Source organism: Robertmurraya sp. (genome assembly GCF_036676585.1).
Classification (GTDB): Bacteria; Bacillota; Bacilli; order Bacillales; family Cytobacillaceae; genus Robertmurraya_A.
This window is the reverse complement of sequence record NZ_JAKFCQ010000073.1, coordinates 1-46721: the sequence shown is the minus strand read 5'-3', so window position 1 is coordinate 46721 and position 46721 is coordinate 1. Positions and strand designations below refer to the sequence as shown.

Annotated in this window: 39 protein-coding genes, 10 tRNA genes and 1 riboswitch; of the genes, 42 read left to right on the top strand and 7 right to left on the bottom strand. The window is 38.8% G+C overall.

Features of this window, described 5'->3' with window-relative positions:
- The first annotated feature begins 45 nt into the window (after positions 1-45).
- The 22 genes from ACGLXV_RS10485 (at position 46) to ACGLXV_RS10380 (ending at position 12818) form a co-directional block, all read left to right on the top strand.
- Positions 46-121 (top strand) — tRNA-Phe (locus ACGLXV_RS10485).
- A 29-nt stretch (positions 122-150) separates the two neighbouring features.
- Positions 151-234 (top strand) — tRNA-Tyr (locus tag ACGLXV_RS10480).
- 10 nt (positions 235-244) lie between these two features.
- Positions 245-320: transfer RNA gene (locus tag ACGLXV_RS10475), tRNA-His, on the top strand.
- A 20-nt stretch (positions 321-340) separates the two neighbouring features.
- Positions 341-412, top strand: a tRNA-Gln gene (locus tag ACGLXV_RS10470).
- A 4-nt stretch (positions 413-416) separates the two neighbouring features.
- Positions 417-490, top strand: a tRNA-Cys gene (locus tag ACGLXV_RS10465).
- Between the two features lie 11 nt (positions 491-501).
- Positions 502-575 (top strand) — tRNA-Gly (locus tag ACGLXV_RS10460).
- 6 nt (positions 576-581) lie between these two features.
- A tRNA-Ile gene (locus tag ACGLXV_RS10455) sits at positions 582-658 on the top strand.
- Positions 659-692: 34 nt separating this feature from the next.
- Positions 693-767 (top strand) — tRNA-Asn (locus ACGLXV_RS10450).
- Positions 768-780: 13 nt separating this feature from the next.
- Positions 781-871: transfer RNA gene (locus tag ACGLXV_RS10445), tRNA-Ser, on the top strand.
- Between the two features lie 10 nt (positions 872-881).
- Positions 882-955: transfer RNA gene (locus ACGLXV_RS10440), tRNA-Arg, on the top strand.
- A gap of 197 nt (positions 956-1152) precedes the next feature.
- Positions 1153-1542: a VOC family protein gene (locus ACGLXV_RS10435; protein ID WP_391558528.1), complete on the top strand. Its 390-nt coding sequence runs from the start codon at positions 1153-1155 to the stop codon at positions 1540-1542.
- Positions 1543-1679: 137 nt separating this feature from the next.
- Positions 1680-2864: a SpoIID/LytB domain-containing protein gene (locus ACGLXV_RS10430; RefSeq protein ID WP_391558527.1), complete on the top strand. Its 1185-nt coding sequence runs from the start codon at positions 1680-1682 to the stop codon at positions 2862-2864.
- 109 nt (positions 2865-2973) lie between these two features.
- Positions 2974-3372, top strand: a complete 399-nt coding sequence (locus ACGLXV_RS10425) for a VOC family protein (RefSeq protein WP_391558526.1) — start codon at positions 2974-2976, stop codon at positions 3370-3372.
- Positions 3373-3428: 56 nt separating this feature from the next.
- Positions 3429-4082 carry a DUF1801 domain-containing protein gene (locus tag ACGLXV_RS10420; RefSeq protein WP_391558525.1) on the top strand — a complete coding sequence of 218 codons (654 nt, stop codon included), beginning with the start codon at positions 3429-3431 and terminating at the stop codon, positions 4080-4082.
- Between the two features lie 38 nt (positions 4083-4120).
- Entirely contained in the window at positions 4121-4573 is a 453-nt protein-coding gene (locus ACGLXV_RS10415) for an anthrone oxygenase family protein (RefSeq protein WP_391558524.1), read from the top strand.
- A 96-nt stretch (positions 4574-4669) separates the two neighbouring features.
- Positions 4670-5377, top strand: a complete 708-nt coding sequence (locus tag ACGLXV_RS10410; RefSeq protein ID WP_391558523.1) for a DNA alkylation repair protein — start codon at positions 4670-4672, stop codon at positions 5375-5377.
- 253 nt (positions 5378-5630) lie between these two features.
- Positions 5631-5831 (top strand): cold-shock protein, encoded by a 201-nt coding sequence (locus ACGLXV_RS10405; RefSeq protein ID WP_066052309.1) that lies wholly within the window; start codon positions 5631-5633, stop codon positions 5829-5831.
- A 399-nt stretch (positions 5832-6230) separates the two neighbouring features.
- A riboswitch (SAM riboswitch) is annotated at positions 6231-6338 on the top strand.
- Between the two features lie 181 nt (positions 6339-6519).
- A complete protein-coding gene (locus ACGLXV_RS10400; protein WP_391558522.1) occupies positions 6520-7632 on the top strand; it encodes a sugar ABC transporter substrate-binding protein in 1113 nt (370 codons plus the stop codon).
- A gap of 256 nt (positions 7633-7888) precedes the next feature.
- On the top strand, positions 7889-9391 hold the full coding sequence (locus tag ACGLXV_RS10395; protein ID WP_391558521.1) for a sugar ABC transporter ATP-binding protein: 1503 nt from the start codon (positions 7889-7891) through the stop codon (positions 9389-9391).
- Position 9392: 1 nt separating this feature from the next.
- Complete coding sequence (locus ACGLXV_RS10390; protein ID WP_391558520.1) at positions 9393-10394, top strand: ABC transporter permease; 1002 nt, start codon at positions 9393-9395, stop codon at positions 10392-10394.
- Positions 10395-10799: 405 nt separating this feature from the next.
- Entirely contained in the window at positions 10800-11618 is an 819-nt protein-coding gene (locus ACGLXV_RS10385; protein ID WP_391558519.1) for a squalene/phytoene synthase family protein, read from the top strand.
- 207 nt (positions 11619-11825) lie between these two features.
- Positions 11826-12818 (top strand): galactan degradation operon transcriptional regulator GanR, encoded by a 993-nt coding sequence (locus ACGLXV_RS10380; RefSeq protein WP_391558518.1) that lies wholly within the window; start codon positions 11826-11828, stop codon positions 12816-12818.
- A gap of 620 nt (positions 12819-13438) precedes the next feature.
- Here the strand turns inward: ACGLXV_RS10380 and ACGLXV_RS10375 are convergent.
- Positions 13439-14206 carry a YibE/F family protein gene (locus ACGLXV_RS10375; RefSeq protein WP_391558517.1) on the bottom strand — a complete coding sequence of 256 codons (768 nt, stop codon included), beginning with the start codon at positions 14204-14206 and terminating at the stop codon, positions 13439-13441.
- Complete coding sequence (locus tag ACGLXV_RS10370; RefSeq protein ID WP_391558516.1) at positions 14203-15342, bottom strand: YibE/F family protein; 1140 nt, start codon at positions 15340-15342, stop codon at positions 14203-14205. Before ACGLXV_RS10370 ends, ACGLXV_RS10375 begins: the two co-directional genes overlap by 4 nt.
- A gap of 176 nt (positions 15343-15518) precedes the next feature.
- On the opposite strand from ACGLXV_RS10370, the gene ACGLXV_RS10365 reads away from it, so the two are divergent.
- The 17 genes from ACGLXV_RS10365 to ACGLXV_RS10285 all read left to right on the top strand — a co-directional run bounded on the left by ACGLXV_RS10365 (position 15519) and on the right by ACGLXV_RS10285 (position 40279).
- On the top strand, positions 15519-16298 hold the full coding sequence (locus ACGLXV_RS10365) for a Cof-type HAD-IIB family hydrolase (RefSeq protein ID WP_391558515.1): 780 nt from the start codon (positions 15519-15521) through the stop codon (positions 16296-16298).
- 128 nt (positions 16299-16426) lie between these two features.
- Positions 16427-17794 (top strand): PepSY-associated TM helix domain-containing protein, encoded by a 1368-nt coding sequence (locus ACGLXV_RS10360; protein ID WP_391558514.1) that lies wholly within the window; start codon positions 16427-16429, stop codon positions 17792-17794.
- 19 nt (positions 17795-17813) lie between these two features.
- Positions 17814-18275, top strand: a complete 462-nt coding sequence (locus ACGLXV_RS10355; protein ID WP_391558513.1) for a FixH family protein — start codon at positions 17814-17816, stop codon at positions 18273-18275.
- Positions 18276-18730: 455 nt separating this feature from the next.
- Positions 18731-20509: a cache domain-containing sensor histidine kinase gene (locus tag ACGLXV_RS10350; RefSeq protein WP_391558512.1), complete on the top strand. Its 1779-nt coding sequence runs from the start codon at positions 18731-18733 to the stop codon at positions 20507-20509.
- Positions 20503-22107, top strand: a complete 1605-nt coding sequence (locus tag ACGLXV_RS10345) for a response regulator (protein WP_391558511.1) — start codon at positions 20503-20505, stop codon at positions 22105-22107. The genes ACGLXV_RS10350 and ACGLXV_RS10345 overlap by 7 nt, the downstream gene beginning before the upstream one ends.
- A gap of 4 nt (positions 22108-22111) precedes the next feature.
- Positions 22112-23437, top strand: a complete 1326-nt coding sequence (locus tag ACGLXV_RS10340) for an ABC transporter substrate-binding protein (protein ID WP_391558510.1) — start codon at positions 22112-22114, stop codon at positions 23435-23437.
- A 236-nt stretch (positions 23438-23673) separates the two neighbouring features.
- Positions 23674-24654 (top strand): ABC transporter permease, encoded by a 981-nt coding sequence (locus tag ACGLXV_RS10335; RefSeq protein ID WP_119709935.1) that lies wholly within the window; start codon positions 23674-23676, stop codon positions 24652-24654.
- 19 nt (positions 24655-24673) lie between these two features.
- A complete protein-coding gene (locus ACGLXV_RS10330) occupies positions 24674-25555 on the top strand; it encodes a carbohydrate ABC transporter permease (protein ID WP_391558509.1) in 882 nt (293 codons plus the stop codon).
- A 64-nt stretch (positions 25556-25619) separates the two neighbouring features.
- Positions 25620-27224, top strand: a complete 1605-nt coding sequence (locus ACGLXV_RS10325; protein ID WP_391558508.1) for an ABC transporter substrate-binding protein — start codon at positions 25620-25622, stop codon at positions 27222-27224.
- Positions 27225-27295: 71 nt separating this feature from the next.
- A complete protein-coding gene (locus tag ACGLXV_RS10320) occupies positions 27296-28777 on the top strand; it encodes a glycoside hydrolase family 32 protein (RefSeq protein WP_391558507.1) in 1482 nt (493 codons plus the stop codon).
- Positions 28778-28829: 52 nt separating this feature from the next.
- Positions 28830-29825 (top strand): carbohydrate kinase family protein, encoded by a 996-nt coding sequence (locus ACGLXV_RS10315; RefSeq protein ID WP_391558506.1) that lies wholly within the window; start codon positions 28830-28832, stop codon positions 29823-29825.
- A gap of 13 nt (positions 29826-29838) precedes the next feature.
- Positions 29839-33618, top strand: coding sequence for a GH32 C-terminal domain-containing protein (locus ACGLXV_RS10310; RefSeq protein ID WP_391558505.1), 3780 nt, complete (start codon positions 29839-29841; stop codon positions 33616-33618).
- 164 nt (positions 33619-33782) lie between these two features.
- Entirely contained in the window at positions 33783-34802 is a 1020-nt protein-coding gene (locus ACGLXV_RS10305; RefSeq protein ID WP_391558504.1) for a LacI family DNA-binding transcriptional regulator, read from the top strand.
- Between the two features lie 140 nt (positions 34803-34942).
- Positions 34943-37042 (top strand): amylo-alpha-1,6-glucosidase, encoded by a 2100-nt coding sequence (locus ACGLXV_RS10300; protein ID WP_391558503.1) that lies wholly within the window; start codon positions 34943-34945, stop codon positions 37040-37042.
- Between the two features lie 76 nt (positions 37043-37118).
- The gene (locus ACGLXV_RS10295; RefSeq protein WP_391558502.1) at positions 37119-38384 is read left to right on the top strand and encodes an ABC transporter substrate-binding protein; all 1266 of its coding nucleotides are present in this window, start codon (positions 37119-37121) and stop codon (positions 38382-38384) included.
- A 153-nt stretch (positions 38385-38537) separates the two neighbouring features.
- Entirely contained in the window at positions 38538-39437 is a 900-nt protein-coding gene (locus ACGLXV_RS10290) for a carbohydrate ABC transporter permease (protein WP_119709926.1), read from the top strand.
- A gap of 17 nt (positions 39438-39454) precedes the next feature.
- The gene (locus ACGLXV_RS10285; protein WP_391558501.1) at positions 39455-40279 is read left to right on the top strand and encodes a carbohydrate ABC transporter permease; all 825 of its coding nucleotides are present in this window, start codon (positions 39455-39457) and stop codon (positions 40277-40279) included.
- A 95-nt stretch (positions 40280-40374) separates the two neighbouring features.
- Here ACGLXV_RS10285 and ACGLXV_RS10280 read toward each other — a convergent pair whose 3' ends face one another.
- The 3 genes from ACGLXV_RS10280 to ACGLXV_RS10270 are packed head-to-tail and all read right to left on the bottom strand — an operon-like array spanning position 40375 to position 42114.
- Positions 40375-41511, bottom strand: coding sequence for a zinc-dependent alcohol dehydrogenase (locus ACGLXV_RS10280; RefSeq protein WP_391558500.1), 1137 nt, complete (start codon positions 41509-41511; stop codon positions 40375-40377).
- A 17-nt stretch (positions 41512-41528) separates the two neighbouring features.
- Entirely contained in the window at positions 41529-41888 is a 360-nt protein-coding gene (locus ACGLXV_RS10275) for a spore coat protein (protein WP_391558499.1), read from the bottom strand.
- Between the two features lie 16 nt (positions 41889-41904).
- Entirely contained in the window at positions 41905-42114 is a 210-nt protein-coding gene (locus ACGLXV_RS10270; protein ID WP_119710718.1) for a spore coat protein, read from the bottom strand.
- Positions 42115-42257: 143 nt separating this feature from the next.
- Between ACGLXV_RS10270 and ACGLXV_RS10265 the strand changes: the two genes are divergently transcribed.
- Together ACGLXV_RS10265 and ACGLXV_RS10260 are read left to right on the top strand one after the other, a co-directional pair.
- On the top strand, positions 42258-42464 hold the full coding sequence (locus ACGLXV_RS10265; RefSeq protein WP_119709922.1) for a hypothetical protein: 207 nt from the start codon (positions 42258-42260) through the stop codon (positions 42462-42464).
- Positions 42461-42769, top strand: coding sequence for a spore coat protein (locus ACGLXV_RS10260; protein WP_391558498.1), 309 nt, complete (start codon positions 42461-42463; stop codon positions 42767-42769). Before ACGLXV_RS10265 ends, ACGLXV_RS10260 begins: the two co-directional genes overlap by 4 nt.
- 468 nt (positions 42770-43237) lie before the next feature.
- Here ACGLXV_RS10260 and ACGLXV_RS10255 read toward each other — a convergent pair whose 3' ends face one another.
- Entirely contained in the window at positions 43238-44404 is a 1167-nt protein-coding gene (locus ACGLXV_RS10255; protein WP_391558497.1) for an IS256 family transposase, read from the bottom strand.
- A gap of 290 nt (positions 44405-44694) precedes the next feature.
- Complete coding sequence (locus ACGLXV_RS10250; RefSeq protein WP_391558496.1) at positions 44695-45522, bottom strand: sulfurtransferase; 828 nt, start codon at positions 45520-45522, stop codon at positions 44695-44697.
- 179 nt (positions 45523-45701) lie between these two features.
- Here ACGLXV_RS10250 and ACGLXV_RS10245 point away from each other — a divergent pair, with 179 nt between their 5' ends.
- Positions 45702-46607, top strand: a complete 906-nt coding sequence (locus ACGLXV_RS10245; protein ID WP_391558495.1) for a cupin domain-containing protein — start codon at positions 45702-45704, stop codon at positions 46605-46607.
- Positions 46608-46721 lie beyond the last annotated feature (114 nt).

The following is a 46721-nucleotide window of genomic DNA, read 5'->3' as shown; positions in this document are numbered from 1 at the left end:
CAGGAGATCGCCGGTTCGATCCCGGTCGGGACCGCCATTTTAAGTGGCTCAGTAGCTCAGTCGGTAGAGCAAAGGACTGAAAATCCTTGTGTCGGCGGTTCGATTCCGTCCTGAGCCACCATTAATTTTATTGCTCATTTATTCCAATATGGAGGGGTAGCGAAGTGGCTAAACGCGGCGGACTGTAAATCCGCTCCCTTGGGTTCGGCGGTTCGAATCCGTCCCCCTCCACCATATTATAATGGCGGTTGTGGCGAAGTGGTTAACGCATCGGATTGTGGTTCCGACATTCGTGGGTTCGATTCCCATCAGTCGCCCCATTATATATAAATTTCTCCATTGGGCTATAGCCAAGCGGTAAGGCAACGGACTTTGACTCCGTCATGCGTTGGTTCGAATCCAGCTAGCCCAGTCATGGCAGCATAGCCAAGTGGTAAGGCAGAGGTCTGCAAAACCTTTATCCCCGGTTCAAATCCGGGTGTTGCCTCCAATTTAATATTTGCGGGTGTAGTTTAATGGTAAAACCTCAGCCTTCCAAGCTGATGTCGTGAGTTCGATTCTCATCACCCGCTCCAAATAAGGGGCCTATAGCTCAGCTGGTTAGAGCGCACGCCTGATAAGCGTGAGGTCGATGGTTCGAGTCCATTTAGGCCCACCAGATTTTTTACGATAGCAAAATAATTTTTCAATGTTCCGCAGTAGCTCAGTGGTAGAGCAATCGGCTGTTAACCGATCGGTCGTAGGTTCGAGTCCTACCTGCGGAGCCATTTTTATGTCTATGGGGAAGTACTCAAGAGGCTGAAGAGGCGCCCCTGCTAAGGGTGTAGGTCGGGTAACCGGCGCGAGGGTTCAAATCCCTCCTTCTCCGCCAGTATATATATGCGCCTTTAGCTCAGCTGGATAGAGCATACGCCTTCTAAGCGTACGGTCAGAGGTTCGAATCCTCTAAGGCGCGTAAAATAACAAAGAGAAAAAACGCTTATTGAGCGTTTTTTTTTGTGCTTTTATATCTTTTAAGAAAATAATAACTTTAGGGCTTTTCAGTCAACCTAGAAGAGTAGCAGGTGGGTGGATGGTTTGAACTCACTTCCATAAAGGAGGTTTTTTGAGTAAGATAAAAACAAATCAGTAGAATAGAAAGAAGTGAACGTTTTGATTAAATATAAAAGTCTTCATCATGTAAGTCTTACTGTTACAGATTTGGAGAGAGCAAAAGATTTCTATGGGAAAGTTTTATGTTTAAATGAAATACCACGTCCAGATTTTGATTTTTCAGGTGCCTGGTATGAAATTGAAGGACAGCAACTCCACTTGATCGTTGATCCTTTTTCACAGACGATTCGTCAGGATAAAAGGTTATCCAGTAGAGAAGGTCACTTTGCCCTTAGAGTCGAGAACTACTATGACACACTTACATGGCTAAAACAGAATAAAGTTGAACTCCTTGAAAAACCATATGGAAAAAGTGGATTTGCGCAAATTTTCTGTGCTGATCCGGATGGTAATTTAATTGAACTAAATGTTAATCAAAAAGAATTATAAAAGTATCTCTCTATAGGAATAAGGCTTCAGGAATAATCAGTAACCATATAATAAATAATATGGTTATGAAAACACTTATTCTTATAATTTCCACAGTTTTTTTACTAATATTCGCTAATGAAGTGCAAGCGGAAGAGATGATCTCTGTGAGATTAAGAAATTATATTGGAGACACCTCTAAATTACCATTTCAAATAAAAGGAGCTTATTCAACGTTAGATCCAGCATTGATGGTAAATGAAGGGGATGAATATACACTTTCGTTTAAAGGTGGGAAAATGTTTCTTACTTGTGGAGAGTCAACAACGGAAATAGATAGCCCGTTTATTTTATATCCATATGCTTATGATGAAAAGCACCTAATATACATTGATGGAAGACCTTATATGGGTGCGGTAGAGTTTAATATAGAAGAAAAAAACATTAGACCAGTTAATCAAATACTTTTAGAGGATTACTTAAAGGGTGTAGTCCCATTTGAAGTGTTTCCCGAATGGAATATAGAGGCCTTAAAAGCACAAACGTTAGCTGCTCGTACTTATACAATCACCCATAAAAATCCCAAACTAGACGATACCATTCAATATCAAGTCTACGGAGGGTACAATCAATTCAAGAAAACCAAAAGGGCTGTAATTGATACGAAAGGAGAAATCATTACGTTTCAAGATAAGCCCATAAGTGCTTTTTATTCTGCGAGTAATGGTGGAATAACAGAAAGTAATAAAAATGTATGGGGTGGCAGTCCAAGCCCATATTTCCCTATCAAACAAGATCCTTATGATCCCATTCAACCCTGGGATTTTACATTACATAAAACACAAATAGATTTGGAAGAAATCAGATCGAAGGGTTGGAACGAGTTAAAGGAGAAAGATGGTAAAATTAGTGTATCTATTAAAAAATGGCTTAATCGAAATGGGTATGAAGGTGACATAAAAATTTTAAGTATTCCTTATTTTGAAGTCGATAATATTAAAAATGAATCACAAAGGTCAATGAAAGGCTCAATCCAAATCGAATTCATGAGAAGGTTGATTGATGACACTATTTTATTCGAAGAAGTCTCAATGGATCATGTTGAATTAAAAAAAATACGACCGATGATAGGTGGAAGCCATTTTAGAAGTTATCTAATAAGTTCGTTTGAAATGACCCCAACTTCTTATAAAGTAAGTGGCAAAGGTCATGGCCATGGAGTTGGGATGAGTCAATGGGGTGCAAACGAAATGGCAGAGAAGGGGAAAACCTACAAAGAAATTTTAGGGCACTATTATCCTGGTACTCAAGTTAAAGTCACCAAAACCTTTCCAGATAATTAAAATGATGATATCTTTCAGGTATCATCATTTTTTTGCCTTTAGAAAAGATAAATAATCAAACTGGACTGTAGTTAAAAATTGCACTAAAAAACTTAAGGAGTTGAACCTAATGGGAAAAGTTACACCATTCTTAATGTTTCAAGATGGCAAAGCAGAAGAAGCAATGAATTATTACATATCAATCATTGAGGATTCAGAGATTACAAGTATTGTTCGCTATGGAGAGAATGAATCTGGAGATGAAGGAACAGTAATGCAGGCTACTTTTTCTTTAAAAGGGCAAGAATTTATGTGTATTGATAGTAATCTGAAGCATCAGTTTTCATTTACTCCTTCCATATCAATTTTTGTTACTTGTGATAGTGAAGAGGAAATTAATAGCATTTATCAGAAACTTATCGAGGGTGGACAAGCGCTTATGCCAATTGGGGATTATGGTTTTAGTCAAAGGTTTGGTTGGCTAAATGATCGGTTTGGAGTATCGTGGCAACTAAATCTCCCTTTGTGAAAGTCGTATAAACGAATAGCATAGCAGCCGATCGAAAATTGAAAAGAGGTACCTTGATGACAAATAGTAGAATGAATCCAAAAGTTGATGATTATTTAAGTGAAACTAAAAAATGGAAGGAAGAATCTGAGAGGTTGAGACATATTGTTCTTGACTGTGATCTGACTGAAGAGTTTAAGTGGATGCATCCGTGTTATACGTTTGAGAAAAAAAACATCGTTTTAATACATGGATTTAAAGAATATTGTGCGCTTCTGTTTCACAAAGGTGCTTTATTAAAAGATCCCCATGGAATTCTTGTCCAACAAACCGAGAATGTACAGGCGGCACGCCAAATTCGATTCACCAATCTTCAAGAAATAGTTGAACTAGAACCCATTTTGAAAGAATACATTCTTGAAGCCATTGAAGTTGAAAAAGCCGGTTTGGAAGTGACTTTAAAAAAGAATACAGAATTCATCATTCCGGAAGAACTTCAAAATAAATTCGATGAAACACCAGACTTGAAAACTGCTTTTGAAGCATTGACGCCGGGACGGCAAAGAGCATACATTCTTTATTTTTCTCAACCGAAACAATCCAAAACTCGAGTGTCAAGGGTTGAAAATTGTATGGAGAAAATTCTCAGTGGAAAGGGATTAAAGGATTGCACTTGTGGACTATCTCAAAAAATGCCCTCCTGTGACGGCTCGCACAAGAACATTCGATAAGTAGCATATCATTAATTGAATTTTAGGAGATAATTAATTTGGATTTTTTAGGTTTTATTACTTTGATAGTAGCTGGATTCACTGCCTGTGCTGAGTTTACTTCATTTGCCTTAGTACATCCAGTTATCCGTCATTTACCGCAAAAGTACCATATACGTTTTGAACAAGATTCACTGAAAACATATGGACTCATTATGCCCATATTAATGCCTTTAAGTGTAATTCTAACCGTAATATACGCATTATTTACTAATCAAATAGGTGGTTTCGAACTTACTATCCGTTTTTCTACTGCCACGATGTTTATTTTAGCAACAGTATTAACTATTAAATATAATGTTCCAATTAACAGGGAAATTCAACAATGGGATGCCGATCATCCACCCACTGATTGGATGGAGATAAGAAAACGTTGGATGTTCTTTCAATCTATTCGATCTTGGTTGCTTCTTATTGGTTTCGTGTTACTTTGTTTATCGGTTTCAAATTAGGAATTGTCAGATCTAATCTATTTACCCGTAACTATTTTTTATAATATTAGTTGTTTATAATTAAAAAGGTAATATTAAGGAAGGAAGTACAAAACTATGGATTTCGAAACAGTTATGAAGGAACTTGAAGCCCTCGGTAAGGAACGAACTAAAAAAATGTACATATCCAATGGTGCGCACGAGCCAGTTTTTGGCGTGGCTACAGGTGCAATGAAACCAATCGCAAAGAAAATAAAAATAAATCAAGATTTAGCTGACGAGCTTTATGCCACAGGTAACTACGATGCAATGTATTTTGCAGGCATTATTGCAGACCCAAAAGCGATGACTGAGTCGGACTTTGATCGTTGGATGGATGGGGCGTATTTTTATATGGTGTCTGATTATGTGGTGGCAGTAACTTTATCAGAGTCAGATATTGCACAGGACGTTGCTGATAAATGGATTGCAAGCGGTGACGAGTTGAGAATGTCAGCCGGATGGAGTTGCTACTGCTGGCTTTTAGGGAATCGAAAAGACAAAGAGTTTTCCGAAAGCAAGATTTCCAATATGCTTGATATGGTGAAAAATACGATTCATGATTCGCCAGAGCGAACCAAATCAGCTATGAATAATTTCGTATACACCGTGGGGATTTCCTATTTGCCACAACATGAAAAGGCAGTCGAAATTTCAAAGGAAATAGGAATTGTAGAAGTCAAACGGGACAATAAAAAAAGCAGTTTCCTAAACGCTTTCGAAAGTATTCAAAAAGAAATGGATAGAGGAAAGCTTGGTTTCAAGCGCAAATATGTAAGATGTTAAAAATAGTTTCAAATCGGGGTGTGATTCCAGAAGGATTGACACTCTTTTTTGTTGATATACTGAAAGAGGTAGTTTTCTGAGAAATTATAAGTCAGTTGTCTTCTTGCAAATTCTTATAAAAAATGTTAAACTTTAGAAGAATTATTTTTGTTCGGTGTAAAGGATAGTATAAGATTAACTTTTCGTCTTGATGATCACTGAGTCCAAGGATAGTAACATATTGTGTGAAAATCACACAGCAGGAGGAAACAAAATGGAACAAGGTAAAGTAAAATGGTTTAACGCAGAAAAAGGTTTCGGATTTATCGAGCGTGAAGCCGGAGAAGACGTATTCGTTCATTTCTCAGCTATCCAAGGCGAAGGTTTTAAATCTTTAGACGAAGGTCAAGCAGTTACTTTTGACGTTGAGCAAGGCCAACGTGGAGCTCAAGCAGCTAACGTGCGTAAAGCTTAATAATAAAAACAAACTAAGCAGGCTCTTTTTAGAGTCTGTTTTTTTTCTTTTCTTTTAAATACAAGGATCCCCACTCACTGAATGAGCAGGGCACAATGTAAGCAAGTAAATCAAATGGTAAATAAAGTGTATCACATAATAACGAATTCACCTAATTATGTTTGTGTTAATTATAGCTTTCAATTTCGCTATAGTTCACCAATTCGTCGTAGACGGTGAGAATCTTTATTTGAGTATAGTGGGGGCTTTTGATGAACTTAACACATGGGCAGATGTTATATCTGGCTGTCTTTGGAAAAATATCTCTATTAATAATATTTTGAAAATACTATTGACAATTTGTTAATAGAATATTAAATTAAGTTTAATACTTTACCAAAGTAAATGAATAAATACGTTCTCTTATCAAGAGTGGCAGAGGGACTGGCCCGATGACGCCCAGCAACCGTTCCGTATGGAATTGGTGCTAAATCCTGCAAAACAAGAAATTGTTTTGAGAGATAAGAGAGGAGTAGTCCTTATTTTGTGATGAAACCTCTCTTTTCTGGAGAGGTTTTTTATATTTTAGGCTGTGTTAAACTGGGCTATTGATTTACTCTCTAGTCAAATTTTAAAAGCCAAATAAAAAAACTCTCCTAAGAGCAACGTTGGTAAGAAGGCATAGAAAACAAAAAGGGGAGAAAAAAACATGAAGAGGAACTTTTTAAGAAGTACATTTGTATCAGCAATCGCTGCAACACTTTTGCTTACAGGCTGTGCATCAGGGGGAGAAACAAAGGAAGCAACAGGATCGAACACACCGATTGAAGGTGTACCTGAACGCTTTGCAAATGGAGACCAGCCGAAAATCAAAGTTATTCGTAAAATTGGTGGGGACGATCACACAGCACAATTCTTAGCTGGTGCGAAACAAGAAGGTGAAGCATTCGGTTTCCAAGTGGATGTATTTACTGCAAATGGAGATACAGCGAAATTTCATGATGCGATTAACCAAGCGTTAAATCAAGATTATGATGGATTTATTATTTCTCACGGTGATGATGATGCTACCGTTAATGACATACAGAAAATTGTTGACGCAGGAAAAAGCGTAGTCGCATTTGACTCGAATGCAAATTTAACTAGTGTTGACGGTGTTACTCTTGTATCACAAGATGATGAAGCGTTAGCTACTCTATCATTGGACCAATTAGTAAAAGAAACAAAAGGGGAAGCCAATATTGCATACCTATGGGTGGACGGATTCCCACCGATGGTTAGACGAAATAAAGTTTATGAAGATGTTTTAGCGAAAAACCCTGGAATTAAAGAAGTGGAGCGCTTTGGGATAGCAGCAGCTGATACTAGTGTTCAAACCCAAAATGCCGTTGCCGCGATGTTGAATAAATACCCTAAGGGTGAACTTGATGCGATTTTTGCAACATGGGATGCTTTTGCCATCGGTGCAGCACGCGCGTTAAAAGAAGCTGGCAGAGAAGAAGTTAAAATCTATGGAATTGATGTTTCTAATGCTGATTTGCAGGAAATCCAAAGAGAAGGCAGCGCTTGGAGATATACGGCAGCTGTTGATCCTAAGTTGATTGGTGCAGTAAATATGAGAATACTTGCGAAGAAATTAGCAGGCGAGGAAACACCACAAACTTATGATTTGGAAGCTTCACTAATCTCTCAAGAAGACCTTCAAAAGTCAAAAGATCCTGTTAATATGGTCAATCTAACTGAAATCATTGAAGGATGGGGCCAATCGACGGAATTTGAAGAAGACTGGATGAAGACGCTGAAGGAACACTATAAGAAGTAAGGGACTTATTGATAGACACTCTCTTTTTCACAAGATAAAGAGAGTGTTTCTTTGAAGAAAGTATAAATAAAATATTGAACTTTGAACAGTGTCTAGCTCCAGCGCCCAGCGACTAGTGTACTTCGCTCTCCTCCCTATGATAAGTCAACATCGGATCGCTCACGCTCTCCGTGTTTCCTTTATCTCAGTCAGAGCGCTCCAGTCCATACGTCACTTAACGGGCGCTTGCGCTTTTCTTTGAAAGGACGGTGACATCATGACCACTTTAGAGATGAAGAATGTCTCAATTGAATTTCCGGGTGTAAAAGCATTAAATGAGGTGGACTTTTCGGTTGAAAGTGGGAAAACTCATGCCTTAATCGGAGCCAACGGTGCTGGGAAATCAACGCTAATGAAGGTTCTTTCAGGGGCATATGACCACTATACTGGTGAAATCACAATGAATGGACAGCCTATGACCATTCGTTCCCCAAAAAGTGCCATGGATTCAGGAATTCAACTTGTATATCAGGAAGTGGATACAGCTCTTATCCCCTATTTAACGGTTGCTGAAAATATCATGTTAATGGACACGGTACATAACATGGGAAAGAAGCAATGGTTCAATTGGAAAAGCCTGCATGTGAAAGCGGCCACCATCCTAGCGGAAATGAATTTGTCTCTTCCTACTAAAAAACTAGTAAGTGAATTGACATTGGCAGAAAAGCAAATGGTTTTAATCGCCAGAGCAGTGTCGAAAGAATGTAAATTCCTCATCTTGGATGAGCCGACGGCACCTCTTAGTCATACAGAAACAAATGAATTATTTCGTATAGTACAAGAATTAAAGAGACGTGATGTTGGAATTATTTTTATATCGCATCGACTTCCAGAGATTTTTGAGATTTGTGATGACATTACGATTATGAGAAATGGGGAAGTAGTCGAGAAACAGAGAATTTCGGATACCAACCAAAACAAAGTAGTGGAGCATATGCTTGGTCAAAAACTCGGTGAACAGTTTCCTGAAAAATCCATGACCATTGGAAATACAGTTCTTGAGGTAAAAGGACTTACGGATAGAGAGAAGATTAAAGATTTCAGCATGAAAGTTAGAGCAGGAGAGATTGTGGGAATCGCCGGGCTTGTAGGTGCCGGTAAGACGGAGTTCTGTAAAGCCCTGTTCGGGGCTGAAGGCAAATTAATAGCAGGAGAAGTCAAGGTTAACGGAAAAAAGGTAAGCGTAAAAAATCCGTATGAAGCTGTTAAGAATGGACTTGCCTTGGTCCCTGAAGAACGCCGAAAAGAAGGCATTCTTGTTTATGAATCGGTAGAATCAAATTTATCCGTAGTGAATTTAGGACGTTTTTCAAAAGAATTGAGCTTTCTGGATCGCAAAAAAGAAAAGTTAGTTGCAAAAGCAATGATCAACCGTCTGGGAATAAAGACACCGTCTGAAGAAACAAAGGTTCAAAATCTTTCTGGCGGTAACCAACAAAAGGTTGCAATTGGCAAGTGGTTGGTAGCCGAGGCTGATGTCTATATCTTTGATGAGCCGACCAAAGGTGTAGACGTTGGAGCAAAAAAGGACATTTTTAACCTTATTGCTGAGTTGGCAAGCCGCGGAAAGGCTATTATTTATGCATCATCTGAGTTATCCGAGATCATGGGAATTACTAATCGGGTCTATGTTCTTTATGATGGAAAGTCAGTGAAGGAACTTGAAACAAACTCAACAAATGAAGAGGAACTATTATTCTATTCAACAGGGGGCAGGTAAGATGGAGGCAAACATAACAGCAAAGAAACAGACCCCGGCAAAAACGTCATTTGATCTTTTCCAATTTTTTTATAAATATGGAACGATTATTACGATCATTGCACTCATTATCATATTTTCGTTGGCCAATCCAGCTTTTATCCAGGGAAATAATATTGTAAATATCCTGCGTTCTATCTCAATTGTAACCATCATTGCAATCGGAATTACAATTAGTTTAACTGTTGATGGCTTCGATCTTTCAGTTGGATCGGTGGCATCCTTATCGAACGCCATCGTTATTTCCATGTTCGTCTGGTTTTCTCAAAATACCTTTGTAGCCATTATTTCGGCAATAGCTGCAGCATTAATTGTAGGGATATTGAATTCCATTATGATTGTTAAAATGCGGATTCCTGATATGTTAATGACGCTTGCGACGATGTTCGTTATTCAAGGAACAGCATTGACTTATACAAAGGGAGCAACCGTTTCGCAAAATATGGTGATGCCTGATGGGACCATGGCAGAAGGTCTTATTAGTCCGTTTTTTTCGAAAATCGGTCAGGTTCCGTGGATTATTCTGATCATGGTTGTTGTCGTTGTAGTGGTCCATATCTTTTTAACGTATACAAAACACGGAAGATACATGTATGTGATCGGGGGAAATAAGGAAGCAGCAAGACTATCAGGAATACCGGTAAATAAATACAAAGTGGCAGCCTACCTGCTTTCGGCGCTTTTTGCAGCAATAGGCGGGATTGTCTTAGCTTCAAGGGTTATGACATCTGAAATCAACTCAGGTGCACCTTACTTAATGGATTCTGTAGCAGCTGCTTTTATCGGATTTTCCGTTTTAGGTGCGGGTAAACCAAATGCATTCGGAACCTTCGTAGGTGCAGTGTTAATCGGGATTTTAGCAAACGGCCTCGTGATGATGTCCGTTCCTTACTACGCAATGGACATCGTAAAGGGAACGGTCTTAGCATTTGCACTGGCAATCACATATTATAAACAAAAATAGTTAGTTGAAGAGGGCCTATTCGATGTGGATAGGTCTATTTTTTATTCGCAAACACCTTCTTATAACAAAGGCCCAGATTTGTTGTAAAGGATATTTTCCACATAACATAAAATATATATTTAGTCTTAAAAGTTACTAGATGGAAATGGTAAAATTAAGAAAGTGAAGTTGACAATGGAGTAATTTTTGATTTTTTGCAGGTGAATTATATCCCATTATTGAATAATTTGACTATAGTTAAATTAAAAGAGTGAGATAAAGTGTGTAAGCTCTATTACACCTTGTTATACCACCTGGAAAAAAGTAGGGCAGACTTAAATTAACTAAACAAACTATCTAAGGTCTTGTAATAAAACATGTTGCTTAAAATAAAGGCAGCATTCAAAGATGGAGGAAATTTATAAAATGAACGAAAAGACTTTTCCAAAAGATGCAATATCTGTACTAAAAGAAACAAGCCGTACATTTTATATTCCGATTACCTTTTTACAAAAGGAGTTAAAATATACGGTTGCATCTGCTTATTTAGTATTTCGAGCAATTGATGAAATTGAAGATCATGTAGAAATAGACAATGATGTAAAATACAGTATCTTAATGCAAGTAAGTGATCTATTTAAACAGCCATTTGATAACGAAAAATATTTGCGGATTCTTGGGCCGACAAAAGATGGAATGCCTGAGGTTACACTTCGTTTAGAAGAATGGCTACAAGCTTGTCCAAAGGATACTCTACCATTTGTTATGAACGCTGCCTGTGAAATGGCATTTGGTATGGCAAAATGGGCAAAAGCAAACTGGAAAATCCGTACCCGTGAAGATTTAGATGACTATACATACTACGTTGCAGGACTTGTTGGAGTAATGCTCTCAAACCTTTGGGAGTACTGTGCCGGTGTAAAAACAGACAGTGAACTTGCCATCGGTTATGGTCGTGGGCTTCAGGCTGTAAACATTTTACGTAATGAGAAGGAAGATTCAGACGAACGTGGTGTAAGTTTTGTACCCGATGGTTGGACTCGTAAGGAGCTAATTGAATATGCGGATGAAAACTTAGCAAAAGCAGATGAATATATAAAGTCTCTCAATAAGCGAAATATTTTATTATTCTGCCGTCTACCACTTGCTCTAGCATATAAAACCTTAACAGCATTGAAAGAAGGACGTGAAAAAATAACACGTGCTGAGGTAGAACAAACTGTTGCAGAAGTGCAAGTAAAATAACATAAGAGTAACCACAGCTGTGGGGGTTGGTCCAAAGGATTAACTCCTTTTTTTTATGAAATAATGCCATTTCCATACTCCTATTATCAAAAAATACGAGTTAATTTCCAAATAAAAATTTTTCCCTCTAATTAGTAAAAAAATTTACTTGTTAGGGTGGTGGTTGAATCGTATAATATTGGTATGGATAATTGGAGGTAATTGACAATGGCAACAATTAAAGATATTGCAGAACAGGCGGGTTTTTCGATTTCTACCGTTTCCCGTGTGTTGAATAATGATGAGAGCCTTTCTGTACCAGATGAAACACGGGAGAAAATATATGATGTAGCTGAGAAGCTTAACTATAGAAGAAAAACGGTTCGGCAGTTAGTAAATAATATAGCCTTTTTGTATTGGCTAACAGATCAAGAGGAGCTCGAAGACGTTTACTTTAAAACGATGAGGCTTGAAATAGAAAAGTGGGCGAAGAAGTTTAATGTGGAGCTTACGACATACAAAATCGCAGATGGAATAGCCAAAATCCCTGATAATATCAAGGGTTTTATAGCGGTGGGTTCTTTTACAGAGAAAGAATTAACTCGTCTCAGAAGCATTACCCCAAATGGAGTTTTTATTGATACGACACCAGACCCTGTTCATTATGATTCCGTTAGGCCGGACCTTTCTGAAATGACGAAAAGAGCAGTGGATTTCTTTGTTGACAAGGGGCATAGCAGAATCGGCTTCATTGGAGGCACGTATCATAATCCTAATACAGGGCTTGAAGAAATGGACATCCGAGAGAGAACATTTCGTGCCTATATGGCTGAGAAGGGTCAGTTGAATGATCAATATGTATTCTGCCGGAGAGGCTTTTCTGTGGATAATGGGTACAATCTTATGAGGAATGCCATTGATACATTGGGAGATGAATTACCTACTGCTTTTTATATAGCTGCTGATCCGATCGCGGTTGGTTGTTTACAGGCCTTAAATGAGTATGGAATTGCGATTCCAGGACGAGTCAACCTCATTAGCATAAATAATATTAGTATCGCAAAGTATGTTTCTCCACCACTTACGACTTTTCATATTGATTTAATGGAGTTATGTAAAAATGCAGTACAGTTATTGCTTGAAAGAGTGGTAGAAAAGCGCAAAATTGTTAAAACACTATACCTTGGTTCTGAACTAGTGGTTAGAAAAAGCACGGAATAATCATTGATTATTAGTAAAATATTAATTAATTTTCTAGTAAAAGCGTTTCTGTAATAAACAGAAGCGTTCCGTTTTGAGGTGCATTACAGTTAAATAACATAGAAAATGGCGTGTAAATTGTTTTCAGTTTTAGCACGCCATTTTTTTATTAATTGTGCCAAAATAAAGGAATAAGGTTTCTACCTATCAACAAAAGCACCCGGTCGTGATTAAGAAAAAATCGCTGATATGCCATCTAGTCATTAGGTTGATTGCCTGTTGATTGTCTGATCAAGGGTTATTCGAACAGAACTTGAAGGAATTAGCACTTGGTAGTCCGAATCCAGGTATTATTCGGACAGGACTAGAAGGAATTAGCACTTGGTAGTCCGAATCCAGTTATTATTCGGACAGGACTAGAAGGAATTAGCACTTGGTAGTCCGAATCCGGGTATTATTCGGACAGGACTAGAAGGAATTAGCACTTGGTATTCCGAATCTGGGTATTATTCGGACAAAACTAGAAAGAAATAGCCTTATGTAGTCCGATTGGATGATACGGGAGCCTTTTGGCAATCTTTTTTTGATATAAAGAAGAAGGGCTTGTGTACAGTTCACTATGAACACACAAAGCCCTTTTTTTAATGAGATTTATCTCTTGTTTTATCCAAATAGTAAGCAGTGATCCAGGAAGTAATCGGAATAATCAAGGCTACGCCTATTCCAGCACAAAGGATGTTAATCATTTCGGAACTGAATATTTTTGAATTGACAATGTCTCCTAGTGAGTAAGATAGGTCTTTAAACCAAATAAGCATAGCTAAGTATCCGCCAAAGAAGGCAAAAAACAATGTATTTGTATTGGTTCCTAATATATCTCTGCCAATACTGATTCCAAATGAAAATAAATCCTTCCTACTAACCTGCTGATTATGATTGTAGAGCTCGCGCATAGGAGAAGCGATGGAAATGGCCACATCGATAATAGCTCCAATCGTACTCATAATGATCATGGCCGCGCCAATTTTTACAAAGTCGACTCCTAAATACAGAGAGAACATGCTGAGTTCTTCTGTTTCTTCTTCTCCAAATCCTTGAATCATTGATTTTTCAGTGACAATCACAATGAAAAATAGCAATATGGCCAGGGTGATGATGGTAGAAACAAAGGCAGTGATGGTTTTATTGTTTACTTCATTGATAAAAAAGAAATTAATACAACTAATGATGGTACAGGCAATTAAGGTTAAAATAATTGGGTTTGCGTTTGGATCTGTCATGATAAGGATGGTCAACAGGAGGACAGCAAAGTTCAAAAATAAGGCAATAAAAGACTTAGCTCCTTTTTTTCCGCCAATCAGTACCATTAATATAAATAAAATCGCTGCTAGACAGAATAATGCATTCATGATTTTGCCCTCTTTCGATTTACAAAAAAGATCGATATATACAGACCGATCGGAATCGTTAACACAATTCCGATTCCACCAGCTAGGGCCCGAGCTAATTCCAGAGAAAGATTCATGGAAAGGGTGTATCCTAGTGGAGAACCGTTTTTCATATATAAAATAAGCATCGGGATAGAACCACTTATATACGCAAAGAACAATATATTGGTCATCGTTCCCATCACATCTTTCCCAATTTCCATGCCAGAAGTTGTAAGAGCTTTTATAGATATATGGTTATTTTTTTCGTACAACCCAAAGATAGAAGACGACATAGTAATGGCAACATCCATCACAGCACCTAGAGATCCTACTAATACTCCCGCCATAAATACGGTTTGAGGAGGCCGAGTTAGGAACTGCATTTCTTCGTAACGAAGGCCTTCTTCAGAAGTTAGCCACAGGACTAGATATGCAATGAGTAGAGAAACAAAGGTTGCTAGAAGTGTTGCTATGATGGCTGCATAGGTTTTCTCATTAAAACCGTTAACGAGTAACAGGGAGATAGCAGTAAATAAGATCGCACTGATACTGCAAGCGACTAACAAGCTGATGGCTGATGTTTTTACATACATATCTAAGGCATACGAGAGGAGAACAGCATTGACTGCTAAACTGACAATCGAAAACAACCCTTGCTTTTTCCCGACGATAAGCAAAGTAAAGATAAACATCCATGCTACGATTAGCAAGTATTTATCGCGTTTTACATTTTTGATGCTTCCCGTTAATTCTCCATCTTCATCAGTATTTGTATCCATCCAAACAAACAGTTCATTTCCAACTTGATATTCTTGGTCATACGCTCCTGAAGAGGAATATTCATTAGTTAAATGGATATGCTCTCCCTTTTTATCTCCATTTTTTAATTCTGCTATAATTTGTTGTGTGTAAAGTTGATCTTCATTATTATGCAAGTCAGTTACTTTGGTGGTATCTACTAGCGTGGTCTTGAGGACTTTCGCTATGGGGCGTTCATAGAATGAATAATTGTTATTCACAAAAATAACAGAGGCTACAAAACAAAGAGCTAGTATCACGTACATCACTATTTGTTTGTAAGTCAGTTTTTTTAATAGGTTAAGTATAAGATTCAAGAATAAACCTCCAACTATCGGAATGGATTCAGTGTAAAACAATGGCCTAAAAATAACAAGAATGTTAGAGTTACGTCAAGTAATCCTCTCTATAGGCTTTGGTAAATTAATTTTTGTAAAAACATGACAACCTGATAAAATAGAACAATAATCTACCATGGAAAGTTGGAGAGTTAATGACAAATCGTAGTGTGATTTTTTTTGATATCGACGGAACCTTACTTACCCATAACAAAGAGTTACCTGCTTCAACAAAAGAAGCGATTTTCACATTGAAAGAGCTAGGTCATGAGGTAGCGATTGCTACAGGAAGAGCTCCTTTTATGTTTGAAGATTTAAGACAAGAGTTGGACATTCATACATACGTAAGCTATAACGGTCAGTATGTTGTGTTAAATGGAAACGTCTTACATACGAATCCATTACATATTGAGTCACTCGAAAAATTAACAGCTGCTGCTCTTGAAAATGATCATCCCGTTGTGTTTATGGATCATGAAGATATGAGAGCGAACGTACCAGAGCATGACTATATTAAACAAAGCATCGATACGTTAAAAATTGATCGTTTCCCTACGCATGATCCTCATTATTACAAAGGTCGTGAATTATATCAAACTCTACTTTTCTGTACAGAAGGGGAGGAAAAGCAATACGCGGAGCAGTATGATGCGTTTGATTTTGTTCGATGGCATCCTGTTTCCTTAGATATCGTGCCAAAGGGTGGATCGAAAGCAAGGGGGATCCAAAAAATCGTAGATGCGCTTGGATTTCCAGTTGAAAGCCAATATGCTTTTGGTGATGGACTCAATGATTTGGAGATGCTCTCTACAGTGAAAAACAGCGTGGCCATGGGAAATGGAGAGGAACAAGTAAAAGAAGTGGCCCAATTCGTTACCAAGTCAGTTGAAGAAGATGGAATCCTCCACGGACTAAAAATGGTGGGGCTTTTATAGGAGTAAAAGGGATAGAATCTGTGTAGATTCTATCTCTTTTTTTTATAAATTTCATACTTATATCACAATTGAACGGTAAACTTAGTGACGGTATTGAAAATGACATTGTTCAAGAAGGAGATATATAAGTGGAAACGGTTATCAACACTACATCTAAATCAGATGCACAACAAAAATCATCTCTTTATCGAGCCGTGTGGAGATGGCATTTCTATGCGGGAATTATTGTTGCGCCTTTTTTAATTATCCTTGCCGTTACGGGTTCTATCTATTTATTTAAGCCACAGATAGAACAAGTGCTATATCAAGATTTATTCGAGGTTACGCCACAAGGTGAAAAAATACCAGCATCCCAACAGATAGAAGAAGTAAAGAAGCTTTACCCTAACGCAGTGATAACTAAATATCGCCCGGGAGAAAATGCTACACGTTCGAGCGAGGTGGGTCTCACAGTAAATGATCAATCAATAACCGTCTTTGTTGATCCGTATACGGGAAAATCCATAGGTGAATTAAATAGTGAAGATCGCATCATGGATAAAATAGAGGAATTTCACGGCGAATTAATGATGGGAACAATGGGAGATAGAATAGTAGAATTAGCTGCATGCTGGACCATCGTATTGATGGTTACAGGCCTTTATTTATGGCTTCCTAGGAAGAAGCTGAATATGTCAGGTGTCCTTTATATGAGATGGAATAAAGGAAGAAGTATTTTAGCTAGAGACCTACATGTTGTTCCTGCCTTTTGGATTACGGCAGGGATGCTATTTTTGGTGATGACGGGGCTCCCTTGGTCCGGTTTTTGGGGAACTCAATTTCAAACGATCGCTACCAATTCTGGCGCGGGTTATCCCCCTTCTGTTTGGGTAGGAAATGCACCTGTCTCAACCGTTACGAAAGATATCGCGGAGGTTCCTTGGGCAGCTGAGACATTAGATGTACCGGTTTCAGAGGTACAAGGTTTCATCCCCTTATCAATCGATGATGTGGTTCAGATTGCAAACCGTGAAGGAGTACATCCTAGTTATACGGTATTTCTTCCAAAAGAACCTACAGGAGTGTACACTTTATCAGCTTTTCCACCAAAAGCTGAGGATGAGATCACCATGCATATTGATCAATATACGGGTGCTGTGTTAACAGACTATCGATTTGATCATTATGGTTTCATCGGACAAGTTGTTGCGTTAGGGATTACCTTGCATAAAGGAACACAATTTGGGTTGATCAATCAGTTGGCTAGTCTTCTTATTTGTTTAGGAATCATCCTTGTTGCCGTTAGTGGATTTTATTTATGGTTAAAGCGGAAGCCGAAAAAAAGTATGGGTGCACCGAAAACGACTAGCATAAAAAACATGAAGCTATTTTTAGTCGTTTTAGTAGGTTTGGGCATTCTATTTCCTTTGGTTGGTTTGTCCCTGATCGTCATTTTTCTGATGGATGTGTTATTGATTAAAAGAATCCCATTCTTGAAGAGATTTTTACATGCGTAGCAATAAGGGGGATATAACTATGAAAAAAGTATTTTTGATCACAATGATCGGTTTGTTTCTTGGCGGTTGTTCCCTGAAAAAGGATGCGGCTGAGTTATATTTGAAAGAACAGCCCCTTCATGTAGAAGTTGTTCTACCTGAATCGATAACGAGTGAGGAACCAGTGCCAATCAAGGTCATTCTTACTCAAGATGGAAAAAAAGTAGAAGAAGTAGATTCAGTTGAATTTGAAATGTGGAAACATGATGACGCCATCCAGGCTACGGTTGAACAACCGGATAAACTAGAAGAAGGAATATATGGAATAAACAAAACGTTTGATCGTGACGGACTTTATTATATAAAGATTCATGCAAGTAAGGGTGACGCAATCATCATGCCACAGGTCCAGGTAGTTGTTGGTGAGCTTTCTAAGAGTGAGCTAGAATACTTACAAAAAGACGTTCGTGAAAAAGAAGAAATCCATGATCACCATCATTAATATACGATTCCCGCATCTAGGATGAAAAGGGTTCGCCCTTATCTGTTGGGGAATCAGGTTATGCACCCGAGCTGATAAATAGACGGGGAAATTTCTCTTAATTAGCAAATACGACTAAAAATGGCATAAATAGACGGAGGAATTCCGCCTATTGACTCAAAAAACGTAAAAAAGGGGAGATTTTCTTTGCATAAGCGGAAAATCTCCCCTTATTTTACCCCTAAACGAGCTCCGTTCTGCATCTAACCGGAAAACCTCCGCTTATTGGTTACTCGATTAAGGACAAGACATCCTATTTAACTCAAAAATCCAAGAAAACCTCATTGGATGCATGACGGTAATTTTATATAAATTAGGTTTTTATATTTTCTGTTTCTATGTTCCAAAATAGCACTATATGCTAAATTGGGTATAAGAAGTATCTGTAAGGGTTTTCTTGCATGAGGAGGTGGGAAATGTTTTTCTCATTACGTAATCGTTTATTTTTGGTTTTTACTTGTTTGTTAACTATCCCATTTGTCATCTTCTCCTTCCTGGTTCCAAGTTGGTTTTCTTCGGTGATTGAAGAACAGACTCAGGATTTAACTGTGGAGATGATGGATCAATATTCGTTATATATCCAATCGATTACCACTCAGGCGGAGGATTTAGGAAAACAAATTCTCGTCAATCCAACGACATTGCAGTGGATGAAGACAGATAAAGTGTCATCGGATGTAACGAAAAATCAAAGGTTATTAATCAGGAATCAAATGAAGAGTCTTCTTGCTTCAATGACGGTTAATAACTCAAATGGAATGTCCATCGGGGTCATGCTCAATGATGGCACAGGTGCATGGGGAAACAACCCCCTTTTAAAGCAGGAAAACTGGTATAAGGAGTATATGGGGGATGGAAACTCGTTTGTCGCGTCCCATAAAGATCCCTATCAACCTACTCCAGGGAATATTAATAGTTATATATCGCCGTTGATAGATATGAATACACTCGCGTCATACGGCATAATCAAGGTGAATTTTCCAACCGAATTGCTTGAGACGGCTTTAAATAAAAACAAGATTGGACAAAAAGGACATGCCTATTTGTTAAACAAACGAGGAGAGAATGTTTTAACAGGGGAGATTCATACACCGAAACAGGTGCTATCGACTAGCTTAATAAAAATCAATAAAAGTAAAGAAAATAATGGATTGGTAGAAGTAAAGTTGAACAATGAAACGTACTTCGTGTTTTATCAGAAATTATCTGTTGGTGGTTGGATTTTACTAAGCGAAGTAACCGAGTCGGACTTATTTTCAAAGGCGAATGATCTGCGCCATCGCATGCTTACGATTAGTGGATTCGTTTTCTTACTTACCATTTTGGCCTCATATATGCTCGCGTCCAATATTGTTAGTCCATTAGGGAAGCTGGCAAAAGCAATGGGATTTATCGAAAGAGGAGATTTTGCCGGTGCTAAGCGGTTTATGCCAACGATTAAATCTCAAAACAATGAAGTTGGTTATCTAGTAAATGTATTTGGACATACAGTCGATCAGCTGAAAAATAGAATTGAGACCGAATATGAGGCTAATATTCGGAGAAAAGATGCAGAATACAAAGCCTTGTTGCTACAGATTAATCCTCATTTTATGAATAATACACTTGAAATCATTGGTGGCTTGGCTGCTCAAGGGAAAAATAGAGAAGTGATGAATGTTAGCGTTTATTTAGGACGAATGATGAGGTACTCCCTAAACACTCAAAATGATGTGGTCACTTTAGGGGAAGAAATGAGTTATATTCGCAGTTACACCAATATTTTAAAAATGAGATATGTGGACACCATTTCTATTACGATTGAGGAAGATAGCTTGGCCAAACACCTTCCAATCATTAAATTTATCCTCCAGCCACTAGTGGAAAATGCAGTGAAATACAGCTTTAGCGAGAAAAGTTATGCTGATATCTTCATCCAAACAAAAATGATTGATGACCAATTACTATTATTGGTTGAAGATAAAGGTGTGGGAATGTCGGATGATATGTTAGTAGATCTTCTTCATCAGGAAGACACACAGAAATCAACAAGTGTCCTACAAAGTAAGGGAACGAGTATTGGTCTCAGAAATGTACTCGGTCGTTTAAAGCTTTATTACGGTGAGGACTTTTCTTACCAAATTGATTCTACCAAAGGGATAGGGACAAAAATCCAGTTGCGTATTAAGTATAGTGGAGGTGACCCGAGATGTTAAAGGTACTCATCACGGATGACGAAAAGCAAGTGCGTATGGGGCTTCGGATGAAGATTGATTGGGAAGAAGAGGGGTTTGAAATCATTGGAGAAGCATCTAATGGAAAAGAAGCATTAGAATGGTTACGAACGATGAAAACAGACCTTGTCATCACTGATATGAGAATGCCTATTATGGATGGTCTTGAATTTGCTCAACGCTGCTTTGAAGAATTTCCACAGGTGAAAGTGATTGTACTATCAGGGTACTCTGATTTTGAATACGTCAGAGGTTCAATGCAGAAGGGAGTAAAGGATTATTTATTAAAACCTGTTGCTCCAGATGAACTAGAAGACATATTACGAAAAATTCGTAAAGAAACGGAAGAAGAGAAGAAAAAGCAGGTGGAAGCAGCCCAAATGAGGCATCTAGCCATGACCCGCCTCCAAGAAGTGCAAGAACAATATTTGCTTTATTTAGTAAAGGAAGAGTGGACGGAGTCATCGATGGTAAAAGAAAGACTTCGACAACTTCATTTGGAAGACATGGCAAGTGAAAGCAGAAAATTCCGTTTTATAACAGTCGAAATCAGGGATAAAAACGAACAAGCATATCGTTTAAAAGAACTATGGCTCCCGTTTCAAATGATGTGTAAAGAAATAGCACATGGTGAAAAGGGATTGTATACGTTTTATGATCCTAGTTATGCGAATATGATTCATTTTTTACAGGTTGTAGATAAAGAACATGATACGCTTCCTAGTCTAGTTAAAGATATCCAGAAGAATGTACAAAATCTACTTCATTTAGAAACAGTGATTGGCTTAGGTAGTGTGGTAGGGGGAGTAGCTAACCTGAAAAATGGCTATATTTCTAGTTTATTAGCTTGGAGCAAGAGCCAATTAGGTTCTCGTTCTCAGATTATAGATGCGTCCGATTTACAGGAGGACGATTATGAATTTTCGTCAGATATGGAAAGAAAATTAATCAATGCGGTCGAAACGGCCAATTTTGGATTGTTTAAGGAAAACTTAGAGAATCTTTTAGGAAGAAACGAAGCTCAGTCCATTATGGCCTTCTCCTTCCTCTCGAACCGGGTATTATTTTTATTAGGATCAGCTGCCCGTAAATATGATATGGAAACAAGAGACGTTCAGAACATGATGTGGAGTTGCCAGCAAAGTATTTGGGAATTGAATTCCTTCCATAAAGTGATTGAACAGCTTATGGAGTTAGGGCAACTGATTATTGAAAAGGTCAGAACGGCCCGATTTTCTAATGGAAAATTGATTATTGAGGGTGTCCGTCAGTATTTGGATCAGCATTATGCAAATGAAATCTCTCTTACCTTTCTATCAGAAATGTTTCATATTAATAGCGCTCATTTGTCAGAAACCTTTAAACATCAAGTGGGGCAAAATTTCAGCGATTATCTCCTGAATGTAAGAATGGAAAAAGCAAAGGAATTCTTGAAGGACAAACAGCTTAAGATTATTGATGTTGCCAATTTGGTTGGTTATTCGAACTCCGGATATTTTAGTACGGTTTTTAAAAAGCATTTTCAGCAAACACCTGTTGATTTTCGTCATTCATACGAAGAAAAACTAGGAAGGATATGAACAGATGAAAAAAAGGATAGCTTACATTCTATCTTTCGTTATCTTTTTTGGCCTGTTGTTAGTTGTTCTTTCCCTTTTTCAACCAGATAGTAAAGAAGAGGCAGAGACACAACCAAAAGCTGTACAAAAAACCCTGCTAACGTTTTGGAGAAACAGAGGAAATGATGCAGAAAATAAAGCTTATGAAGAGCTAGTTTCATCATTTGAAAAGGCGAATCCCGATATCAAAATTCAGATGAAAACCATTCCTTACAGCGACTATGAAGTGAGACTCCGGACAGAAATCGCAACAGGCACTCCTCCGGATATAATGGCGATAGATAGTCCGACACTTGCTCTTTATGCCAATGCAGGATCGCTCTTATCTATTGATCATTTTATGAAAAGTGAGGGGAGTATTGGGGACTTCCCAACGTCCACTTTAAGAGGGCTAAGTTATAATGACCAAATTTATCTTGCCCCAATTGCAGAATCGAGCATTGCTCTATTTTATAATAAGCATGTTCTGAAAGAGGCAGGGGTTCCTTTCCCATCATCCAATCCAAATGAACCATTAACTTGGGACGAAGTGATTGAGATCGCCAAAAAAGTAACAAATGCTGAAAAAGGCATCGTTGGAATTGATCCTGGCCAAGGATTTGGAGAAGGAGAAGCACCTGCCTACTTTAAAATGCCTTTCTTGTGGCAGTTTGGAGCCGATGTGTTAAGTCCTGATGCAACAACAGCAAGTGGATATTTGGATTCAGAGAAGGCAATAGAGGCTCTACAATTATTCCAGGATTTCTATCACAAGCAAGGGGTCGCTTCAGTGGAAATGGGAACAGATGACTTTATAAAAGGAAAGCTCGCGATGACAGTATTAGGATCGTGGACACTTAAGGAATTTGAAAGAAATTCAAATTTTACTCTTGGAGAGGATTTTGGCGTGGCCCCTTTACCGAAGGGGGTGTCCCAGGTGGCTCCCAATGGAGGGTGGGCGCTAGGTATTTCATCGCAGTCCAAATATCCGAACGAAGCGTGGAAGTTTATTAAGTACGTGACTGGATATGAGGGAATGAAGAAATATGTCACGATTACAAGTGATTTGCCGGCAAGATACTCGGTAGTAAAAGATATCCCGGAACTTAATCAGTATCCCTTAAATATTTTTATCGAGCAAACGCTTAGGCACTCGCAAAACCGTCCAGTTACTCCTGCCTATCCTGTGGTAAGCAATGCGATTAGAGTTTTATTTGAAGACATCGGTATCGGAGGAAAAGATGTTCATACCTCCGCCAAAGAGGCTGTCGAAAAGATTAATGCAGGAATACAGGAATTTCAGAAACCATAAAGGATGGATCCTCTAGCTATATAAGCTAGGGGATTTTTTTATTTTTGAAAACGATTCCATGTACCGAAAATTTTAAACATAGAATTCCAAAGAACTCAAAATATCGTCTTTCCTCATCCTGTTATAGTTAAAACAAGAAAGACAGCTAGGGGTATGGTGGAAGTCATAAACAATAGAAAATGTAACCCCTTACTTTCTTAGAACTTTAGTAGAAAACTAGATTGGAGGTTACGAGAATGCAGGAATTAATAAAAGCTGAAGCAGGCAAAGATGCTGCGATCCCGAATCAGGCGGAGAAAAGGGTGACGAACCTAAGCAAGAAATTACGTTATATCCGAGAAAACTATTTTCTCTATTTGTTAATTGCGCCCGCTATTATTCTCACTATCGTTTTTAAATATATTCCTATGTACGGTGCGATCATTGCCTTTAAGGATTTTAGTACGATCAAAGGAATACTTGGGAGCGAATGGGTCGGTTTTGAAAACTTTACAAAGTTTTTGTCCTCACCAAACTTTGGAACGATTTTTATGAGCACATTGAAACTCAGCTTTTACGGGCTAATCCTTGGGTTCCCAATACCCATTATCCTTGCACTAATGTTGAATCAAGTACGAAGGGCAGCAATTAAAAAGAATGTTCAGCTTGTCCTCTACGCACCAAACTTTATCTCTGTCGTTGTTATCGTTGGGATGCTTTTTATCTTTTTATCACCAACGGGTCCCATCAATCAGGTGGTCACGATGCTAACAGGGGAGCCAATAGGGTTCCTATCCGACCCGGATTACTTCAGAAGCATCTATATCCTATCTGGAATCTGGCAAGCGGCCGGATGGTCATCCATTATTTATGTAGCTGCTCTAGCGAATGTGGATCCTGAATTGCATAATGCTGCTACCCTGGATGGAGCCAATATTATACAAAGAATGCTTCATATTGATTTGCCAACCTTAAAGCCATTGATGGCTGTGACGTTTATCTTAGGCGCAGGTGGAATCATGGCGATCGGGTTTGAAAAAGCGTATCTGATGCAAACATCAATGAACCTGCCAACCTCTGAAATTCTTCCGACTTATGTTTACAAAGTCGGTTTACAAGCAGGCGACTATGCATACTCAGCAGCAGTTGGGCTATTTAACTCAGTCATTAACGTTATCCTGCTAGTTGTCGTGAACTATATCGTGAAGAAGCTGAACGAAGGCGAAGGATTATATTGATCAGAAAGGAGATAGACCAATGAATATCAAGTATACGCGGATGGATCGGATGATATTAACCTTAAACAATATCTTTCTCTTCCTAGCAGTATTAGTCGTATTGGTTCCTTTAGTGTATGTGGTACTAGCCTCATTTATGGATCCTACCGTTCTATTAAATAAAGGAATCTCTTTTAATCTCTCGGATTGGAGTTTGAAGGGGTATAAGCTCATCCTTGGAAATGATGCCATGCTAAAAGGCTTTATCAATTCGATTCTGTATTCGGTTGGCTTTGCGGTTGTTACTGTCGTGGTGTCTCTGTTTGCAGCCTACCCACTTTCAGTTAACGGGTTTGTCGGAAAAAACTTCTTTATGACGATGTTTATCATTACGATGTTTTTTAGCGGTGGATTAATACCAACCTATCTGCTTGTGAAAGATTTAGGGATGTTAAATACGATTTGGGCGATTATCCTACCCGGTGCCATCAATGTGTGGAATATCATTCTCGCAAGAACGTATTTCAAGGGTATTCCTTACGAGCTGCATGAAGCAGCAAAGGTAGATGGGGCTTCCGATTTACTTATCTTCTTTAAAATTGTACTGCCACTATCAAAACCGATTATTTTCGTATTAGCGATGTATGCATTCGTAGGACAGTGGAACTCGTACTTTGACGCGATGATTTACTTGGATGATCCAAACCTTCATCCATTGCAGCTCGTATTACGTTCGATTTTGATCCAAAACTCAACAGATCCTGGAATGATTAGTGATCAGTTGGCAATGGCCGAGCTGAAAAAGCTGTCAGAAATGATTAAATACTCATCGATTGTCATTTCGAGTCTACCGCTTATCGTGATGTATCCATTCTTCCAAAAGTACTTTGAAAAAGGTGTTATGGTCGGTTCATTAAAATAATGAGCCACTAACTATAAAGAATAATGAAAATGCTTACAAAAAATTTTTTAGGAGGGTCAATTTTATGAAAAAAGCAAAAAAGGTTGCTGCCGTCACCTTAGCGGCTTTACTAATAGCTTCTGGCTGCAGCAATAAAAGCAGTGAAACTGCATCGAAAGAGTATAACTTAAAGGATGTGAGCTTCCCGCTTAAAGAAAAAGTCACACTAAGCTTTATGACACAAAGCTCACCGCTTGCTCCAAAGGATCCGAATGAAAAATTAATTTATCAACGTCTCGAAGAAGAAACAGGTGTCAATATCAAGTGGAAAAACTACACTTCCGATGTGTTTGTGGAAAAGAGAAACCTTGCGATGGCGAGTGGAGATTTACCAGATGCCATCATTGATGCAGGGTATGGAGACTATGATCTTTTAAAACTAGCAAAGGACGGTGCCATTGTACCGGTTGAAGACTTAATTGAAAAGTATATGCCGAATCTGCAAAAGGTTCTTGAGGCAGCACCAGAGTATAAAGCGATGATGACGGCTCCAGATGGTCATATCTATTCATTTCCATGGATCGAGGAGCTCGGAGCTGGAAAAGAAAGCATTCACTCTGTTGATGATCTTCCATGGATTAACGTTGAATGGCTAAATAAATTAGGTCTAGAAATGCCAACCACAACAGAAGAGTTGAAGGAAGTATTAATTGCTTTTAAAACACAGGACCCGAATGGAAATGGAAAAGCGGATGAAATTCCGTTGTCATTTATTAATAAGCCAGGTGGAGAAGACTTAGCTTTCTTGTTTGGATCTTTTGGCCTTGGTGAGAACTGGGATCATACAGTTGTTACGAATGATGGAAAGGTTACCTTCACTGCTTCCGATGAAGGGTATAAGGAAGGAATCAAATTTTTAAATGAATTATACGCAGAAGGGTTAATTGATATTGAGGCGTTTGAGCAAGATTGGAATACGTACATCGCCAAAGGAAAAGACAATCGCTACGGCCTTTACTTCACATGGGATAAGGCAAATATCACGGGTATGAACGATAAATACGATGTTATGAAACCACTTGCTGGTCCAGATGGGCATGTGAACGTGGCAAGAACAAATGGTATGGGCTTTGACCGCGGAAGAATGGTTATTACGAGTTCCAATAAAAATCTTGAATTAACAGCAAAGTGGATTGATGAGCTGTACGATCCGATTCAGTCTGTACAAAATAACTGGGGAACGTACGGAGACGATAAGCAACAGAACATCTTTGAATACGACGAAGCGGCAAATATGCTAAAGCACTTACCTTTAGAAGGTACGGCACCAGTAGAGTTAAGACAAAAGACAAATATTGGTGGACCGTTGGCCATCCTAGATGAGTACTACGGTACGGTAACAACAAAGCCAGATGATGCTGCATGGAGATTAGGTGTGTTGAAGGACGTTATGGTTCCTCATATGCAAGCAGAAAATATTTATCCTAGAGTGTTCTTCTCAATTGAAGACCTTGATCGTTTAACGGCGATTGAAACGGATATGTTTGCTTTCGTAATGAGAAAACGAGCAGAGTGGATTCAAAACGGAAAAGTGGAAAAAGAATGGGATAGCTACTTAAAAGAGCTTGACCGACTAGGCTTACAAGATTGGCTAGAAATTAAGCAAGCAGGTTATGACAGAAATCAGTAATGGGCTGAATAGGAGTGAGGCTGTAACCTTTTACAGCCTTCTTCTACTTATAGAAAAGGAGCGGAAAAAGCATGATTAAAACACGATACAAAGAAAAACATCGACCTCAATATCATTATTCCCCTGAAGAAAAGTGGATGAATGACCCAAATGGAATGGTGTTCTTTGAAGGAGAATACCATTTGTTCTATCAACATCATCCATTTGGCACTACTTGGGGACCGATGCACTGGGGGCATGCAGTGAGTAAAGATTTGGTTCATTGGGAGCAGCTTCCCATTGCGTTGCATCCGGATGAGCATGGCACGATTTTTTCTGGAAGTGCAGTGGTCGATTGGAATGATACGACGGGCTTCTTTGATGGAAAAGCAGGATTAGTAGCTATATATACGAGCCATGATTCGTATCCGGATTCTGAGAGACCAAGACAACGCCAAAGCCTGGCATACAGCAAAGATAACGGACGAACATGGATAAAATACGAAGGAAATCCCGTACTTTCAGACGAGGAGATTACTGATTACCGAGATCCAAAAGTATTTTGGCACACGGAGTCCAACAAATGGGTGATGATTTTAGCGACTGGTCAAACAGTTACCCTTTATACTTCTTCTAATTTAATAGAGTGGGAGTTTGCTAGTGAATTTGGCCATCAAGCAGGTTCACATGATGGAGTGTGGGAATGCCCAGATTTATTCGAACTACCTGTAGACGGTGACGAAAGCAATAAGCGATGGGTGATGCTTGTTAGCATTGGAGATAATCCAGCTTTTCCAGAAGGTTCCCGAACACAATATTTCATTGGGCAATTTGATGGAAAGACATTCGTGAATGAACATTGTGATCATACCACTCTTTGGCTTGATTTTGGCAGAGATAATTATGCGGGGGTGAGCTGGTCGGATGTACCAGAGGGAGATGGTAGAAGAATTTATATCGGCTGGATGAGCAATTGGCGGTATGCAAACTTACTCCCAACCGAGGGGTGGCGTAGTGCGATGACATTACCTAGAGAACTTTTCCTCACCACTACTGAAGCGGGAGTTCGTGTTGTGCAAAAGGTTGTGTCAGAGATTCAGACATTACGAAATGAGAGTGAAGTCATTCAAGAAGTTTCCCTTGAACCGAACACCCCATTTCATTGTGATCTGCTTAGTAGCTTAATGGAAGTGAATATCTCCTTTGAAAAAAGAGATTCTACTTCCTTTGGTGTCATCTTTGAAAATTCGATCCAAGAAAAAGTTATCATTCGGTATGATGCGGAAAATGAAAAGCTAACCGTTGACAGGGTGAATGCAGGAATCAATCATTTCTCTGACTCATTTGCTGCGATACAGGAAGCAGTCGTAAAAACAGAGAACAACCAAATACACTTACAAATTTGGCTAGACACATCTTCCATAGAGGTATTTGCCAATGATGGAAAGTCTGTTTGCACAAGCTTAGTCTATCCGAATCAACCATATAACAAGATGGTCATCTTTTCAAAAGATGGAACCACAAATATCTCTTCATTAGTACTTACTGAGCTTTCCTCCATTTGGGAGAAATGATGGAAGCCTGAATCGAAATTTAGAGAATGTTGAAAAGGCAGGTTGATGATGAATGACAACCAATTCATCGGTATTTTGTATAGGTGAATTACTGATTGATTTTTTCTGTACAGATGTGAATGTGAATTTAATAGACGGAAAAAATTTTGAAAAACAGGCAGGTGGGGCACCGGCTAATGTTTGTGCAGCGATCGTGAAGTTAGGGGGAAAAGCACAGTTTTCTGGCAAGGTTGGAAATGATCCGTTTGGATATTTTTTAAAGCAAACATTAGAGAATTGCCATGTAGATACCTCCTTACTATTATTCGATCAGGCTCATCCAACGACGCAAGCATTTGTTTCCTTAAAGGCAGATGGGGAAAGAGATTTTATTTTCAACCGAGGAGCAGATGCGTTTGTAACAGAGGAAGAATTGGATAAAGAGAGCATAATGATGAATCAAATTCTTCACTTCGGTTCCGCAACTGCCCTATTAAATGAACCATTTCGATCTACGTATATCAACCTAATGAGGGAGGCTAAGGAAAGAGGAAAGTTCCTCTCGTTCGATCCAAACTATAGGTCATCGCTATGGAAAGGAAGAGTGGATCATTTCAAAGAATGGTCAAGGCAAGGAATGTCTATCGCTGACTTTGTAAAAGTGAGTGAGGAAGAATTAAGAATCCTCTCAGGGATGGACGCTGTAAAGGAAGGAATTGCGGTATTGCATCAAATGGGAGCGAAAGTTTTGGCGGTCACCTTAGGGGCAGCGGGAACACTGATCTCCAATGGACAGAGGTGTGAGATGGTTCCTAGCATAAAAATCACTTCCATTGATTCAACAGGAGCGGGAGATGCTTTTGTAGGAGCAACTCTCTACCAGTTATCTATCTTTGAAAATCCTACACTTGTTTTAGAAGACTTTGAGCAATTAAAAAAAGTGATTTCTTACAGCAACATCGTTGGTGCATTGGTTTGTACGAAAGTGGGAGCTATATCAGCTTTGCCGACCGAGGACGAAGTGAAAGGTTTGATTAATGAGAACCAGAAAAAATTCATTTATTTGTAAGAGAGGGGAAAGGATGAAACCAACTTTCATAAAAAAGGCTTCTGTATTTTTTGTAGCTATACTACTTGCTTCCTCAGTAGGAACTTTTGTTAGTCACCCTACGGCAGGATTGGCAACTGAGCCGAAGGAGGGGGCAACAATTTTAGAAAGTGGATTACAAGCAAATACGAATCTAACAGGCTGGCAAGTGAAAGGAAAAGGGTCATTAGAAGACACGCAACAGGGATTATTGCTGACCTCAGAACCAAATGAGAATGTAATGGCTATCTCAAGTGTTACTTCTCAAGATTTTATTTATGAAGCAGATATACAAGTCATTGATAGGAATGCAGACGCGACGTTAGTCTTTCGTTCGAATGAAGATGGTTGGGACTCCTATATGCTCCAAATTGTCCCGAATGCGGGAATAATTCGACTCCGCGATGCACGTGACGAAGGAAAGTTAAAAGCAGAATATCCAGTCACACTGCAAGAGGGGGGAATCTATCATCTGAAGGTAAAGGTGGTAGACGACAATATTAAAGTATATTGGGGTAATAAATATGAGCCCGTTATTGATGTGAACAATGCCACCTATGAGAAGGGGTTTCTTGGAATGAACGTCTGGAATGGTTCCGCATTGTTTCAAAATGTAAAGGTTAGTGATCTTTCTACTAATCTAGGTTCTTCTCTTGTAAAGGAAGGAACTTGGGAACCATCCATTCATGGCTTAAAAGGAATAGCTGTTGATGGTGTAAAAGCAAAAAATGTTTTTCATACGAGTGAAAGTGACTTTGTTCTTGAAGGAAATATTTCTTTTGATCAGCAACAATCAGAAGCAGCACTAGCCTTTCGAGCAAATGAATTAGGAACAGAGGGATATGAGGCTGCTCTAATTAAGGCAGGAAACACGGTTAAAGCACAATTGAAGAAGATGGATGGTACGATTCTGAAAACCTCTGAACGTTCTTATCCTTCCCAAGAAGATAGCAAACATCATCTAGAGGTTATTGCAAACGGTGATCAAATCGAGCTGTATGTGGATGGATATTCAGAGTCAGCTGTAACTATTTCGGATAAAACCTATTCAACCGGAATGGTAGGATTCATGGTAACCTCTGGATCTGCAGCCTTCCAAGATGTGTATGTTGTTCCAACAACAAACTATTATAAAGAAAAATATCGACCAGATTATCATTATACTCCAGCTCGTGGCTCTGTTAGTGACCCGAATGGGCTTGTCTATTACGAAGGTGAATATCATTTATTCCACCAAGATGGCGGGACTTGGGCTCATGCTGTAAGTACGGATTTGGTAAATTGGAAACGACTCCCTATTGCGCTGCCGTGGAATGATCACGGTCATGTTTGGTCAGGTTCAGCTATTGCGGATACGAATAATGCTTCCGGTCTCTTCACTCATACGGGTGGAAAAGGGCTAATTGCTTACTACACTTCGTTTAATCCGGATGGATGGAATGGCAACCAACGAATTGGTCTAGCATATAGCACGGATCAGGGACGAACTTGGAAATATTCAACGGAACACCCGATTGTGATTGAAAACCCAGGTAAGAATGGGGACGACCCGGGTAGCTGGGACTTCCGTGATCCGAAGGTGGTACGTGATGAGGCCAATAATCGGTGGGTGATGGTTGTATCAGGAGGAGATCATATTCGCTTCTTTACGTCCACCAATTTAATAGATTGGACACTTACTGATAATTTCGGATATGGAGATTATGTTCGTGGGGGTGTTTGGGAATGCCCCGATCTGTTTGAGCTTCAAGTAGACGGGACAGGAGAGAAAAAGTGGGTTCTCATGATCAGCACGGGAGCAAATCCGAAGACGCAAGGCTCTGATGCAGAGTATTTTATCGGGCATTTAACGGCTGATGGAAAATTCGTCAATGACAATGCAGCTGGAAAGGTACTCAAAACAGATTACGGGAAAGAGTTTTACGCATCGATGTCCTTTGCTAATATGCCAGATAATCGACGTGTGATGATGGCATGGATGACAAACTGGGATTATCCATTTGCTTTTCCAACGACCGGTTGGAAGGGTGAGTTGTCGATACCAAGGGAAGTCAGATTGGTGAAAACGGAGGAAGGAATAAGACTCGCACAAGCTCCGATTAAGGAACTGCAGTCCATTCGAAACACTATTTTTGAAACACAGAACAAAATTATACATCCAACAAATGCTTCGAACCTGCTGAAGGGACTTTCTTCAGGAGCATTTGAGATTGAGGCGGAACTTGAAATACCAACTAACAGTCATACAACTGAATTTGGCTTTCAAGTTCGCGAAGGTGCTAACGAAAAAACAGTTGTGGGATACAAACCAGCGGAAAATCAAGTGTTTGTTAATCGTACAGAGTCAGGAGAGCCGGATTTTTCTAGCTCATTTTCCACTGTACATGAAGCACCTTTAAAACCAGAAAATAAGCATATCAAACTGAATATTTTTGTAGATGATTCGTCCATTGAAGTATTTGCGAATGATGGAAAAGCTGTTATTTCTGATGTTATTTTCCCTGATCCATCCAGTCGTAGCATGAGCTTTTACACGGAGGGCGGAGAAGTGAATGTACTCTCCTTAAAAGTCCATTCTCTTGCTAACACTTGGACGGAAGAAAAAACGGAGACTACAAAAATTGTCATGGATACGAAACAAAGAGAGATGAGCAAGGGGGAGGATCTCACGTTATTCGCATCCGTGGAGACTGGAAAAGGAAAGAGTACACAACCAATTAAGTGGAAATCTAGCAATCCGAACGTCGTATCGGTAGCCTCCTCTACTAACTCAAAAGCAGTACTTAAAGCCGGAAGCAAAGGAGAAGCGGTTATTACCGCCTTTACCCCAAATGGAAAAACTTCTGAAAGTGTTGTTGTGAGAGTATTTGAAGGTGAGTTTTATACGAATCTTTCTGGATGGAAGTCAGATATCTCTAGTTCCAAATGGACCGTCACAGAAAACGGTATTCGTGGAACATATACAAGTGATGCGAATTATGTCGCTGCTGAAAAGGCTGGAGACTTTACGTATGAGGCTGATATGATGCTAGGGGAAACAGGAGGAGCAGGCTCCATTTTGTTCCGGGCTAGTGAAGACGGAAGATGCGGATATTACTTCAATCTTGATCCGAATATGAAAGCTTTTCGTCTTTTTTACAAAATAAACGGTCGCTTTGAAGATCGAATGGTCCTTGGGAGAGTTCCTGCCTTTATTCAACCTGGGAAAACGTATAAGGTAAAAATTGAAGCAAAAGGTCCTCAGATTGTGATCACAGTTGATGGACAAAAAATCATGGATATAAAGGATGGAACCTTTGCAGAAGGACATTTTGGCGTCAATGTATTTGGAGGTCAAGCATCTTATCAGAATGTGAAAGTTAGCCAAATGACAGATGCAAACTTAACGGTAACAAGCTTTACAAATAAAGCAACAGGCCAAGCAATTTATACGGCTACGTCTCAAAATGGTGAGCAAGTGACTATATCCGACGCAGACAATGCAACAAATTGGACGTTGGTTCCGACTGGTGATGAGTATGATTCGTATTCCATCCGAACCGAGGGTGGCAAAGCACTTGATTATGATACCGGCCAAAATAAAATACAGCTGTACGATTATCTCGGCTATAATAATCAGCGTTGGATCATTTCAAAAAATGATAACGAAACAGTAAGAATTACTTCTGTTCATAACGGAAAGGCACTTGAAATATCGAAAGACGGACGTTTGATCCTCAATGATTGGATGCCTGAAGAAGAGGGGCAGCAGTGGATCAATAAAGTAATAAAATAAATAGTATATGAAACCGACCTCTTTTCGTAAAGAAGGTCGGTTTTTGTTGGTTCATATTTGTTTAGTTTTGATGTCTAAAAGAATTTATAAAAAAACATTGAAAACGGTTGCGTAATTTAGTATTCTACATGTACAGATATTTCCGAAACGTTTTGGAGGATTGTATGGCTACAACAATTAAAGATATAGCAAAAGCAGCTGGAGTATCTGTGACTACAGTTTCCAGAGCATTAAATGGTTATTCAGATGTTAGTGAGAAAACAAGGAAAAAGATTATGACTCTTGCAAAGGAGCTAAATTACAGTCCTAATACTCTCGCAAGAGGACTTGTAATGAATGTCTCCAAAACAATTGGTTTATTAGTATCCGGTTTGAACCGGGAAAGTGAAAAGGACCAAATTATTTTTTCTATCCTATCAGGAATCAACTCGTCTGCGTCAGAGAGTGACTATGATCTAGTGGTCTTTAACACGAATTCTTCCAAGCAACGTGAAAAGACGTACACTCAACTTTGCAGAGAACGAAGGGTAGATGGAGTCATCATTCAAGGAATTAAAACAGATGATCCGTATCTGTTGGAAGTTGTTGAAAGTGATATTCCCTGCGTTTTGATTGATATTCCTGTTCACTCCGATAATGTTGGTTACGTTACAACTGATAATGTGGCAGGAGCCAAAAAAGCAGTTGAGCATCTGATCGAGCTTGGACATCGAAATATTGCTATGATTAATGGGCACAGTAAAGCTTTTGTTAGCAAAAAACGCTTAGAAGGCTATAAAACGGCATTAGAGGAGTCTAATATACCAGTGAAGCAAGAGTGGATTTATGATGGTAAGTTTGAAGAATATTCAGCTTCAGTCGTAGCCAAGGAACTTCTAATAAAACATCCAGATATTAGTGCTATTTTTTGTGCAAGTGATTTAATGGCATTAGGAGTCATTACATCTGCGAAGGAATTGGGATTGCGAGTACCAGAGGATGTTTCAATTGTAGGATACGATGATATCTTACTTGCTTCTTATGCAACACCACCTTTAACTACGATTTCACAAAATTTTTATCAGTTAGGCTTTCAAGCAGGTCAGCTATTAACTAATATGCTTGATGGGAAAACGGAACCACAGGTCATAACGCTAGGAACGAAATTAGTTGTAAGAGGGTCAACCACAACAAAAAGCTTCTAGGGGATGGAGTTTTTTGTTCCCTATTTTCCGAAACGTTTAAGTAACTTTTTTAGTTTTTTTCCGAAACGTTTCGGAAAAAATATTTTTATACAAAATCCGAAACGTTTTGGATAAATGATGAACATCATAAGGAGGTCACCATGGATTACCGAGTGATTAAAGAGGACGATTTATTTTTACTAACAGATGAAAAAGGTGATATTCCAGTCGATCACATGTATGGATTAGGACTGTATACGAAGGACACTCGTTTTCTTAGTAAGCTAAAGTTATTTATTAATGGAGAAGAGCCCATCCTTCTAGCATCAGAGGCTGCGGAAAATTATTTGGCAAAAATCATGTTAACCAACCCACATATAGAAAAAGACGGGGAACTCATACTGTGGAGAGAATCTGTAGAAATTGAGAGAACTCGCTTCATTTCTAAAGGTATTCTTTATGAAACGATTCGCCTGAAAAATTATTTTCCTAAATCCATAGAATTCGATTTGTCAGTCGAACTGGATGTTGATTTCAAAGATATGTTTATTGTGAGAGGTTTTCAATCAGGTAAGGTGGGAAAACGGATTGGCCAGAAAGTGGAAGATCATTCAATGACTTTTTCTTATATTGGAGCAGATGACGTTGAACGCCAGACAAAGGTTACCTGGGACAAAACAGCAAAGGAAATTGATCAAGCTGGGCATGTAACCTTTCATTTTAACCTAGAGCATGAACAAGAGGAAACGATACAATTAATCATTCGTCCAGAAGTGGGTTCGCTGTCTAATGAACAACTTCTTACAAAGGAAGAGGCATTGCTACAGTTAAAAGATTCCTATAGTAAGTGGGAAGAGGCTACTACTAAAGTGGAGACAGATTATGTTCCCCTTCAAAAGTTAATAGATCGTGGAATTGGAGATCTTCGGGTTTTGCTTACAGACTTAGGGTACGGCTTATTTCCGGTTGCAGGTCTTCCTTGGTTCGGTGTTCCGTTTGGGCGTGATAGTCTAATTGCTGCCCTACAAATGCTTTCTTTTAACCCCGAGATAGCGAAAGGAACACTTCGAACATTGGCTAAATATCAAGGTACAAAATTAGACCCTTGGAGAGATGAGCAACCAGGAAAAATCATGCATGAAATCCGATTCGGGGAATTAGCCAACACCAACCAAATTCCATTTACTCCTTATTACGGGACCATTGATGCAACACCATTATTCCTCATTTTATTAACGGAATATGTGAACTGGACAGGTGATTTTGAGTTTGTAGAGGAAATGCAGGAAGTGATTGAAAACGCTTTAAATTGGATTGATGAGTATGGAGACCGAGATGGTGATCTATTCGTGGAATATCATCAAGAATCAAGTAAGGGAATTGCGAATCAAGGTTGGAAAGATTCTGGGGACTCCATCGTCCACCGGGACGGAGAGTATGCAAAAACGCCCATTGCTCTTGCTGAAGTACAGGGCTATGTTTACCAAGCAAAGATGGGAATAGCTAATCTTTATGAATCTAGCGGTAAAGTGGATGTTGCTGCCACTCTTCGAGAACAGGCGCACCAGTTAAAAATAAAGTTTGATCAAGAGTTTTGGATGGAAGATGTAGGATTCTACGCTATTGCTCTAGATGAGAATAAAAAGCAGGTTGGTACGATTACTTCCAATCCAGGACATGTGTTACAAGCGGGGATGCTTGATGAAGAAAGAACAAAAGCAGTCGTAAATACGCTCGTTTCCGCAAAAATGTTTTCAGGATATGGAATCCGTACAATGGGTGAGGGAGAAGCAGGTTATAACCCAATTAGCTATCATGATGGAAGTGTGTGGCCACATGATAACAGCATGATTCTCCTTGGTATGAGTAAAGCAGGTTATCAAGAACAAGCCAATAAGGTGATTGGTGGGTTAATTTCAGCGTCCAACTACTTTGAATATGAGCGCTTGCCAGAGCTTTTCTGCGGGTACTCTGATTCAATTGGTAAACCAGTGAAATACCCAGTAGCTTGCTCTCCACAAGCATGGGCAGCAGGTACACCGCTTGTATTTGTACAAACGCTATTAGGTTTGTTTCCAGATGGTTTTAAGAAGGAGATTACTATTTCTCCTAAACTATTAAGCGGGATGAATATTTTAACGGCGAAAAACATTCGTGTAGGTGGAGGAATTCTATCTCTACAGGTTACGAGAAAACAGGACGAAGAATACGAGATTACTATATTGGAAAATTCATCTGAGTATCTAGCTGTCTGTAAATAGAAATTAATTTTTACTTTTTGTCCCTTCAAGGGATCCCTTTTTATTAATAAAACCTAGATTGAAAGGAGATTTTAAAATGAAATCAAAAAAATGGCTTTCAGCACTTGGTGTTACTTCTTTATTATTGGCAGGAGTTTTATCTGGATGTAGTAGCGATGATGCTTCTAGTAAGGAAGGAAATGGATCTACAGAGGATGGAGAAAAAATAGAGGTTAGCCTTGCTGGTTGGGGTGGAAATCCAACGGAGGAAAAACTATTAAAGCAGACTCTTGATGATTTTGAAAAGAAACACCCAGATATTGATGTGAAGTACGAAGTGATTTCAGAGCAGTACATGGATGTGATGAAAACACGTTTAGTGGGTGGAGAGGCAGCGGATGTGTTCTATTTAGATGCTTTTGAAGCTCCTGCATTAATTGAAACAGGTGTCATTCAACCACTTGATGAGTTTATCACAGAAGATTTTGATGTAGAAGATTTTGAGAAACCATTAGCAGAAGCATTCGTTGTTGACGGGAAGACGTATGGTTTCCCAAAAGATTACTCTACTCTGGCCTTATTTTATAACAAAAAGATGCTAGCAGATGCAGGTGTGGAAGTTCCTAAAACGATGGAAGAATTCCGTGAAGCTGCTAAGAAGTTAACAAAAGACGGTGTATATGGATTCGGTGTTGCTCCTGAATTAGCTCGTATGTATTGGTTAGCAGAGTCCAAAGGGGGAGAAGTGGTAAAGGATAACAAAGCGAACTTCGCTTCCTCTGATGTTGTTGAAGCCCTTCAGCCAATTATTGAAATGCATAACGTGGATAAAACAGCTGTGGAGCCAAAAGAAGTGGGAGTAAACTGGGGGGGAGAAATCTTCGGACAAGAAAAAGCAGCTATGGTTATTGAGGGGAACTGGGCCATTCCATTCCTTGCAGATACTTTCCCTGATGTAGAGTATGGAACAGCTGAACTTCCAGCAGTGGATGGTAAGAAATCGACGATGGCGTACTCAGTTGCTTATGTTATGAATGCTCAATCTGAGAAAAAAGAAGCTGCTTGGAAGCTTATTTCTTACCTCACTGGTAAGGAAGGGATGAAGACTTGGACGAGTAAAGGATATGCTCTTCCTACACGTAAGTCTGTGGCAGCTGAGCTAGGCTATGATAAGGATGAACTTCGTACGGCTCTAGTTGCAGGTGCTTCTTACGCTACTGTTTGGTCAAAAGGTACCAACTTGCCAATTATTATGAACAACTTCAATAATCAGTTCTTAAGTGCGTTCCTAGGTCAGGCTGATCTTGCTGAAGCATTGAAGGAAGCAGAAAAACAAGCAAATAGTGAAATTGATGCTAAGTAAGTAAAACAAGTTTCATAGAGGAAGGAGAGTTTTCCTTCCTCTACATTTATAAGTCTGTAGAATTCGTTCTGTTTATGTGCAAAAAACATAGGTGGAACGAGTTCTGACAGCCAGAACATTCATTTTAAGAAGAAGAAAAGGAGTGGAGTGGGAATGAACAAGATGTTTTCCAGAAAAGCTCTCCGCGAAACGGGACAGGGTTATACCTTTATGTTTCCTGCTTTAATTGTGTTAGGACTTTTTATCATCGGACCAATCTTTTATACTATTTTTCTATCCTTTCATAAGGTTCAATTATTAGGAAATGCCACGTTTGATTTTGTTGCATTTGATAATTTTACGAGAATCCTGGAGGATACAAGGGCAAAAATTGCACTTTGGAACACGTTTAAGTACGTAATCATTGTTGTTCCATGCCAGACCTTATTAGCGCTAGTATTAGCAGCAACATTAAATGCAGGATTAAAAGGTCAAACATTCTTTCGAATTGTATATTTTTTACCTACCCTAACATCATCTGCTGTACTTACTTTAATCTTCATGTGGATGTATAACAAAGATGGTTTAATCAATAATATCTTGGATTTCGTTGGTCTACCTACCTATAATTTTTTAGGAGATCCAGCTATTGCATTGAATGCAATTATGTTCATGAATATATGGTCAACTGCTCCATTTTTTATGGTAATTTACTTAGCAGCCCTTCAGGATATTCCAGAGTCGTTATATGAAGCAGCCAAACTAGATGGAGCCAATGTGTTCCAAAGGTTTTTGAACATTACCGTTCCCAACTTAAGACCTGTAACTTCCTTTGTTGTCATTATGGGCATCATCGGAACGTTTCAATTATTCGATCAATCGTATATTTTCTCCGCAGGCTCTGGTGGACCGGACAACTCAACTTTAACCGTTGTACTTCTTGTGTACCAATATGCCTTTAAGACGCTCGGAACGATGGGGTACGCAGCAGCGTTAGCGTTCCTGTTGGCATTTGTTATTTTAGTAGCAACTTTGCTACAACGTAAATTTTCAAAAGAGGAATCACTATACTAAGAAAGGGAGGCAGGGTTATGAAGAAAAATAAGGTTGGAAAGACCATTTTATATATTATCTTAGGACTTTATGCAATAACAACTCTAGTCCCTTTTTTGTGGGCATTATCTTCATCTTTTAAAACGCTACAAGAGATCGTTTCTGGATCGATGTCTTTTATCCCGAAAAATTTTACTCTTGAAAATTATAAACAAATTTTTATTGAACAAGAACATTTTCCAAGATGGATGTTTAATAGCTTATTTATTGCTGGAGTAGGGACTTTTTTAAATTTAATTTTCAACTCAATGGCAGGATATGCACTTGCTCGTCTAACATTTCCAGGAAAAAAAGCATTGTTCATCATTATCCTAGGGGTACTTATGATTCCTGCGCAAGTAACGATGATTCCAAACTATTTAATTTTAAAAGAATTAGGGTGGTTAAATTCATACCAAGGAATGATTGTCCCTGGTATGATCAATGCAACCTATATTTTTATGATGAGGCAGTTCTTTATTAACTTTCCGAAAGAGTTGGAAGAAGCGGCTGAGATAGATGGCTTAAGTAAGTTCGGAACATTTTTTAGAGTGGTATTGCCACTGGCAAAGCCAGCACTCGCTGCTCAATCCATTTTTATTTTTATGGGGTTTTGGAACGACTTTATGAGACCTCTCATCGTTATTACTGATATTGAAATGTTTACACTACCACTAGGCTTGAATACCTTTAAAGGACAATTTGTTAGCTATTGGAACTATATCATGGCAGCTTCCATGGTATTTACCCTACCTGTATTATTGTTATATGCCTTCTTTAACCGTTACTTTATTAAAGGCATCTCATTTACAGGTGGAAAATAAGAATGAGGGACGTTGATCCAGAGGGGTTAACGTCCGTTTTATTAAAAGAAAAAACCCAGTATAAACTATAGGGTCTATGAACTGGGCTATTGCTTCTATGGCTTTAATATTACTTTTATACAATCTTCTGTTTTTGTATCAAAAACTTCATACCCATGCTTTGCTTGGTCTAGTGGAATGACATGTGTAACGATATCGCTGGGGTCAACCGTTCCTTTTGAAAATAGGTCATATAAGAATGGCATATATGGAATAACAGGAGCCTGGCCGGTTTTAATATCTATATTTCGGTTCATGATATCTCCAAGTGGGAATCCATTATAGCGGCCGCCATATACACCTGTTATTTGTATCGTTCCGGCTTTACGGACTGCTTGAGTGGCCATTACAAGTGCCCCCATGGCTCCTCCTTGAAGCTTAAGCCCGCTTGCAAGAAACTCCATTGGTGTCCACTTTCCATCCATACCTACAGCATCGATAACCACATCGGCTCCACCTTTTGTTATTTCTTTTAAGTATTCACCCGTGTTTTCATGTTGCTCAAAATTGACAATTTCAACTTTATTTGTACGTTTTGCATGCTGTAAGCGGTAGTCAATATAATCAACAGCAATGACCCTTTTAGCGCCTTTATACCATGCGAATTTCTGAGCAAGTAAGCCAACAGGTCCACAGCCAAGGATAATTACGGTGTCTCCTTCTTTAACACCAGCGTGATCAACAGACCAATAGGCAGTGGAAGCAGCATCAGCTAGTAGAACTAGTTTCTCATCCTCGACTTCACAATCCTCTGGAATTTTAAATGGCGTAAAATTTCCGTAAGGCACCCTCATATATTCTGCTTGTCCACCTGCATAACCACCCGTGTTTTCAGAGTAACCGAAAAACCCACCCATGTCTCCATGAGGATTAGAATTATCACATTGGCTCGTAAGATCATGATTGCAATACCAACAAGTACCACAGCTCACATTAAAAGGAATGATCACCCGGTCGCCTTTTTTTAAGTTTCTTACTCCTGGTCCAACCTCCTCTACTACCCCCATCGGCTCATGACCAATGACAAAATCGGTAGGAGTGTTAGGAATCATTCCGTGAATTAGATGCAGATCTGACCCACAAATAGCAGAGGAAGTAACTTTTACAATGATATCATCAGAATTTTTAATAATGGGATCTTTTACTTCTCTAACTTTCACATTTTTTATTCCTTGATAAGTAACGGCCTTCATTTAAACAATCCCTCCTTCTATTGATTAGGTGTGGCAAACATGCCGCCTCTGTCTGTATCTAATGGGAAAAGCTCCATTTGTCCAATTTGAACAGCGGTTTCTGCGCCTAACATATCGACCTTGTATTGCTCATTAAAGTCATGAGGATGGAGCCACTTATTTTTGATCATCAATTCAGAAATCTCTCCGTGCAAGTCAATAGCTGCCTCGAGTTGTTTTGTTAATACCCTTCTTAGTTCGGGACTTGCGGTTTCTGTAATCGCGAATCCGTAATTTCGAATTCCATTTTTAATGGATAATAAAAAATCCATGGCAAAGGTTGAGTCGGCTAAATTCGGCATACCTTCAGCGTTTCTAGGGTCTAAATAGTCCTGCATGTTTTCACCTCTTAGTTTAATGAAGTATGTCACTTTGTTTATAGAAAGGAATTAATTCATTGATATCCTGAATGGATTGCTCCACATTCTTTGCCATTAATTGTTTTAACTCATTATTAAAGCAAATTCCCATCATTAATTTTGATCTTAATAAGCTAACGGTTTTAAAATTAATAATTTCGTGAGTTTCTAATGTTTCATGAATGGCTAATCTTTCGTTGTTCATACAAACACCTCCATTGCTAATCAAACTTATTTTCTCCATACTACTTTTTCTTTTATGCTCCTTCTGATAAAAATAACGAATGAATAGTAGGTATCTGTTTGAAAATATAAAAGTGCAAATATGATGTTAATGGAGTGAAAAGAATGGTTAAATACTTAGGGTTACATGAGACGGTAGATGTTCATGAGCTTCTGACTTTTAAAAGCATCAGTTTAACGAAGTCAACGACCATGAGTGCGTTAGCTCAAGATGAGGATTTAAAAGCAATTCTGACAAATGATATGATTGCAGGTCAGCAACAGGTTAAAGAATTACAGCAATTTTTGACCAATAGGGAGGAACAGCAATGAACCATTTGATTCAAAGTATGGTGGGAATGGGTGGATTAACGGACCAGGTGATAGCGACAGATTTTTTAATTTCTGCCAAAGCGGGGGTAAGAAATTATACGGTGGCTATTACTGAAGCTGCTACTCCTGAATTACGGTCTGTTTTAAGAGAACATTTGCGAGCTGCAATTCAAACGCATGAAAATATTACAAACTATATGGTATCAAGAGGGTTTTATCATCCTCATAATTTGAGCGAGCAATTAACGGTTGATTTTACCGCATCAGACACAGCTCTTCAATTAGCACAACAAAAAAGTGAATAAAAGAGTATAAAAGAAAGCCTAACTTATGCAGTAAAGGGTTCGGACAGAACTAGAAGGAAATTGCCTTTGGTAGTCTGAATCTGGGGGTTATTCGGACAGGACTTGACTGGAAAAGCCTTCGGTAGTCCGAATCCAGGGGTTATTCGGACAGGACTAGAAGGAAATTACCTTTGGTAGTCTGAATTCAGGGGTTATTCGGACAGGACTAGAAGGAAATTGCCATTGAGAGTCCGAATCCAGAGGTTATTCGGACAGGACTAGAAGGAAATTAGTCAAGTCCATAATATTGTGTAAAATTCTATACAATGTTTTCAGCTAGTCTATATAGATTAGCCACTTATATTTTTTTTCGAAACTTCCATGGACTTTTTTTTACATATCCAGGGAAGGCTGTCAAAGGCACTTCACTTTGACAGCCTTTCCTGGATATGTGATCATTCCATAATTGGAAGTTACGAAAAAATAGTACTAATAACCTTTTATCGTTTTATTAGTGTATGAAGACTCTTGATACTCCATTAAGACTGCACCTATTAAACGAAAGGCAGATTGTGTATTAGGAAAAACCCGAATCACTCTTTCTCTTCTACGTACCTCTTGATTCAATCGTTCAAGTGAGTTCGTACTTCGGATATGAGGGCGTATATCTAACGGGTGGTCCATATACTGTATGGTATCTTCGAACCCTTCATCTAAGATATGAAGTGCCTTCTCATACTTAGAATTATCTTTAAATTGATCCATTAGTTCATTTTTAAAGGTTCTTATGTCCTCAACAGTAATGGCTTCAAAAACACGCTTAATCATCATACGAATCTCAGTAGAGTCCTTCTTAGGTAGCTTTTCAATAATGTTTCGCTTGAAGTGAACATTACATCTTTGCCAACAGGTTCCAATAAATTCACGTTGAATGGCTTTTTGTAAACCTTGGTGAGCATCAGAAATGACTAGTTTTGGTGATTGAAGCCCACGTGCTTTAAGTTGTTGAAGGAAGCGACTCCAGCTCTCAAAATCTTCCGCATGATCGACACTTAAGCCAAGTACTTCACGAGTATTTTTTTCCGTAATCGCTGTGGCAATATAAACAGCTTTGGAGACAACTTTATGATGTTCTCGGACTTTAATGTACATGGCATCTACGAATAGAAAAGGATAATACTTGGTGTTTAAAGGACGTTTAGCCCAATCATTTACGATTGGATCTAGTTTTTGAGTTAGTGAGGAAACAAATGACTTCGAAACACGCTTACCACAAAGCTGTTCTACAATTTGTGTAACCTTTCGTGTCGAGACCCCATTAATAACCATTTCCAACATAGAGATCACTAGAGCTCGATCACATCTAGCATATTTCTCAAAGACTGTCGGTGAGAACTCTCCATTACGTGTTCTCGGAACCTTTAATTGAATGGCACCAATACTCATAACTAGCTCCCGTTCATAGTAGCCGTTACGATGGTCACGACGGGCTACAGAGCGTTCATAGGCAGCTGCTTGTAGATAATCATCTCTCTCTTTTTCCATAAATTCATTCAAAACCAAAACAAGAGCTGATTTAACAACGGCATCAATATCAGATTTTAATACAGAATCTTTTAAAACTTCCAAATCTAGGTTAAACTGTAATTGGGTCATTATTATTCCTCTTTTCTTTGTTTATCGTCGCTGAAAACATTGTAGCCAAGAGTGAATAAAATGAACCCTTTTTTCTTTTTACACAATTATATGGACTTAATCAGGAAATTACCTTTGGTAGTCCGAATCCAGGGGTTATTCGGACAGGACTAGAAGGAAATTGCCATTGAGAGTCCGACTCCAGAGGTTATTCAGACAGAGCTAGAAGGAAATTGCCTTTGGAAGTCAGAATCCGGGGGTTATTCGGACAGGACTAGAAGGAAAAAGCCTTTGGAAAGGCTTTTTCACATTCATTTTATTTCATTGTCTTCATAAGAAATCCAGTCGCTAAAGCTACCTAGATACAGTTTCACATGTTCAAAGCCTGCTTCTTTTAATGCTAGGAAGTTCGGAACAGCCGTTACTCCCGACCCACAATAAACAATCAGTTCCTTTTCAGAATCTATATCTGAAAACCTCTCTTTTTGATCTTTAATAGAATGGTAATATCCCTCATGAAGTCCTTCCATCCAAGGCTTATTAATAGCGCCTGGAATATGGCCTTTCTTCTTATCAATTGGCTCTTCTATTCCTAAGTATCTTTTGTTCTCGCGAGAGTCAATTAGTACGATGTTTGAATGCTTTCCAGATACGACCTCTTGCACCTCTTTTACGTCAGCCAATAAATTAGGCTGTAGGTCAACATGGAAATTCGTCTTCTCAAAAACAGGTACATCAGCTGTTGTAGGATAATTGGCTTTTGTCCAATTTTTATATCCTCCATCAAGTACATATACTTTTTTATGTCCTAGATAAGATAGCATCCACCAAAACCTAGCTGCATAGGCTCCTTCACCGTTATCATAAGCGACAATGGTTGTATCCTGGTCAATGCCTGACATTTCAAGTTTCTCTTTTAGTTCGTTTATGTTAGGCATAGGGTGTCTTCCACCATGAATACTCACTTGTCCTGAAAGATCTTTCTCTAGATCAAAAAAGACTGCTCCTGGAATATGATTGTGATCATATTCTAGCCTTCCTATTTCAGGATTAGCTAGTGCAAAGCGACAATCGATAATTCTTACACTTTCTTGATTCAGATTCTTAAGAAGCCATTCTTTATCTACTATTAATTTCATAATCAATCCTCCTCAATGTACCGTTTTTCTCAAAAAAAACTATATCTTGAATATAACATAGATTGCTTTGGTTCAATGCTTTAGTGAATGTGTCAACTATTTTAATTAGGTAAATCAAAGTACATTTTTTACCCAGAGGCATATGATGGTTTATAAAAATTCTGGAGGGAATGACCAACATGTATTATGTTTCAAATCCGTATTCATATCCTTATTGGGCAAATACTTCGACTTATTCTTCCAATTATATGAATAGGAATCATGAGGAGAATGTTAAATCAGTATTTGATGTCCTACTTAGTGGGATAAAAAGAGAAGCAGAGGCCATTGAGCTATATAGACAGTTAGTTCAAGTAGCTCCAAATGAAATACATCAGAATGATATTTTAAATGCATTAGAAAGAAAAAAAGCCCAACTTACACAGTTAAACAACCTTTATATTCAACTTACTGGTACTTTGCCAGGATATCAACTCGATCCAATCCCTTTTGATGACTACAGAGATGGGTTGCAAAAGGCGTATGAAGCCGAAGTAGAGGGGTATGAAGAATATCAAAAAGGTTTTTCGCTTATTCAACATCCAATGATACAGAATGTATTTTTATGGGCATTAACGGGAGAACAAGAGAATGCTGCGTGTCTTAGATTTTTAAGTGAAGAACTTTCCCCACGAGTAACGGATTATGGAGGAAAACCTTTTGTTGTGGATATTAATAAGGCCACCAAGCAAAACGATACTTTCCGTACAGCCTTATGGACAGGAACTCATTTACAGGTAACGTTAATGAGCATTAATGTGGGAGAGGACATTGGCTTAGAAATACATCCTCACCTTGATCAGTTTCTGAGGGTTGAAGAAGGTGAAGGGATTGTTCGGATGGGTGCCCAGAAGGATAAGTTAGACTTTGAGAGAAAAGTAGCTGATGATTTTGCTATTATGATCCCAGCAGCTACATGGCATAATGTTATCAATACGGGAAATACACCACTTAAACTCTACTCGATATATGCTCCTCCACAGCATCCATTTGGCACTATTCATAAAACGAAGGCTGATGCAATGGCAGCTGAAGAAGATCATTAAAAATCACTTAAATAAAGTCGGTAAAAAGGCATGACGAGTCTTGGTCATGCCTTTCTATATGAAATAAAGACTCTGTTCTTAAAGAAAATATTCAACCAATGCCCAACTCATAAT

Excerpts from the sequence above, each read along its gene's own strand:
- ACGLXV_RS10430 (WP_391558527.1), top strand. The coding sequence starts at position 1,680 with ATGATCTCTGTGAGATTAAGAAATTATATTGGAGACACCTCTAAATTA.
- ACGLXV_RS10425 (WP_391558526.1), top strand. The coding sequence starts at position 2,974 with ATGGGAAAAGTTACACCATTCTTAATGTTTCAAGATGGCAAAGCAGAA.
- ACGLXV_RS10420 (WP_391558525.1), top strand. The coding sequence starts at position 3,429 with ATGACAAATAGTAGAATGAATCCAAAAGTTGATGATTATTTAAGTGAA.
- ACGLXV_RS10410 (WP_391558523.1), top strand. The coding sequence starts at position 4,670 with ATGGATTTCGAAACAGTTATGAAGGAACTTGAAGCCCTCGGTAAGGAA.
- ACGLXV_RS10405 (WP_066052309.1), top strand. The coding sequence starts at position 5,631 with ATGGAACAAGGTAAAGTAAAATGGTTTAACGCAGAAAAAGGTTTCGGA.
- ACGLXV_RS10400 (WP_391558522.1), top strand. The coding sequence starts at position 6,520 with ATGAAGAGGAACTTTTTAAGAAGTACATTTGTATCAGCAATCGCTGCA.
- ACGLXV_RS10395 (WP_391558521.1), top strand. The coding sequence starts at position 7,889 with ATGACCACTTTAGAGATGAAGAATGTCTCAATTGAATTTCCGGGTGTA.
- ACGLXV_RS10390 (WP_391558520.1), top strand. The coding sequence starts at position 9,393 with ATGGAGGCAAACATAACAGCAAAGAAACAGACCCCGGCAAAAACGTCA.
- ACGLXV_RS10385 (WP_391558519.1), top strand. The coding sequence starts at position 10,800 with ATGAACGAAAAGACTTTTCCAAAAGATGCAATATCTGTACTAAAAGAA.
- ACGLXV_RS10380 (WP_391558518.1), top strand. The coding sequence starts at position 11,826 with ATGGCAACAATTAAAGATATTGCAGAACAGGCGGGTTTTTCGATTTCT.
- ACGLXV_RS10375 (WP_391558517.1), bottom strand. The coding sequence starts at position 14,206 with ATGAATGCATTATTCTGTCTAGCAGCGATTTTATTTATATTAATGGTA.
- ACGLXV_RS10365 (WP_391558515.1), top strand. The coding sequence starts at position 15,519 with ATGACAAATCGTAGTGTGATTTTTTTTGATATCGACGGAACCTTACTT.
- ACGLXV_RS10355 (WP_391558513.1), top strand. The coding sequence starts at position 17,814 with ATGAAAAAAGTATTTTTGATCACAATGATCGGTTTGTTTCTTGGCGGT.
- ACGLXV_RS10350 (WP_391558512.1), top strand. The coding sequence starts at position 18,731 with ATGTTTTTCTCATTACGTAATCGTTTATTTTTGGTTTTTACTTGTTTG.
- ACGLXV_RS10345 (WP_391558511.1), top strand. The coding sequence starts at position 20,503 with ATGTTAAAGGTACTCATCACGGATGACGAAAAGCAAGTGCGTATGGGG.
- ACGLXV_RS10340 (WP_391558510.1), top strand. The coding sequence starts at position 22,112 with ATGAAAAAAAGGATAGCTTACATTCTATCTTTCGTTATCTTTTTTGGC.
- ACGLXV_RS10335 (WP_119709935.1), top strand. The coding sequence starts at position 23,674 with ATGCAGGAATTAATAAAAGCTGAAGCAGGCAAAGATGCTGCGATCCCG.
- ACGLXV_RS10330 (WP_391558509.1), top strand. The coding sequence starts at position 24,674 with ATGAATATCAAGTATACGCGGATGGATCGGATGATATTAACCTTAAAC.
- ACGLXV_RS10325 (WP_391558508.1), top strand. The coding sequence starts at position 25,620 with ATGAAAAAAGCAAAAAAGGTTGCTGCCGTCACCTTAGCGGCTTTACTA.
- ACGLXV_RS10320 (WP_391558507.1), top strand. The coding sequence starts at position 27,296 with ATGATTAAAACACGATACAAAGAAAAACATCGACCTCAATATCATTAT.
- ACGLXV_RS10315 (WP_391558506.1), top strand. The coding sequence starts at position 28,830 with ATGACAACCAATTCATCGGTATTTTGTATAGGTGAATTACTGATTGAT.
- ACGLXV_RS10310 (WP_391558505.1), top strand. The coding sequence starts at position 29,839 with ATGAAACCAACTTTCATAAAAAAGGCTTCTGTATTTTTTGTAGCTATA.
- ACGLXV_RS10305 (WP_391558504.1), top strand. The coding sequence starts at position 33,783 with ATGGCTACAACAATTAAAGATATAGCAAAAGCAGCTGGAGTATCTGTG.
- ACGLXV_RS10300 (WP_391558503.1), top strand. The coding sequence starts at position 34,943 with ATGGATTACCGAGTGATTAAAGAGGACGATTTATTTTTACTAACAGAT.
- ACGLXV_RS10295 (WP_391558502.1), top strand. The coding sequence starts at position 37,119 with ATGAAATCAAAAAAATGGCTTTCAGCACTTGGTGTTACTTCTTTATTA.
- ACGLXV_RS10290 (WP_119709926.1), top strand. The coding sequence starts at position 38,538 with ATGAACAAGATGTTTTCCAGAAAAGCTCTCCGCGAAACGGGACAGGGT.
- ACGLXV_RS10285 (WP_391558501.1), top strand. The coding sequence starts at position 39,455 with ATGAAGAAAAATAAGGTTGGAAAGACCATTTTATATATTATCTTAGGA.
- ACGLXV_RS10280 (WP_391558500.1), bottom strand. The coding sequence starts at position 41,511 with ATGAAGGCCGTTACTTATCAAGGAATAAAAAATGTGAAAGTTAGAGAA.
- ACGLXV_RS10275 (WP_391558499.1), bottom strand. The coding sequence starts at position 41,888 with ATGCAGGACTATTTAGACCCTAGAAACGCTGAAGGTATGCCGAATTTA.
- ACGLXV_RS10270 (WP_119710718.1), bottom strand. The coding sequence starts at position 42,114 with ATGAACAACGAAAGATTAGCCATTCATGAAACATTAGAAACTCACGAA.
- ACGLXV_RS10265 (WP_119709922.1), top strand. The coding sequence starts at position 42,258 with ATGGTTAAATACTTAGGGTTACATGAGACGGTAGATGTTCATGAGCTT.
- ACGLXV_RS10260 (WP_391558498.1), top strand. The coding sequence starts at position 42,461 with ATGAACCATTTGATTCAAAGTATGGTGGGAATGGGTGGATTAACGGAC.
- ACGLXV_RS10255 (WP_391558497.1), bottom strand. The coding sequence starts at position 44,404 with ATGACCCAATTACAGTTTAACCTAGATTTGGAAGTTTTAAAAGATTCT.
- ACGLXV_RS10250 (WP_391558496.1), bottom strand. The coding sequence starts at position 45,522 with ATGAAATTAATAGTAGATAAAGAATGGCTTCTTAAGAATCTGAATCAA.
- ACGLXV_RS10245 (WP_391558495.1), top strand. The coding sequence starts at position 45,702 with ATGTATTATGTTTCAAATCCGTATTCATATCCTTATTGGGCAAATACT.